This is a genomic window from Streptomyces sp. NPDC058469, assembly GCF_042721125.1.
Classification (GTDB): domain Bacteria; phylum Actinomycetota; class Actinomycetes; order Streptomycetales; family Streptomycetaceae; genus Streptomyces.
Window position 1 is genome coordinate 1 of record NZ_JBHXME010000032.1, and the last position, 55351, is coordinate 55351.

The following is a 55351-nucleotide window of genomic DNA, read 5'->3' on the forward strand; positions in this document are numbered from 1 at the left end:
CCCTCACACAGAGGGCGCCCCCGGAGTCGTAGCGGACGACGTCAGTCCTCGAACGTCGCCGACAGGGCCTCCGCGAGGCCGGGGACCAGGGCGCCGCCCGTGAGGACCTCCGTGGGGGAGTCCTTCTCGCGCAGGCGCAGGGCCGAGTCGCGGGTGCCGTCGCGCAGGACCGCGACCGTCATCCGGACCTCCTGGCGGTCCGGGTGCTGGGCCACCCACTGAGTGAGCTTCTTCTCGCTCAGGCCGTCCGGGACGGAGGCCTCGGCGGACGGCGGCAGCATCAGGCGCTCGACGGTGAGCGCGCAGCCGGCCACCGCGTCGGGCCAGGCGATCGTGCCGAGGAACTCGTCCAGCGGCTTTCCGGCCGGGATCTCCTCCTGCTCGATCGGGGTGAGACCGGTGGTCTCGGGCTCGTCCCGCAGGCCGAGTTGGGCCGCGAGGCCGGGTTCCTGGGACCGCAGCCGCGCGGTGTCTACCAGGGCGAAGAGGCGAGCGGGCTGGTCCCAGCCGAGGCCGGAGGCGTACTCGTCGATCTCGAGTACGGCCCGGGTGAGGGGATTCGCTGCCATGGGAGTGTTGGACATGGTCACAATCCTGCCTCGTTCATGGCCGGAATCGGGAACCGAGTAAGCGGTGAGTAAGTTGCATAGGTGTGGGCCCGCGATCACGTGGGGCTACGGAGGGTCCGCGAACCCGGGGACCTGACGCAACGACAGCGACCAACAGCGAACTTCGAGGTGCGCACCTTGGCTTTCCAGATGCCGGACCGCGGCGGAGGCCCGACAGGGCCGCGGATCAGAGTGGGCCGCCCGTCCCGGCGTGTCCGGACTTTGCTCATGACACTGGGCGTCCTTGCCGTACTCGGCATGGCGTTCACGATGTTCGCGGGCTTCTGGACGGACTGGCTCTGGTACCGGTCGGTGCATTACTCGTCCGTGTTCACCACCACCCTGTCGACGAAGATCGGACTGTTCTTCGTCTTCGGTCTGCTGATGGCGGCCGCGGTGGGCGTGAACATCTGGCTGGCGCACCGCCTGCGCCCGCCGCTCAGCGCGATGTCGATGGAGCAGCAGAGCCTCGACCGCTACCGGATGGGCATCGCGCCGTACAAGAAGTGGCTGCTTCTGGCGATCACCGCCCTGGTCGGGCTGATCGCGGGGGCGTCCGCGTCCAGTCAGTGGCGGGTCTGGCTGATGTGGGTCAACGGCGTGCCCTTCCACCAGAAGGACCCGCAGTTCCACCTCGACGTGTCCTTCTACGCGTTCGACCTGCCCTGGTACCGCTTCCTGCTCGGCTTCGGCTTCGCCGCCGCGATCCTCTCGCTGCTCGCCGCCGCGCTGACGCACTACCTGTACGGCGGCCTGCGCATCACCAGCCCGGGCGCGCGCGCCACGGCCGCGGCCACCGGACATCTGTCGGTACTGCTCGGCATCTTCGTCGCCCTCAAGGCGGTGGCCTACTGGCTCGACCGGTACGGACTCGCCGTCAAATCCAGCGACTTCAAGGCGACGGGCGACTGGACGGGCCTCAGGTACGTGGACGCGAACGCGTATCTGCCGGCCAAGACGATCCTGTTCTGCATCGCCGTCATCTGCGCGCTGCTGTTCTTCGCCACCCTCTGGCGGCGCACCTGGCAGCTGCCCGTCATCGGCTTCGGCCTGATGGTGCTCTCCGCGATCCTCATCGGCGGCCTGTACCCGGCGATCGTCCAGAAGTTCACGGTCCAGCCGAACGAGCAGGCCAAGGAAGCCCCGTACGTCCAGAAGAACCTCAAGGCGACGCGCGAGGCCTACGGCATCGACGACACCAAGGTCACCGAGTACTCGGGGACGAGCACCACCAAGGACAAGACCAAGCTGCGCTCCGACGTCAACTCCACGGCGAGCATCCGGATCGTGGACCCGAACGTCGTGTCGCCCACGTTCCAGCAGCTCCAGCAGATCAGGAACTACTACGCGTTCCCGACCAACCTGGATGTCGACCGCTACAGCGAGGACGGCAAGGACCAGGACACGGTCATCGGTCTGCGCGAGTTGAACCTCAACGGCATTCCGAAGAACAACTGGATCAACGACCACTTCCGCTACACGCACGGCTACGGAGTGGTCGCCGCCAAGGGCACCGAGGTCGACTCCGAGGGCCGCCCGGTCTTCACCGAGTCCGATCTGCCGTCCAAGGGCGACCTCGGGACGTACGAGCAGCAGATCTACTACGGCGAGAAGACCACCACGTACTCGATCGTCGGCGGTCCCCAGAAGGAGATCGACTACTCCGACGACAGCGGCGAGAAGACCACCAGCTACACGGGCAAGAGCGGGGTCAACCTCTCCAACCCGCTCAACCGGGCCGCGTACGCGGTGGCGTTCAACGAGCCGCAGATCCTGTACTCCGGTGCGATCGGCGAGGGTTCGCGGATTCTGTACAACCGCACGCCCAAGGAGCGCGTCGAGGCGGTGGCGCCCTGGCTGACCATCGACGGCGACGCCTACCCGGCGGTCGTGGACGGCCGTATCCAGTGGATCGTCGACGCGTACACGACGAGCAACGGATACCCGTACGCCTCGCGTACGACCCTCGGTGACACCACGGCCGACTCGCTGACGGCGACCAACAACAACCGCGCGGTGGTGGCCCAGCAGAACCAGGTCAACTACATCCGCAACTCGGTGAAGGCGACCGTCGACGCGTACACCGGTGCCGTCAAGCTCTACCAGTGGGACACCGAGGACCCGGTCTTGAAGACCTGGATGAAGGCGTTCCCGAACACGGTCGAGCCCAGGAAGGACATCTCGTCCTCGCTGATGGCCCATCTCCGGTACCCGCAGGACCTGTTCAAGGTCCAGCGCGAGCTGCTCACCCGCTACCACGTGACGGACGCGCAGACGTTCCTCAGCGGCAGCGAGGTGTGGCAGGTGCCGGACGACCCGACCAACAAGTCGGGCAGCGCGGTCCCGCCGTACTACCTGAGCATGAAGATGCCGGACCAGTCCGCGCAGGCCTTCTCGTTGACGACGACGTTCACACCGAACGGCAGAGACAACCTCAGCGCCTTCATGGCGGTCGACTCCGAGGCCGGCACCCCGGACTACGGCAAGATCAGAATCCTGAAGCTACCGACCAGCACGACCGTCGGCGGGCCTAAACAGGTGCAGAGTGCCTTCAACTCCCAACAGGACATCGCCGAGTCCATCAAGCTCCTCAAGGGCGGCGACTCCGACATCGAGTACGGCAACCTGCTGACGGTGCCGCTCGACGGAGGACTGCTCTACGTGGAACCCGTCTACGTACGCGGCGGTGGACTCAAGTACCCGCTCCTGCGCAAGGTGTTGGTGGCCTACGGGAACAAGACCGCCTTCGAGGACACGCTGGACGAGGGGCTCAACAAGGTCTTCGGGGCGGAGAGCACCACGACCCCGCCACCGGACGAGACCACCACTCCACCGACATCCAGCAACCCAACGGTCCAAGCGGCGTTGACCGACGCCCAGAAGGCCTTCGACGCCGGGCAACAGGCGTTGAAGAAGGGCGACTGGGTGGCGTACGGGCAGGCGCAGAAGGATCTCCAGTCCGCGCTGCAGCGGGCCGAGAACGCGCAGGCCGCGGCCGACAAGGGCAAGGGCAGTGGCAAGAGCACCAGTAGTCCGAGTCCGAGCAGTAGCCCCAGTAGCGGATAGGGAAAAGCCCACCTCACGCCGTGGTACGGTTGCAACACAACGGCGCGGGGTGGAGCAGCTCGGTAGCTCGCTGGGCTCATAACCCAGAGGTCGCAGGTTCAAATCCTGTCCCCGCTACTGATCGCGAAGGCCCGGATCCTCCAAGGATCCGGGCCTTCGCGCTGTGCGAACGCATGTGCCGACGAGGGTGACGGCCGTGCCGCCGGGGGGACTTGGTGAAACCGTGTTTCGCTTGTCTCTCTGTGGGCATGTCGACAAAACGCTGTAGAGACCTCACTGGCTGCGGTATACCAGGTGTACCCAGGTTGCAGGTGGTGCGACGATGGACGTTATGGGGGACAAGGCAACTCTGTTGGATACAGGGCGTTTTGTGCAGCCTTCCGACCGGGACGAGACCGGTGACGGAGAGGCTGTCGACGAGACACGGACACGGCTCGCCGCACAGGCCGGCGACGTCGAGGCGACGAGTGTCCTCGGGGCGATGCTGCTGCGCCGCGGTGATCTCGACGGAGCCGAGTCCCTTCTGCGTGCCGCCACCGCCGAGGGCGACCGGGCCGCGGCCAACAATCTTGGCGTCCTCCTGCACCAGCGCGGATACACCGACGAGGCCGCCGGCTGGTGGCGGATCGCCGCCGTAGCAGGGTCCGCCGCCGCCGCGCACGCGCTCGGCCGGTACCACCGCGAGCGCGGCGACGAGCCCGCCGCCGACTACTGGCTGCGCCAGTCCGCCGAACAGGGCCACGCGCTGGGCGCGTACGCGCTCGCCGATCTGCTGGAGCACCGCGGGGACACCGCGTCCGAACAGTGGATGCGGTCCGCCGCCGAGCGCGGGCACCGCGAGGCCGCGTACCGGCTGGCCCGCGCGCTTGATCGCCGGGCGCCGCACGAGGACGAGGGCGGGACTGACAACGGTGTCGCCTCGGGCCCTGGCACCCCCGACACCTCCGGGGACCCCGGGAACGAGGCCGAGCAGTGGTACCGGCAGGCCGCCGCTCGTGGACATCAGCGGGCCGCGCTGCAGCTCGGGGCGATCCTGGAGAAGCGGGGCGAGCTCAAGGAGGCCGGGCGCTGGTATCTGACGTCCGCCAAGGACGGGGAGGCCCGCGCCGCCTGTGCGCTCGGGTTCCTGCTGCGCGACGCCGGCGACACCGAGAGCGCCGCCGTGTGGTGGCTCCGGGCCGCCCAGGACGGCGACGGCAACGCGGCCAACGCGCTGGGCGCGCTGCACGCCGAGCGCGGTGAGACACAGACCGCCGAGCGGTGGTACCGGGCCGCGATGGACGCCGGGGACGTGAACGGCGCGTACAACCTCGGGCTCCTCTGCGCCGAGCAGACGCGCACCGCGCAGGCCGAGCAGTGGTACCGGCGGGCTGCCTACGCCGGGCACCGGGAGGCCGCCAACGCGCTTGCCGTGCTGCTGCTTCAGGGTGGTGACGCGACCGGGGCCGAGCCGTGGTTCTCCAAGGCCGCGGAGGCCGGGAGTGTGGACGCGGCGTTCAACCTCGGGATTCTCTTCGCCGGGCGCGGCGAGGAGGCCGTCGCGCTGCCCTGGTACGAGCGGGCTGCGGCTGCCGGGCACACGGAGGCGGCGTTGCAGGTCGGGATCGCTCGCCTTCGGGACGGGGACGAGCGGGAGGCCGAGCGGCATCTGCGGTGTGCCGCGGGTGGGGGGAGCGCGGAGGCTGCTTACCGGTTGGCCTCGGTGCTTGATGCTCGGCGGCCGCCCGCGCCTGCGCATGAGCTGGGTGAGCAGGTGCATGAGAAGACCGAGTGTGAGGAGTGGTACGAGCGGGCGGCTTCTCAGGGGCATCGGCGGGCGCAGGTGCGGGTGGGGATGCTGGCGGCGGCGCGTGGCGATGTCGTCCAGGCGGCTCGGTGGTATCGGGAGGCTGCCGAGGCCGGGTCTCGTAACGGGGCTTTCAATCTTGGGTTGTTGCTCGCCCGGGAGGGGAGTGAGCCGGAGGCGGCTGTGTGGTGGGCTCGGGCCGCGGATGCGGGGCATGGGCGGGCTGCGTTGCGGTTGGCTCTGGTTTACGCGCGTCGGGGGGAGTTGGCTGAGGGGCAGCGGTGGGCTGATCGGGCGGTGACGCTTGGGCCCGGTGAGGTGTCTGAGCGGGCGGCTCGGTTGCGGGATGCGTTGCGGCAGGAACTTACGGCGTAGTGGTGCGGTGGGGTGTTATCGCCCCCGCCGCCCCTACCCGTCCCATCCCCAGGGGCTGCCGCCCCTTCGGCCCCGCCCGGGGGCTGCGCCCCCAGACCCCCGTCGGCCCTGAAGGGGCCTCGTCCTCAAACGCCGGACGGGCTGGATTGGGGCGGCCTGGGCTGGAAGGTGAGCGCTGGATGGGGTGGGTGGTGGCGGCTTGGGCTGGAAGGTGGACGCTGGATGGGGTGGGTGGTGGCGGCTTGGGCTGGAAGGTGGACGCCGGTCGGGGTGGGTGGTGGCGGCCTGGGCTGGAAGGTGGACGCCGGTCGGGCTGGGTGGTGGACGCCGGACGGGCTGGATTGTTCCGCCCGTGCTGGAAGGTGAGCGTCGGGCCGGCTGGGTGGAGCTGACCTGGGTTGATAAGCGATTTGCTTCTCTTGGCCCGTCTGACGTAACGTTGCATTCAACGGCGCGGGGTGGAGCAGCTCGGTAGCTCGCTGGGCTCATAACCCAGAGGTCGCAGGTTCAAATCCTGTCCCCGCTACTGAAGGCTTGAGGCCGGAACCCATCAGGGTTCCGGCCTCAAGTGTTTCCAGCGTTACGGCTGATGCCCGACCGCCGCCTCGTACAGCGAGCGGTCCACCGTCCGTGACTCCGGCAGCGCCGCCCCCTTTGATACGCCCGTCGCCTCGTACGCCGACTGCAGTCGTGTCGTCGTGCCCGCGCGGATCTCCCAGTCCATGGTCAGGGACGGGGTTGATTTCAGGACCGACTCGTCCGTCTTCAGAAGCTTCGCCAAGTAGGCGACGAAGGCCGGGTCGCCCTTGTAGTCACCCGCGAAGTACGTGTTCACCGTGCGGATGTAGGCGCGGAGGAGAGCCACGCCGGCGTCCACGTCGTCGTGCAGGAGGCTGCGGCCATAGAGCATGCCTCCCAGGGGCTCGCCCAGTGGTTGGCCGCCCAGGAAGGCGTACTGAGGGTTGTTGTCGACCTTGCGCCAGACCGGGTCCAGGAGCCAGGCCGAGTCGACGCCGCCGTTCTGGAGGGCGGTGAGGACGTCGGCGGAGCCGAGTTGCTGGTACTGGATCTTGTCCAGGCCGCCGCCGTGGGTCGCGAGGGCCTTCTCCATGGGGTACGCGATCACCGAGCCCTTGCCGATCATCGTGCCCATCCTGCGGCCCGCCATCCGGACGTCGGCCGCCGCCTCGCCCTTCTTCAGCTTCGCCCACAGGCCGCTCTTCGACTTGGGGTCGGGCGAGAAGTTCCCGGCGACCCACTTGATGTCGAAGCCGCCCTTGACGCCGTTCATGACGGCCGCCTCCGGGGCCGCCCACATCGCGTCGATGTCCCCCTTGGCCAGCAGTGGCAGTGCGTCCGGGGTCGGGAGGACCTTGAGCGTGACGTCCAGGCCCTCCTTCTTGAACTCGCCCTTGTCCAGGGCGACTTCGAGCGGGGCGACGTACTCCGCGCTCAGCGTTCCCGTCGCGATCGTCAACTTCCGTGTTGTGGGGAGAGGTTGGGGGGAAGGGGCGAGGGGCAGGCAGCGTGCCGGGACGCGGGTGGGGGAGCGGTCCGCCGGGTCCGTCCAGGACGACTTGCCGCAGCCGTCCACCGGTTTGACGGTGCGGTTGCCCGCGGCGGCTGTGCTCGAAGGCCCGGAATCCTCCGCGTACTTCGACGAGCAGGCCGCCGACGTCAGCAAGGTCGCCACGACGACTGCCACACCGTACGCACGCCTTCTCATGACTGTCCCCGTCCTCGGTCCCTCGGTGCCCACGGTGTGAGCAACCGGCCTGCTATACGCACCAGTTCGGAGAAGACGACCCCCAGGACCGCTACGCACACAATGCCCACGAACATCACGTCGTTCTCGAACAGCGCGCGGGAGTCGAAGATCAGGTGGCCCAGGCCGTTCGTCGCGGCGATCTGTTCCGAGGCGACGATGACCAGGACCGCCACGCCGGCCGCTATGCGCGCGCCCACCAGGACCGCGGGGAGGGAGGCGGGGAGGAGGACGTGGCGGAACATCTGCCATGGCGTGGCGCCGAAGACCTGGCCCGCGTCGCGGTGGCCGGAGGGGATCGCGACGACCGCCGACATCGTCGAGATCCATACGAAGAAGAAGACCGTCGCTGCCACGAGCGCTACCTGTGGGCCTTCGCCCAGGCCGAACATGTTCAGGAAGATCGGCAGCAGGGCCAGTTTCGGGACTACGTACAGGGCGTCCAGCAGTGGTTCCAGGGCTGCCCGGACCAGGGACAGCGAGCCCATCAGGAGGCCGAGGGCGTAGCCGGTCGCCGTGCCTATCGCGTAGCCGCCCAGGACGCGTTTGGTGGTGGCCCAGACGTCCGGCCACAGGTCGCCTGCGGCGGCCCGGGACCAGCCGTCGGAGAGGATCGTGGAGGGGGACGGGTAGACGCGGGGGTCTATCCAGCCCTGGGTGGCGGCCAGTTGCCACCAGAGGATCAGTGCGAGGGGGACCGCCACGGCGAGCGTGAGTTCCAGGGCGCGTCGGCGGCGGTGGGTGCGTAGGGGATTGAGTTCTTGAGGGCCGGGGCGGCGGACCAGGACCGACTCCTGGCGGTCGGGGGCGATGGTGGTCATGCCGGTACCGCCTCCTTCCGTAGCAGCTCCCACAACTCGCTCTTCAGGGCGGTGAATTCGGGGGTGTCGCGGATGTCGCCGGTGCGTGGGCGCGGGAACGGCGGGCGGTGTTCGGCGATGATCCGGCCCGGGCGAGCGGACATCACCAGGACGCGGTCACCGAGGACGAGCGCCTCCTCCAGGCTGTGCGTGATGAAGAGGGTGGTGGTGCGCAACGTCTGGGTGATCTCCAGGAGTTCGTCCTGGAGGATCGTGCGGAGTTGGGCGTCGAGAGCGGCGAACGGCTCGTCCATCAGCAGGAGTTCGGGTTCTACGGCGAGTGCGCGGGCGATGGCCACACGTTGGCGCATGCCGCCGGAGAGGGTCGCCGGGTAGGCGTGCGCGAAGTCGGCGAGGCCCATGCGGGTCAGCCACTCGGTGGCGCGGGCGTTCGCCTCGCGGCGCGGGACACGTTGGATGTCCAGGCCGAAGCGGACGTTCGCGCGGACCGACTTCCAGTCGTAGATGCCGTAGTCCTGGAAGATCATGGCCGCCGGGCGGGGGCTCTTCGTGCGGATCTCCAGGGTGCCTGTGGTGGGGCGCAGTAGGCCTGCGGCTATGCGGAGGAGGGTGGATTTGCCGCAGCCGGACGGGCCTACCAGGCAGACGAACTCGCCTGGTGCGACGGTGAGTTCGAGGGGGCCGAGGGCCTGTATTTGGTGCGGGGTGCGGCCGAAGGTGCGGGTCAGTTGGGTGGCGTGGAGTTTTGGGTGCGGATCTCCCACGGTTGCTCCTCGCGGAGTTCGCAGTTCGGAGTTCGGGGTTCGGAGTTCGGAGTCCGTTACGAGTGGCGGTGCCGCATGACGATATGACGGGGCGTCAGATTCAGGAAGGGTGCGTGCAACGCGAAGCCCCGGCGGCCGCCTTGTGCGGTGCCGGGGCTTGTGTGGGCCTGCAATGGTCCTTACGCGCTCGCGCAGTTCGGGCACAGCCCGCGGTAGGTCACCTCGACGCCCGAGACCGTGAAGCCGAAGCGCTCCGAGTCGGGGAGGTCGGCGAGGGGGTTGCCGCCCGGGTGGACGTCGCGGATCTGGCCGCACTGGGCGCAGACCAGGTGGTGGTGCGGGCTGTGCGCGTTCGGGTCGTAGCGCTTGGCTCGCTTGTCCGTGGCTACTTCGAGGACCTCGCCGAGCGAGACCAGCTCGCCCAGCGTGTTGTAGACCGTCGCCCGGGAGATCTCGGGCAGCTTGGTCACGGCGCGGGAGTGGACCTCGTCGGCGGTCAGGTGGACGTGGTCGCCGTCGAGCACTTCGGCCACGACGCGCCGCTGTGCGGTCATCCGCCATCCGCGTCCGCGCAGCCGCTCCAGAAGGTCACTCATGCCCGCCAGCTTAACAGCAAGGTGACCAGTTCCCGAATGGGTGTGATTTTGGAGAGGTGCTCGACTTGGACTCAGTCCAAGTCGAATTCCGGCTCCGGCTCCGGCTCCGGCTGTGACTCCAGCTCCGACTCCGATTCGGTCCGGGTCGTTGTCAGGCCGGTACCTGCTGTCGGGCGGGTGCCCAGCAACGGATGATGTCGCGGACCGAGACGATGCCGGCGGGCTCGGCACGGTCGAGGACGATGAGGTGGCGGAAGCCGCCGTGGGCCATCGCGCTGGCCGCGTCCTCCAGGGTCCAGGCCGGGGTGGCGAAGACGACGTCGGTGGTGGTGTGGGCGTGGGCGCGCTCGGTGTCCGGGTTCTGGCCCCGGCCGAGGGAGTTGAGGATGTCGCGTTCGGTGAGGATGCCGATGCCGCCGGCGTCCGGATCGAGGACCACGGCCGCGCCGACATGGCGCGATGACATCAGGGCGGCTGCCTGGCGGAGGGTGTGGGCGGGGCCGATGGTGAGAACCACCGTGCTCATGGCGTCGCGGACCAGCATGGGATGAGGCCACCTCCTAGGGAATCCGGGGTCGCTCACGGACCGTGGGTCCGTTAGTTACCGGATTCACAAATTCACAAGTGGGGGGACTCTCAGAGTTGCAGGTAAAGCACGGGTCAACAAGAGGGCGCGCGCGGCCGGTTGGGGGCGTGTGCGGGGGTCCCGTGGTGCTCAGTAGCGCTGGTATTGATCGCGGTCGTCGGTGGGGTGCGGCGTAACTCCCCACCCCGCCGACGAGCTGCACGGTTGTAGCCGTCATTGGTCGTTGCTGGTCGTCGTTGGCCACGCTCGGACGGCCCACAGACGGCCCGGCGAGGCCGCCGCAGCGGTCCCCAGCTCGTCTGCGGTCATCAGCTTGCGAAGCTGAGGCATTTTGGCGGCAGCCGGGGCGTTGAGCAGGGCAAACGGTGAGTGTGCGACGTCGTGTGGCTAGGCGGCTTTCCCAGTGGTTCCCTGGTGCACCTTTGGTGCACGAGCGTTGTCAATGGCTGCCTGTACGCTGCGGAAGGTTGGGTCGGCCTGCTCTCTCGGTAACGAGAGCGCGCGACCAACGGGGCGGCTCAGAGGGGACCCTTGAGCCATGTCGGTACGGGAGCTCGTGAAGCTGCGACATCCCCTCTCCCAAACAACTGCCCAGAGGTCCCTGACCATGCACGGATCACTTCTTGTGACGCCTGCTCCCGCGCTTCTTCAGTCGAGCCCGGCCTTTTGGTCCACGGCTCACGGAGGCCATCGTGATGATGGAAGCGGCCCCGGGCCAGCTAGTAATAGTTCGCATTGATGTGGACGTCATCAACGAGTTGGGCCGGCGCGGCTGTTCGTCATTACTCACCTCGTTCCCAGCCTGCCCGTTCAGTCTGAGGCAGTTAGCCAGGCGAGGAGTCGGCGGAGAATCAAGGATTCGGCTGGAGAAGATGATGTAATTAGAGCTTGTTGCAATGCTTGGACGGCCTGCTGATCGGCTTTCACGTTCATAACCTCTTGCAGTGCGCGCCACCGTGTCTCAGTTGCGGTGCCCGGCATTATGCACACCCGGCACCACAGGCGAGCGGCCTCCTCGGAGAAGCCCTCGCCCGTCAGAAGGGCGGCCATGGCGTTCAGTTGGTCGACTGTGAGAGGGCTGGAAGCCTCAATGCGACCTATGATCTGCCGAATTGCTGTACGGCCCATTGTCGTAAGGCAGGCTCGAATTACCGCCATCAGTTCGGGTGTCGTCACGCCGGGATCGGCCAATAACTCCTGTGTAAGTTCTGATACAGCCGCCGCTTCACCCTGCTCAGACAGGACAGGCAGCAGCGAAGCCCGCAGGTCTGCGCCACCGTAGGGGCGGGCATGTAAGGCTTCTAGCACCACTCTGCACCCTCCAGCGTAATTGAGGTCACAGATAGTCTCGGCCGCGCTTACAAAATCTTCATTACCTGCGCCAGGATGATACAGCACTCTCTTCGCAAATGGGAGGATGCTGTTCGACGGAGCTCCCACTCCGATGAGGTGTTTCATCACAGATGTGTAATCCCTGGGACGCACTTGGAGTTTTTCGCACCACGTCAATATCTCAGGCACGGCCTCGGCGCCGATAGCGTCGATTAACGTGTTAAGTTCCAGGCTTGGGAGGTAGGGGCGCGGTGAAGAGTCGAGGCTCATACGAATCAACTCAGCAGCCTGGCTCTTGAAACCGCATGCGACTAGTGTGCGAGCCACGCCGGGACGTTCGTCTGAGTTCCAAGCTGGGTGGTCGCGCATAATTTCAACAATTTTGTCTGCCGCGCCCTCTCCCGCCTTATCAATCCAGACATTAACAACTTCACCGATCGATTCGTCATCGGCAGACTCGTCAAAAAGGCGTCGTGCGAAGCGTGGCACTTCATCCATAATGCCAAACCGCAGCAAGGTCATAGTCAGGCCTTTAAGTGACCACTCGACAGTAACTCTCTTGTTAGTGACTGCAAGCCTCACCTCTGCGGCTGCATTTCGGCCCTTAAGGGCAAATATTACGTCACTGGCGTGTTCGATGACTGAACTGTTTTGTTCGGTGCCAGCTACGATCGACAAGGCGAATTCGAAGATCCCGGGCGTTTCTCCCAATGCTACAAGCTGTTCTGCTGCATCTAGGCGGTACCAATTCGCGGCATGGCTATCATTTAGTACACGCCGCAAGAATTCTATCCGGAATTCTGCCCCAGCCGGGTCGAGTGATGAAAGTAGACGACAGCAGGAGATTGCTGCATCAGGTCGGGCCGTTTCGGTTATCTTCTTAAGTAGTTCGATTCCGCCGCTCAAGGAAGATACGTTTGCGTACGCGGCCGCAGCTCCGGTTCGAAGTGAAGACCGCATACCTTCTGATTGTGCAAGCAGCCGCAGATGGTTTGCGAGACGTTCATTTCCACGCAATTGGGAGAGCTCGGACAGGATCTGACTCTGTCTATCCTCGATAATATATTCGTAGTCATTGGCGGCGAAATCCATTAGTCGATCGATAACGGATCGTTCCAGTGCTTGGCCTAGTGGCACCCCGGAGGTCACCAGTCGCAGTGCCATGATTCGATGCTGCAGATCTCGAGCCAAGAGATGCCGAACGATAGAGGTTACGTCGTTGCCGGTTTTTCGAGCCCATAGGGCGAAAGTGAAAAGGATTCGGTTACGTTCAGATGGGTTAGAAATGGCGGCGGACTTTGCATCAAGATTCGGGAAGTCTGCCGAGATTCCAGCCGCTTCATCTTGGGCTGCTATAAACTCGGCGAATGATTTATGAAGAAAGGAAAGTTCGGCTCCATCGAAGGCCATGACGCCTGTATGTGTGAGGAATTGGCCAAGTTCACCCTCGGTTCCGTGTGGCCAACTCAATCCTGAGGGTAGGTGTGACGCTAGCCACTTCTGGGCTACATCGAGGAGGCGAGGTGACAGGCGCTGAGTCTTGACGCTTTGCCATGCGAGGTGCGTTACCAATTCGTCTTGATGCGCCAAGAGCCAGTCGGCGAGGTGGCCAAGCCCGCGAGTTTGCCATCGAGCATGGAAGCGAGCGATGACTTCCAAATTTCCCTCGCGCGCACTGCGGAGATCGGAAAGGAAGGTTTCATACAGTGCAATTCGTCCCCGAGGTAGTGGTGACCATGGATTCCGACTCCGGAAGGCGGCGGAGATGGTTGTCAGTAGTGGGACTTGGAGAATCTCCTGCAGGTCTGCCTGGTGAGCTTCTTCGATAAATTCCTGTGATCGTATGTCCGGATCGGCATCTCCCTGGGTCGCGAACCATCGCTTGGCAAAAGAAAGTTGTTGGTTCTTATCGAACCCCTTGAGTGTGTAAAAACCGATTCCTGTCAGGTTTTCGAATGGTTTGAGCTCCTCTTGCGGCAGGGGCCGCGAAGTAATAACTAGTCGGCAATTTCCGTTTGGCCTGATCTCTCTCGCTAGTGTCTGTAGAATAGTATTTCTGGTTTTCGGGTTCGATATTTCATCGAGCCCGTCCACAATGATTAGCCATCTTGCGCCGTGCGGGCGCTGAGCGAAGCGTTCTGGGCCTATAGGGCTGATCAACGCACCAGCGCGCGCTATCGCATTACTCAACTGTTGGTGCCATGCGTCCTGTGTGAGTAGATCGGCTGATGTAACGCGAATGCAGGCGACGGCTTCGACGCACCAGGGAAGGTCTGCGTCCGCTTCCCGGAGCCAGTACCGATCAATCTGGCGGGCCAGGTGCTGTCCGAGGGTTGTCTTGCCCGAGCCAGGCCCCCCGGTGATGAAAAGGTGATCGTGCGCTGAGAGGGCGGCGGCAAGGGTGGGGGCTGGTGTATTGCCGCGTAGCGCTTGCCTTTTGGAGCCAGAAGATGCGGGCTGTATATCTTGTTCAACGAAAACATCAGACAGAGGGGGCTTGTGTACACCAAGCAAATCGTAGGGGAATTGTTCAGCCGCACGAGCCTGGCTTCGTAAGAGGTCCTCAAGCCAGGTATCCGGCAGTGGAATGTCGGCCCAACCGAGTCGTGGGTCCTCTCTGAGCTGGCGCGCAGCGAGCTCCTTTTGTTCCAAGAGCCGCTTGGCCTTATTCCACGCGGCGGTGACGGAGCCGGTCGGCTGCCCGAGTGCTGCGGCTAGACGCTCGGTGGCTTTAAGATCTCGAAGGCGCTTACCTCCGATGATGTCGTAAACCACATTCTTGTCCGGGGGTGGGATCTGGCAAGGACGTCGAGGTGCGCGCAGGAAGGCGTGAGCTGTTTCGTATCCCGCGTCCCTGAGGGCACTCCGGAACCACGTGGCCAGTTCGGCCAGTTCGGGTTGTGGTCGTTGGCTTGACCTGCTGGGCCGTCCGCTGGGCATGGTTCCCCGATCAGTTTCCGCAGAGTTTCCCCACGCTAGAGGGAAACTCTGCTGAGCGGGGAGTGTTCGCTGCATCGCTTCCACCTTGAGTGGGATGGCAGACAGGAGATGACGTGATGTTGGTCGATGCAGCGACTGCTGCAGCGGGAGACAGCCCCTGGGTGCTACTGGCCCTGTTCGTGCTTGTGATGCTGTCGGAGACGATTCGTCGCGCGCTGAGTTACAAGGCGGTGATACGACGGGAGGCCGAGCACACGCGAAGGGTTGAGGCGGCCGTGGCTGGAACCGACTCGCAGCACCGTGCCGAGGTGGTGATGGCGTGCGTGGGATTGAGGCCTGGCTCTGAACCTCTTTGACCAGGCTTACCGGGGCTAGTCGGCGCACGTGTCGCCCTGGTCGAATGGGCGCCATCGGCGAGCAACTCTGGAGAGCTGGCCCGGCGGCTCGTAGGTCAGGCATCAGCGGGCTCAGCGTGCCGTACAGCCCGTTTCGCCGCCTGCTCCACCTCATGCCGCGACATGGTCACGTCTTCGAGCGTCGCGTATACGGTTACCGCGGCCTGGAATTCCTCGGCCGCTGTACGCCACGCCTTCCACTGCGCCTCGTACTCCTCACCAACAAGGCCGGCGAGTTGTTGACGGGCGTCTTCGGAGGAACGTTCCAGCTTGATCAATTCGTCGGGGATGTCTGCCATGGCCTGGATCTTAAGTCGCCTCCGGGGCAGACCCGGGGATGCGGCTCGGGGAACGGCAAGGTCTACAGGCGCGGTGACGACGACGAGGGGCAACCGACGGGTGGATGTAGATCGACCACTGATTTGGGCAAAGTCCGGCTCAGCGCAGGGCTTCGATGGCCTTCACGATCAGAGCGCGAGCGTTCGCGCCGTACACGGCCATGCTGCGCAACCGCTCGAATGCCTTCGCGTACAGGGCGATTTCGGAGGGCTGGGTGACGTTCACTTCGGCGGACACCAGCTCGACGGAGACGTGCTTGTCGTCGTAGAGGTGAAAGGTCTCCTCGGGCCAGTGCGTCCGGCGGATGGTCATCGGGATGACTCCGAGGGAGACGGCTGGGAGGGCGCCGGCGGTGAGGAGGTAGCCGAGTTGCGCTGCCATCGCGTCGGGGTCGGCCACCTGGGAGCGCAGGACGGCCTCCTCGATCACCACGACGAAGCGGTGTCCCTGTTCGTGAATGATTCGGGAGCGTTCGAGCCGAGCGCGCGCGGCCTCCGCGCTGTCGTCGATGTCCAGGTCGTGGATGCCTGCGGCGATACCGAGGACAGCGAGTGCGTAGCCCTCTGTCTGCAACAGTCCGGGGACGATGCTGGAGGAGTAGATCCGGAAGTTCTGGGTTTCGCGGGACGCCTGCATCCTGCTGTCCTGGATGTGGCGTAGTCCGGCGCGGACCTGGTCGCGCCATTGCCGGTACATCGACTCGGCGTTGATGGACTGCACGACGAGATCCTGCGCTTGTCCGTCCGCCCCGGTCGCGGTGCACCACCGTCGGATGTCGTTGGCGGACGGGCCGGTGAGGGCGTTCTCGATGCGTGAGGTTTTGGAGTAGTGCCAGTCGCACGCGGCAGCCAACTGCACGACCGTCAGGCCGGCTTCCTTGCGGAGGTCGCGCAGCCGGTGGGCGACGGCTTCACGTGCGGCCTGGGCAGATGAGGAGGGCGAGGCGGGCATGGGTTGGCTGCCGGTGCTTTCTGGTCAGTGGATCTGGTACTGGTCGTGAGGGATCGCGCGTGCCCATACGGCCTCGAAGGACTCAGTGCACAGCTTCGCGACGGAAGGGTCCTCGGAGATCTCGTGGCCGATCATGGCCCCGTTGCCGGAGAAGTAGCCCCACCGGATCACCTGGTCGTCGAAGAGCCAGAAGTCGTTGCCCGGCAGGGCGATGTCCGAGGCGCGTCGGCGGGGCAACCAGCGGACCTGTTCCCCGGCGTGCACGTTGACGCTGGTGGAGGCGTGTTCGTAGCGGATGTAGTCCGTGACGGGTTCGGACACGATCCGGGCGCGCCGCACCACGACGCCGCGCGCCACGGCACGGGAGACCAGGTCCACCCAGGGTGCCCAGTCCGGCGATCCTGGGTCGGTGTCGAGACGGCCGGTCTCCAGCCATGTCCGGAAGTCATCAGCCTCAGCGGCCACCCCGTAGTGATCTCGCATCTCAAGGTGCACAGCGGAGCGTGTGCAGTCGTCCATGAGCTCAGCGATCGTCGGAACGATCGAGGACATCGCACGCCTCCCTGATCATGTGCACCATCCTGGCAGGGACGCGGATGACGGCCTCGTCCACCGGAATACCGACGGCATGACCTGGCACTTCGAACGCGGCGCACTCCGCTTCGAGTTGAGGGTCGGGCTTCCATCCCTGGAAGACGAGTTCGCCCTTCTCCTGGTCGACCCACACGGTCGGTGAGTCCCCGGTCTTGGTGTCGGGGTCGATCCCGATGAACCGTAGCGACATGACTGTCTCCATCCATGAGATGTGCAGTTCTTTGCGACACGGTCCGGCAGTTGGCGTAGCAGGTCAAGAGGCCGAACTCGACAAGACCCACGGCAGGTTGGCATGAGTGCAAAGATCTGCACATTGCTGGCGTTGACGTCCATCGCACTCCTAGCTTCGAGAGGCACGACGAGACCCGGCGACCACGCGAACGGCCCCGGGCGTGGCCGACTGGGCAGGGGTCGACATGGCGAACCGCACCACCGCAGCATCCGAAGGTACTGAGCGCGGGCAAGCCGATCGCCCTGACATCCCCGTCATGCGCGAGACCGTGCAGATTCTGCTGGACCCCGACGCCGTGGCGCTGCCCCCAACGGCTGATGAGCTGGAGACGCTGACGCAGATGATTCGGGGCCACCTGGAGCTGCTCATCCCCGAGGTCGAGCAGTCCGTCAGGCGGTTGAATAAGGACAGCATCCCCCGGTACTGCGCGCTCGCCTGCGTAGGTGAGGCGCGGGGAAAGCTCCGTGCCGAGCCGATCCGCAGATTCGGCGTAGAAGTCGGCTATGCCCGACGGCTGGCGCGCACGTTGAACGCTTTGTGTGACCACTACGAGAACCTCGGTGCGCGCCCGTGACCGCGGCCATCGACGACACCTCGATGCGCTCCGCCGAGTGCGCGGTGGCTGCCCTGGACGGCTACCAGGAACTGCACCACGAATGCCGTCAGACCAAGGACATCCCGCTACTGCCCCACGGGGCCGGCCTGGTCCTGGTACGACGCTGCCCCTGTCCCTGCCATACGCGTGTGGCAGGTGCGTCATGACTCTGCGCTTCTGCCGCTACTGCGACGAGCCGATCACCGATCCTGATGACGCAGTTCACCTCTGGCACGAGGAGAGCATGAGCGGACCGAGGCGGGACGTGTGGGCACACCGTGAGCACGTCGGCCTCGTCGAGCCGGACACCGCTCAGGCCGTATCGCTGCCGTGGCGCTCGGTCGAGGGCACTCCGGTGACCGCCTCCCTGCTTTTCTCCAACGCGGGGGAGCGCGCGGTCAACCGTGTCGTCTTCAACCGTCTGGCGTGGCGCCCCGCCCTCGACACCGTGGGCGTCCCGCGCGGCAGGGAGAACGGCATGCACGCCTTGAGGCACTTCTACGCGTCCGTTTTGCTGGACGCGGGGGAGAACATCAAGGCCCTGTCCGAGTACTTGGGGCACCACGACCCGGGCTTCACGCTCCGGACGTACACGCACCTGATGCCGAGCAGCGAGAAGCGAACGCGTGAAGCGGTGAACGGCGCGTTCGAGGACGGCCCGAAGACCGATGACGGCCCAACGACGGCTCAGGGGGCCTGAGGGAGGGGGTAACGCGCAGGTCAGGCCCCAAGCCAGGTCAGTAGCGCTGGTTGAGATACCCCAGGAACTCGTCGTGCAGGATGCCGTTCGACGCGGCCGCGTTGCCGCTGTGCGGGCCCGGGTGGCCGTCGAGGCCTGTGAAGGTGCCGCCGGCCTCGGTGACGATGATCGCGGTGGCCGCCATGTCCCAGAGGGAGAGTTCGGGTTCGGCGCAGATGTCCACCGCGCCCTCGGCGACCATCATGTAGGGCCAGAAGTCGCCGTACGCGCGCGTGCGCCACACCTCGCGGGTCAGGTCGAGGAAGCCGCCCAGGCGGCCCTGGTCCTCCCAGCCGGTGAGCGAGGAGTACGCGAAGGAGGCGTCCGTCAGCTTCGAGACCTGGGAGACGCGCAGCCGGGACGCGGAGGAGAGGCTGCGGCCGGTGTAGGCGCCGTGGCCCTTCGCGGCCCACCAGCGGCGGCCGAGCGCGGGCGCGGAGACCAGGCCGACGACGGGCTGGAAGCCGCCCTCCGCCGCCTCCATCAGGGAGATCAGCGTGGCCCAGACCGGAACGCCGCGTACGTAGTTCTTCGTGCCGTCGATCGGGTCGATCACCCAGCGGCGCGGGCCGGTGCCCTCGCTGCCGTACTCCTCGCCGATGATCGCGTCGCGCGGGCGTGCGCGCTGCAGATGGCCGCGGATCAGCTCCTCGGCCGCCTTGTCCGCCTCGGTGACCGGAGTCATGTCCGGCTTGGTCTCGACCTTGAGATCGAGCGCCTTGAAGCGCGCGGTCGTCGCGGCGTCGGCGGCGTCCGCGAGGACGTGGGCGAGGCGCAGGTCATCGTGATAGTCGGCCATGCGTGAACCGTATCTTCAGGGGTCGCGCCGGGGCTACAGGGCCCGGTGGGCGAAACGGGAGGTGGGGACCTTCAGGGGACCGCCGAGGAGATCGTCGGAGGGGAACCCCGGTCCAACTCCCGCGCGCAATGGCCGAAGTGCGCCCCCCGGCACCGCCGCGAACCCTTGACAGTGCTCCCGCGCGCGTCAAATCTGGGCGCAGAGCCGCTCGCCCCGGGAGGCGAATGATGCCTGCAGCGCGGGAATCCCTGCTGGACGCCGCCTATACGGCGCTGGCGCGTCGGTCGTGGTCCACCGTACGGATGGTGGACGTGGCCGCTGCCGCCGGAGTGTCCCGGCAGACGCTGTACAACGAGTTCGGGAGCAAGGAGGGGCTCGCGCGGGCGCTGGTCAGAAGGGAGGCCGACGGGTATCTCGTCGGTGTCGAGCGGGCGCTCGGGAGTCACAGCGACGCCCGCGAGCGGCTGACCGCGACCGCCGAGTGGACCGCGTCGGCGGCCCGCGAGAACGCGCTGGTACGGGCGATGCTCACCGGCTGCTGGAGCGAACGGCTGCCCTCGCCGACCCTGTCCGCGGTGCCGTCCTCCTCCGCCGTACCGGCACAGCGCCGGGCCGACGGACCGCTGCCCTCGCCCGGTGACTTCGTGGCCGTCGTCCGCGACCGTGCCGTGACCGCGCTCGCCGGACCCGGCGCGGCGGCCAGGCCGGACACCGTCGACCTGGCCCGCTCCTGCGAACTGGTCGTCCGCCTGGCCCTCTCCTGCGTGGCGGCACCGCCGGGCGAGGGCGGGGTCGGCGAACTGGTCCGCAGCGCGCTCAGCCCTGCCCGGTAGAGCCCGTGGTCAGTAGAGCCCGTGGTCAGGGGAGCTCGTGCCCAGTAGAGCCCGTGGTCAGTGTGCGGAACCGGACAGCTGGAGCCCGATGACCCCGACGATGACGAAGCTGATCGACACGAGCTTCAGCGTCGACACCAGGTCGCCCAGGAAGGCCATCCCGTAGATCGCGGTGCCGGCCGCGCCGATGCCGGTCCACACGGCGTAGGCGGGGCCCACGTCGAGTTTCTTCAGGGAGAGGGTGAGCAGGCCGAAGCTGCCCAGCGCGAAGGAGCAGAAGGCGACCGTGGGCCACAGGCGTGTGAAGCCGTGGGACAGCTTCAGGCACACGGCGAACCCGGTCTCCAGAATTCCGGCCACGACAACCAGCAGCCACGCCATGTGCTGTCCTCCCGTTTGTCCGGCTCGGTGCGATTATGCACTTACCGAACTTGAGTCCCCACAAACACGCGGTGGTCAGACGGTGATCAGTCGCCCTCTGTTCGCTCACGGGTGGCCAGCAGCCGCCGTAGCGAGTACAGCCGCTGCGGGTCGGCGTGACCGTCGGCCACCCACTGGTCCAGCGCGCAGTCCGGCTCGTCGTGACTGCACGCGCGCGGGCAGTTCTCGGTGCCGGGCTCCAGGTCGGGGAACGCCTTGATGACCCGGGACGGGTCCACGTGGTGCAGGCCGAAGGAGCGGACGCCGGGGGTGTCGACGACCCAGCCGGAGTCGTCCGGCAGCGGGATCGCGCGCGCCGAGGTCGTGGTGTGCCGGCCGCGTCCGGTGACCGCGTTGACGATGCCGGTGCTGCGCCGCCGCTCCAGCGAGACCAGCGCGTTGACGAGGGTCGTCTTGCCGACACCGGAGTGGCCGACGAACGCCGTGATCTTGCCGTCCAGCTGCTTGCGCACCCGCTCCACGGCGGTGCCGTTCTCCAGCTCCTCGCGGCTCGTGACGACGTAGGGGACGCCCAACGCGCCGTACATCTCCAGGAGTTCGTCGGGCGACGCGAGGTCCGACTTGGTCAGGACGAGCAGCGGGTCGAGGCCGCCGTCGTAGGCCGCGACCAGGCAGCGGTCGATGAGGCGCGGGCGGGGTTCGGGGTCGGCGAGGGCGGTGACGATGGCGAGCTGGTCGGCGTTGGCGACGACCACGCGCTCGTACGGGTCGTCGTCGTCGGCCGTGCGGCGCAGCACGGAGGTGCGCGGCTCGATGCGGACGATACGGGCGAGGGTGTCCTTGTCGCCGGACAGGTCGCCGATGATGGCGACCCGGTCGCCGACCACGGCGGCCTTCCGGCCCAGTTCGCGGGCCTTGACCGCCATCACGACCCGGTCCTCGACCAGGCAGGTCAGGCGGCCCCGGTCGACGGTGAGGACCATGCCCCCGACCGCTTCCTCGTGCTTGGGGCGGATGTTCGTACGCGGCCGGTTGCCCTTGCGGTTCGGGCGCTGGCGGATGTCGTCCTCGTCGGTGTTCTTGCCGTAGCGACGCATGGCGTGTGTCCCCTACGCCCCATCGCTCCCGAGCATCCCGGTCCACAGGTCGGGGAAGTCCGGAAGGGTTTTCGCCGTCGTCGCCACGTTCTCGATCTGTACGCCCTCGACCGCGAGGCCGATGATCGCGCCCGCGGTGGCCATGCGGTGGTCCTCGTAGGTGTGGAAGATCCCGCCGTGCAGGCGGCGCGGGCGGATGTGCAGGCCGTCGGCGGTCTCGGTCACGTCACCGCCCAGCTCGTTGATCTCCTTGGTGAGCGCGGCCAGCCGGTCGGTCTCGTGCAGCCGCAGGTGGGAGACACCCCGCAGGGTCGAGGGAGTGTCCGCGAGGGCGGCGACGGCCGCGATGCCGGGGGTCAGTTCGCCGACCTCGCCCAGGTCCACGTCGATGCCGTGGATCGAGCCCGAGCCGGTGAACTCCAGCCCGTACTCGGTCAGTTCGCAGGAACCGCCCATCTCGGTGAAGATCTCCCGCAGCCGGTCGCCGGGCTGGGTGGTACGGGCCGGCCAGTCCGGTACGACCACCTTGCCGCCGGCCACGAGCGCCGCGGCGAGGAACGGCTGGGCGTTCGACAGATCCGGCTCCACCGTCAGGTCCCGGCCGAGCAGCGCGCCCGGGGTCACCCGCCAGACGTTGGGCTCGCCGCCCGACTCCGGGGTGTCCACCTGGGCGCCGACCGCGCGCAGCATGTCGACCGTCATCCGGATGTGCGGCATCGAGGGGAGCGAGGAGCCGGTGTGCCGGACCTCGACGCCCTGGTTGAAGCGCGGTCCGGAGAGCAGCAGGGCGCTCACGAACTGGGACGAGGAGGACGCGTCGATCTCCACCGGCCCGCCGTCCAGCGCGCCCCCGCCGTGCACCGTCAGCGGCAGCGCGCCCCGGCCGTCGTCGTCGATCCGGGCACCGAGCACGCGCAGCGCGTCGATCACACCGTGCAGGGGGCGTTCGTACGACCTCGGGTCGCCGTCGAAGCGGATGGGGCCGTCGGCCAGCGCGGCGACGGGGGGCAGGAAGCGCATCACGGTGCCCGCGTTGCCGACGTCGATCGTGGCCGGGCCGTGCAGGCCCGAGGGGATGACCCGCCAGAACTCGCCGGAGCCCGTTTCTGTGCCTACGCCCTCCTCGATGCCTACGCCCATGGCGCGCAGGGCGCCGGCCATCAGGAGGGTGTCGCGGGAGCGGAGGGGGCGGCGCAGCCAGCCGGGTTCGCTTGCGAGGGCGGCGAGGACGAGGGCGCGGTTGGTGACCGACTTGGACCCCGGGACGTGGACCGTCGCGTTGACGGCTCCGGCGGCGATGGGGGCGGGCCAGAGGGCGGTTTGTGCGTCGTTCGGGGCCATGGGCCCACTGTATAAGCAGGCCGACTTTCGGGTGCCGCGCCATCGTGGCTGGTCGCGCCCGCGCGGCGGAGCCGCACATAGATACGGCCCCGCGCCGTTTGTGACTCGCCCCTTCTGGGCGCGTCACAGCTCCAGCAGCCAGCGCCCCCCGCCTACCAGCGAGCACAGGGATACCAGGTGGAAGAGGAACAGCCACAAGCCTGCCGGTACGTGCGTCAGGCGCGCCAACTGGTCCGCGTCCGAGTCCCCGGCTCCGCCCCTTGACCTCTTTGCCTGGAGCTCGAACGCCGGGCGTACGCCACCCAACAACAAGAACCACACCACCGCGTACGCGAAGGCTGCCTGGACCTGGGGGCCCGTCAGCCAGGAGATCAGGAGGAAGGCGGCGCCGCTGAGGATGACCGTGAGGGCGCCGTAGGCGTTGCGGATCATCACCAGCATGACTATCAGGAGGAGGGTCGACAGCCACAGGAGGAGGGTGATGTGGCCGGCGCCCAGGAGGGCCGCGCCGCCCAGGCCCAGGAGCGGGGGAGCGGTGTAACCGGCGGCTGCCGTGAGGATCATGCCGAGGCCGTGCGGCTTGCCGCGGCTGACCGTGAGGCCGCTGGTGTCGGAGTGGAGGCGGATGCCGGTGAGGGTGCGGCCGGTCAGCAGGGCCACCAGGCCGTGGCCTCCCTCGTGGGCGATGGTGATGGCGTTCCGGGAGAGGCGCCACACGCCGTGCGGGACGACCACGGCCAGCGCGGCGGCCATGGTGGCGATCACCACCCACAGATCCGGGTCGGGCTGGCTGCCGAAGACCTCGTCCCAGAGGGCGGGTATCGAGGCGATTGCGGTGCTGTCCATTGGTGGCGGAGGCTCCCGTGGGTGTCGTCGAATCTGGCAGTCTGGCACGTATGTGCGGACGGTATCTGAGACGCCGGGTTAGCAGGGATCGTTCCTGACAGCAAACATGCAGCTCACAGCGTTAGAGCCCCGGAGTAATCCGGGGCTCTTGCTCTACCCGTGCTGACTGCGTGCTGACCTGGAGGCACCTGAGATCACCCCAAGACACCCGTCCCGTGCTGGTCCGGTGCTGATCTCCCTGTAGGTTCCCGGCTAGGCGGTGGCGGTCGACCGTAGCGTCAGGGCGTCAACGCTATCCACCCCAACATGGCGTAAGCGGCGGGGGCTTAGCCTCCGGTCTGTCGGCGGGAGGCTTCCGTCAGGCACGCTGTGCTTCGGTGGCACGGATGCGAATACTTACACGATCTTCACTCGTTGCAGGCGGCTTGCGGAAACAACCCAGTCTCTCCTTGGCGTTCTTGGTCTCGAACCGAGGAGGGGAAGGTGTCGGGCCTGAGGCTGTTCCACGCGACGGACGGCAGTGTGACCGAAGTCGCGCCGAGTCTTGCTGAGGTCGAGGCGGATGTACAGAGCCTCGTAGAGGGCAACATGGAGACGCTGTTGGGCGTCCGGTTCCTGGCGAGCGAGTACGGCACCGGGCCGATGCATGGAGGCCGGATCGATTCGCTAGGGCTGGACGAGAACGGCTCGCCGGTCATTGTCGAGTACAAGCGCGGTGTCGACGCCGGCGTCATCAACCAGGGGCTTTTCTACCTGGCATGGCTAATGGACCACCGTGCCGAGTTCGAGCACCTGGTCCGCGCCCGGCTCGGGGTGACGGCCGCGTCCCAGGTCCTGTGGAGCGGACCGCGACTGATCTGCATCGCCGGCGACTTCACCCGCTACGACCTGCATGCCGTGCGCGAGCACCGGAGGTCGATCGACCTGGTCCGCTACCGACTCTTCGGCAGCGACCTGCTCGGCCTTGAGGCCGTGGCCTCCGTGAGCGGCGGCATGCAGGTCGCCCGCCGGGCGCGCCGACAGGCGGTTGCCCAGGCGGCGGCCGACGTTCTGGGCGCGGCGATGCTGGAGCTGGCGGGCGCGGTCGACGAGGTGCTGCTCGGGCTCGGGGACGGCGTGAACCGTGTCGAGCGTAAGCACTACCGGGCGTACCAGCGGCTGCGGAACTTCGCCTGTCTTTGCCCGCCGCAGCGCAGCAAACTGCTGGTCTACCTGAAGGTCGACCCGAAGGACGTCGACCTCGTTCCGGGCTTCACCCGTGACGTGTCCGGGCTCGGCCACCACGGGACGGGCGATCTGGAGGTTCAGCTCCGTACGCCGAGGGACGTGGAGCGGGCGCAGGGTCTGTTCCGGGCGAGCTACGCCGCGGCATGAATGCCTGTCGGCCTCTTGGCCGTGCGCGCTTCGTGGCTGCTCTGTGGTCGTGGGGTGGTGCCTTTCGACGTGCGGGCAGGGCGTGGCGGTGGACTATCAATGATGCGCGGGATCGCCGGTTTGGCTAACCGGCGATCTCGCGCTATGTTGCCCCGCTCTTGCGCGCCGGTGATCAGCGTGAAGGGCCTGCCGTGACCGCCGGAGCGGTCGGCGGGGTGGCGACGAGGCTCGTCCTGCGTTCGGGGCCTGCGGTCGTCGTGTGGCGAGTACCGGTTTCGTGGGCGAGGGTCTCGGAGAGGCTGGCCAGGAGCGAACTCGGGGTGTGCGGGGACGCGGTGAGGGTCCAGGCGGGTCGGTCGGGGTCGGGGCCGGCCCAGATGGTCCAGGCGGTCAGGTTCTGGGTGGGGTGCTGGGCGGTGAAGGCGTCGAACTGGACGCCCGCGTCCCCGGCGGGGGACGTCCAGCGGATCCATCGGCCGTCCACGGTGTGCTCCCACCCTGCGTCGCTGAGGGGGTGCGTGGCGGCGGTGACCGTCTTCTCGTCCACCGGCGTACCGATGGCCGTGTCCCAGCCCTCGCCGTCCGCGAGGTGGTCCAGCAGCTCCTGCAGAACCGGGGCGGGGGTGGCGCCGGTCGCGGTGAGGACCCACATCCGGTCGGAGACGGGCGTCTCGTAGGCGGCCACGGTCCACGCGGTCTCGTGAGCGGGGGTCTCGTGGACGCGCTCGATGCGCAGGGTCTGGGACTCATGGATGACGTGCGTGGTCTCGTCGGACCAGGTCCGCCACCGCTCCCACTCGCCGTGTGTGTCGAGGAACGCGTCGAGGAGAGCGTCGTGGTCGCCGGCGTCGGCTGCGTAGGCCGGGACGGTCTCCGACTCCGGGCGGGCCGGTTCAGGTGCGGCTGCGGTGAGGGCGAGGGGGGCGCGGGCTTCGGCGGCAGCGCGTTCGGTGTCGGTCAGGGGTGCCGGGCCGGGGCGCATGTCGGCAGCGTGGACTTTCTCGAAGGCGACCAGGGCCCCAGCGGGTGAGTCGAAGGTGTCGGCGATCTGGCGCAGGTGGTCCTCGCCGTGGAGGTAGACGGACTTGCCGTTGCGGCCGAGGTAGGTGCCGACCGCGACGGTGGTGTGGCCGTCGTGGGCGTGGGCGTGGATGAGGAGCTGGCCGTGGCGGATGTCGTCGTGGATCTTCTGGGCCTCGTTGGAGACCTCACGGATCTCGCTGCGGGTGCACCAGGGCATCGGGTAGCTGGCCCAGGTCCATTCCTCGTCCATGGCTTCCTGGAGTCGGGGGCTGATCTCGACAGACGTGCCCTCGGCGGCCAGGTGCGTGGCTGCGTCCTTGGCCCAGTAGGGCTCCTCGTGGTCGATGCGCACCAGGACCAGCACGTTCTCGGCGACGACGGTCCAGCCGGCTGCCTCCAGGCCCATGTGGGTGATGCGGGCCTGGGAGCCTGTCAGGACGGCTATGACGGCGCTGGGATGAGTGGGGTGGGTGTCAAGGCGGACGTGAGCGTCGATGGGCGGTGCGGGGGTCACGTTGCGGTGTCGTCTCCTGTGCCGGTGGCAGCGCCCGGGGGTCCGGCCACCGGCGTATGCGGGGTGCTAGCGGGTTGCCCGTGCGGCGGGTGCGGCCGTGGTGGTCGGCGGGCCGGCGCGGGTGGTGGGTGCGGGGCGCGGTCGCGGTGGCGGGAGCGGCCTGGTGGCGTGCTGCCAGCGGGTGCGGATGGCGCCGATGTCGGCGAGGGATCGGCGGGCGCCGACGACGAGTTGGAACGGTGTGTTCGCCGGGTCGCCGGCGTACGCCTGGATCTGGCGGCCGGCGTGGTCGGCGGTGGCCAGGAGGGCGCGCTGCAGGGCGCGTTCGCCCCAGTGCTCCACGGAAGCGGCCGGTTCGGCCAGCAGACGGAGGACTTCGCCCGGTTCGCTGCCGCTGTCCAGCAGACCGCGCTGCTGGGCTTCCCACAGGACGGTGACGGGGTCGACGGGCTCGTTGCGGCGAGCGAGGGCGGTGAGGCACTCCCACAGTCCGGCGTGCAGGGGCTGGGTGAAGTCGTCGGGGATCAGCCACCGGGCGGACTCGATGGCAGCGGGGTGGGCGGTGGCGGTCGCGAGCAGCACCTGCTCCTCCTCCAACGCCTCGGCGTAGTCGGGCGCTGGTGGTGACGGCGGTGCCGGGGTACGCGGCAGGACACCGCCGCGCGGAGGGAACCGGGCTGCGATGTCGTCCACGACCCTGGCGAGTGCCTCGGCCTCGTCGAGCACCGTCTGGACGGGGTGGGGGAGCGAGGCGTCGTGGACGGTGTGGACGAGGTGTTCGGCGGCGCCCTGCAGACGGCGGCGGGCGTGCTCGGCCTCGACCATCCGCGCGTAGGCCGGGGCGTGACGGGACCAGGGGCAGACCTGAATGAGCGTGTGCAGGTACGAGGCGGTCAGCCCGCGTGCCCGCTTGCGGCTCGCGGCGAGCACGCGGTCGAGCCATTTGGCGTTCTTCGCGTGCTGGGCCGGATCGGGCGGCGGCAGGGTGCTGATGGCGGCGAACAGGGCGGCGTGTGCGGCGGTGGAGAACGAGTCGGCGCAGATGCCGCTCACGTCGCCGAGACGGTGCGGATCGAGGAGGAGGGCGCCGAGAAGGGCCTGCTCGATGTGGAACACCGGCTGTGGTGGTGGGACGGCGTCGAGATCGTCTTCGTCGGGTTCGGGGGTAGGGGACATCAGGCGGCCAGAGTGAAGTCGTCGGGGTTGAAGGGCCTGTCGTCGAGCTGGGGGGCCAGCAGGTGCGCGGCCAGCAGGGGTGGGACGGCGTTGCCGATCTGGGAGAACTGCTGGCCTTTGTTGCCCTGCCATGGGTAGTCGGCGGGGAAGGTCTGCAGCATGCCGGCCTCGCGCGCGGTGATCCTGATAGGCGGCGGCGCGGTATCCGGCTCACCGTCCTCGGCACCGTCAGAGGGTTCGGCGACCCAGGTGCACTCGTTGGCCCGGTGGCCGAAGAACAGGGTGCCGGCGGGCTCCGAGGCCCGGCGCACGGTGGCGTTGGTCTGGTTGTTGCTGCGCAGCGACCACGACCATCGGGGCTCTTGGGTGGTGGAGACGGCCGTCGCGATGTCCTCCGGGCTCGTCTCCCGGACAGCGCGCGGGGCGATGTGTCGGGACCCTGCTGAGCGGGAGGCCAGAAGGCTGTCCGTGTCCCGGGGCGTCCAGGTGCCGCGGTTGCGGGCGTCCACGAGCGCCTTGCGGGATCCGGAGGGGAAAGGCTCGGGGCCCCCGCCAGGGCCGCCGCCGGCACAGACGGTGGGCACCGGCCGGTCGGTGGCCCCCCAGCCGAGCGCCTGCGCCATCGACACCCACCGCTGGCGGCCCGGCCCGAACAACGAGTCCGGCTCGGCGAGTTGGGCATGGGTCGGCACGGGGGGCTGGGCGGTGCGGACGCGGGAGGCGAGCAGGATGGCGCGCCGTCTGGTCTGCGGCACACCGAAATCGGCTGCGTTCAGGATGCCGGTCCACACGGAGAATCCCCAGCCGCGCAGAACGGCCGCGTACTGCCGCCACAGCGGCAGCACGTCGGGTACTTCCTCCATCAACAGCCACTCCGGTTCGCCCACCGTGTTCAGGGCGTGCAGGTAGCGCATGGGCTCGGCGGCCAGCAGGGACCGCGGGTCCGCACACGCTGCCAGCAACCGCTCGCGGGTGTCGCGGCCGGAGGCGAGGTCGGCGACGGCCTGGTGGACGTATGGCTGGTCGACCAGACCGAGCCGCTTGCCGGCCATCGACCACGCCTGACAGGGCGGAGACGCGATCAGTCCGCGCACCCGGCCGCAGACGATCCATGCGGGGTAGGCGGCGACATCCGTCCGGATCGTCAACTGGCCTGCGCGGGCGCGGGTTTGGCACGCCCACTCGTCCCACTCCAAGCCGACGTCCCGCGTCCCGAGGACGCTCAGGGCGTGGCTCCAGCCGCCCGGCCCGGCGAACAGGTCCAGGACGATCCGCCTCACGCGGTGAGTCCGAAGCCGTCCTGCACCGGTTCGGCGCCGCGGCAGGCCCACGGGGAGCAGCCGTCAACCACCCCGTCCTCCAGCTCCTGGACCGCGGGAGCGTGGTCGCCGAGTTCCTGCTGGCGCGCGGTCCACTCGGCGGCCGTGACGTGATCGATGGGCGCCTGGTCGAGCGGAACGCGGGAGCGATGCAGGAACGCCTGCCCCAGCAGCGGGTTCCCGGACGCGTTCGCGCGGGCGTTGCCCTGGCGGATGGCCGCGTCGAAGGCGACCACGTCCTGCCATTCCTGCGGACTTGTCTCCCGGATGGTGCGCCACTGCGCGTTGCCGTGAAAGGGGCAGCCCAGGCAGGATGATTTCGGTGTATCCGCCAGACCGATGGAGGTGAGGTATCGGATGCAGTCGGCGCGGGACCAGTCGAGGTCGATGAGGGGATGCCGGTTGCGCATGTACTTGACGTCTGCGTCCTTGGCCCGGTGGAATTCATCTGTCGAGATACCGACCCATTGCTCGACGAAGACGTCCTTCGGTATGCGCTGCGGATAGGGGTATCCGAGAAGTTCCCGGACTTTCTTCTTGATGGGCTTTATCTTGTATTCACCGGTGCACTGACGCCTGGTCATTCCTTGTTTGCCGTCCTCGTTGAGAACGTAGAGAGGCATGGAAGCAAACCGGTGCGCGGGGTCGAGGGCGTCGTCTCGGATGTTTCCCGAAGAAACCCTGAGGACTGGTATTCCGGCCGGAGCGGCGATATCTCGTTCGAGACGGTCGAGATGATCGTAGACCGCCCGTGGCTCCCAGCCGGTATCGGCGAAAATGGCGTAATCGGCCTTTGGGAGAATTCCTTGCGCAGACAGGGCAAGCAGGGTGCTGGACTGGACTCCGGCACCCAGGGAAATGCAGGTGAGGGCAGGTGTTTCGGAAATGGCGGGGGCGCTTTCAGGTGGGGGCGGTTGCGGTGTGTGTGGGGAAATGCGGGGGAGGTCAGCGCCGGGCGCGGGGTGTGCTGGCCGGTGCGGGCACGGGAGTCGCTGTGGCCGGTGCGGGAGCGAGCGGCGCGTGCCCGATGAGTGCGGCGAGGGTGGCGATGCCGTGGGCGGTGAGGCGTACGCGGTCGTCCGGCTGGGCGTAGTACCGGGAGGGCGGTGCCGTCTCGGGAGCCTGTGAGACCAGGCCGGCGACTTCCAGCAGGCGCAGTTGGCTGACAGGTACGGGCCACTCGCTCCGGTCGAAGACCTGGACGGCCGGCCCGCCGAGAGTGCCGGCGATGCTGATGTGCCCGCGGGCGACGGCGAGCAGGGCATGGCGGTGATGGAGGGGCATCTTTACGGCGGCGGTGTGGTCGCCGAGGGGGTTGCGCAGGTATCGCGCGACGTGGCCGGCGGCTTCGACGACCGCTTCGGGGGCCAGGGCGGTCAGTTCACGGGCAGCCCGTACGTGAGGGCCGATCACGCGGAGAACCTCGGCACGGCTCTCGTTCGCATCGGCTGTGCCGAGGGCGTGGCGGGCGGCGGCGAGGTGGCGGGCGGCTCCGTCACTGAGGTGGGCGAGCTGCTTGAGCCGCAGGACCGCGTCGTTCACCTTGCGGCGAGTGTGGAGCGGTTGGTCCGGGAGGGTCTTGACGGCGGCGTGGGTCTCGCGTTGAAGCCGGTGGGCGGAGCGGATGTATGCGTCGGGGTCGGCGTGCGGGCCGGAGAAGTGGAGGAGGACGTCCAGGGTGTCGTTGTGCTGGGCGTAGCGGTCGGCGAGGGCCAGCAGCTGTTCCACGGGGGTTTGCGGCGCGGGCACAGAGAACAGGAGGGCGTCGTCGGGCGGTGCGGTCATCGGCGGGGCCTTGAAAAAGGGAACGAGCGGAGAGGGGAATCCGGGCCGTGGGGGCGGCGCGGACGTCAGCGGGCTGCGGCGCGGATGGCGGACACGGCAGGGGCGGCCGGTGGACGTACGGCAGTTGGCTCCGCGTTGCGGGGCTGGGCCAGCAGGGCGGCCAGCGCGCGGCACCCGTCGGGGGCGAGGTGGATGCGCTCGTCGTGCAGCGTGTGCGGGAACGGCTCGCGGGAGACCAGAGACCGGTCCTGCAGCGCGCGGAGAGTGGTGATGGTGATCCGGGTGGGGCCGCGCCGGACATACGGCTTGTTGAGCAGTCCGGTGAGGGTGACGTGGCCTGCGGCGACGGATTCCAGCGCGGTGCGTTGAGCGGGAGTGAGCGTCGGTGGTCGGTGGTCGGGGCCGAGATGCTGCCGGTGCATCTCGCGGGCGAGGAGTTCGGCGTTGGCCAGGCAGTCCTCGGCGCCGAGGGAGGTGAGGCGTCCGGCGAGGGTCGTACGCCGTCCGGCCTCCAGCAGCGTCTCCCCGTGGTGAACAGCCGGGGCCGGCTCGCTTGCGGGATGTGCGGTGGCGGTTGTTTGGAGGATGTCCACGGCGTCGAGGAGGTGGTCGGCCGCGAGCGTGGCCAACGCGGCGAGCTGGGTGGCCCGCTCCATCACGGCGCGGATGACTGGTGTGTGGCAGAGCCGGGGCATGGTGCGCACGGAGGTGGACACCTCCAGGGCTTCCCGGGCCAGGGCCTGCGTGGAGCGGATGTGCTGGGCAAGAGTGCCTGCCGGATCGGGGCCGCGCAGCAGGACGATGCCCTGGAGGGCATCGTGGTGACGGGTGTAGTGGCCCCCGAGGACCAGCAGGCGTTCGGGGCCCGGGTGCGGGGAAGTCATCGTCTCCCAGGGGCAGTTGGCATCCGGGCCGGACTCGGCTGGTGGGCCTTGGCGGCTTGGACGACGGCGTGGTGGACGTGCGGGTTGACCGCCGCGTCCCGGACGGGGGTGATCACCGCGTGGCCGTTCTGCTGCACGCGGAAGGGAAGGTCGGCGAAGACGCGCTCGACCGGGACGGTGCTGGCGAGGTGGGCGAAGAACTGAGCGACCAGGCGCGTGGGGGCGGCCCGTGTGAAGGTGGCGTTCCAGCCGGTGAGCGGGGCGTCGGGCAGCGAGTGCCGCACCCGCCAGCGGATCTCGGCGTCCGGGACGTGGGTGAGTGCGCAGTATCCGTCGCTGGAGGTGAAGGTGGTCGTTGGTCCGTCGCTGGTCATCTTCCAGCCGTTGAGGGCCGCGGAGTGGGCCAGGGGGCTGGTGGTGATGGGGATGCGCTCGGCGTGCCGGACATCGCCCAGGAGCTGCGGCAGCGCCTGGGTGACGGCGGCGATCGCTTCGACCGGCGTCCGCGCGCTGAAGTGGGCTTCCCAGTACGGCTCGTGGTGGCTGATCCGCCACCAGATCCCCTCCGTGCTGGTCGGCGTGAAGTCGACGAAGAGGCTGTGACAGGGGCTGTCCAGAAGGACGTGTCCGGTCCTCGTGTCGTGATCGTGGTGCCAGCCGAACAGGTGGATCAGCGGTCCGAGCACGTCACCGAGACCGTCGAGTCCGGCGCCGGACAGGTGACGCGGAGAGACGAGGACGCGGTCGGTGGGCGCAAAGCCGGTCATCGCCGCCGTGCCGCCGGTTGGTGTGGGGCGGGGGGCATTGCCGACGCCGTTCGGGTGGAGGTCCCGGGCGGCTGGCGCTGTGCCAGGGCCTGCCGGCCTGCGGCGGTGACCGTGAGGCGCTGGCCGGTGAACCGGGAGGTCGTGGTGTCCACGGAGACCAGCCCGCGCTTGACCAGGGAATTGAGGGTGCCGAGATGGATGGCGGCACCGCTGTGATCGACGGCCTTGGCTACCCCTGTGCGACCGGACTCAGAGAGGGAACCGTTTCTGCTGGACAGTCGCACGAGAACCTCCGCCTGGTGATCCGTCACCTTCGCTGCTGTGACGGTCCGGCTGCGTTCGGCGTGCTGGTCCACGTCGCGGGTGATGCCGGTGGCGAGGTAGTAGCAGCCGGTGTAGGCGAGTTCGAGCTTGTGAGCGGCGCTCGCGAGGTGCTCGGCCATCTTCGGTGCCGCCTCCTCGTGCCGTGCCGCGCGGACAGCGGCTTCGTCGGCGGGCGGTCCGGGGAACGCCGCGGCTTCCAGGGGATTTTCGAGGAGCACGGTGGCCAGCTCACTGGAGGCGGTGGTGGCCGTGTGGACGACTGATGCCAGGAGCTCCAGGGAGGGGCGGCTGCCGGGGACGGCGGTGTACTGGCTGCCGTCGAGTGTGTCGAGGTGTTCCATCAGCTGCTCGACCAGGCCGTTGACGGCCAGGATCTTCGAGGTGAGCTGCCGGCGGGTGTCGGTGCCGGGCGTGAGGGGCAGTGAGCGGACCTCGGCGTGCAGGTCTGCGAAGTCGCTGCCGAGCTGCCTCAGATGCTGGATCTCGGCGTGCAGGTCGATCTGGTGCATGGTGCTGTTCCGGGTGGTAGAGGCAGGCGGGGTCAACGGCGGTGCCGTGGGGCCTGGTCCGGGGTGGGCGGCGCGGGCGTGATGAGAGGGCGGGACGGCGCCGGCGGGATGTCCTGGAGAGTCGGGATCCCGAGGTCGACGCGGACACGGACGCCGTGGGTGAACAGGTGGGTCTCGGCCCGGACGACCGCGTTCACGGTGTCGGCTTCACCGCGCTGGGCGGGCAGCGTGTACTCCCGTGCGGCTTCTGCGGGGGTGAAGCCGTGTTGGGTGAGGACGTCGGCGGCGCGGTCGGTCAGGGCGGTGGCGGTGACCTTGCCGTCGTGGAAGCGGATGGTCGCCTCGGGCTCGGTGCCGTCGGTGCTGGGGTGGTGCGTGGTCCAGGCGAGGTCGACGAGGTCCATGGTGTGGGCCATGAGCCCGTAAGCGGCGATGCCGGCACGCTCGTGTGCGTCAGCGGCGGTCTCGGGCGGCAGGAGGTAGAGCGTGCGGCCCTGGGCCTGACGGGCCGTGAAGCCCGCTGCGGTGAGGATGCGGGCGGCCCCGTTCAGGGGGCGGTTGAGGACGAGGAAGGTCCATCCGTCGTCGGTCGAGCCGACGAAGACGTCGTGGTGATCCACGATGGACATGAAGCTCCGGGAGGTAAGGGGCAGGGCAGGCTCCGGGCCGGGCAGGTGGGGTGCCGTGCCGGGAGTGCGACGTTGACCGTGCCGTTGTCAACGCCTCTTCGGCGCGGGTGAACACCCGGCCGGGCCCGGGCCGGTGGCTGCTGGATGAGCGGCTGCCGGGGTGGCGGTATCGGGGCCGGTGAGCGCGCGGTCGATGAGCTGCTGGTCCTCGCTGCGGGCGGCGGCGGAAGCCAGACGCCGCGAGAGCCGCTGGGCCAGCGCGCGGTAGGCCGTGCCCGCACGGTCCATTTCGACGCAGGCCCGTCGCAGGTGGTCGCGGCTGGTGCCGGGGGTGGGGTCCGCGCCCCTGTACAGCAGGATCTCCGTACGGCTACTGATGGCGTCGAGGGCGGAGGCGAGGGACACCTGCGCACACGCTTCCGCGAGAAGGGCGACGTTCTCACGGCAGTACTTCATGGCAGCGTACTGGCGGTCGTGGAGCTGCCGCGTGCACGTGATCGCCAGCTCGTACAGGCGCAGGACAGGGGGCACGAGTTGATCGATGGGGGCGAGGGCCTCCTCCTCCCGGACCCATTCCACTTCCTCGGTCAGGGTCTCCAGTGTGGGAGCCACCTGGCCGAGGAGGCGGGTCTGCTCGGCCAGGTCGATGATCTGCAATGCGAACTCCAGAAGAGGCGAGAGGGACACGCGCTTTCGACGAGTGCGCGGGCGGGTGTTAGGCGGCCGTGCCGTAGTCGCCCTGGCGGGGGGTGTGCTTGGCGACGGCACGGGCGGTGATGGCCTGGGAGGCGCGGGCGGAGGCGGCGGCGAGTTCGTCGGCGCCGGGCTCCGCGTACCAGGGGCGCAGGTCGAGCATCGCGGCACGCAGACCGGTGGCGAAGACGAGCGCGGTGCCCTTGGGCAGGGCGCGGATCGCGTCCGCGGGCAGGATCCGTTCCTGCCGCATCGACACGGAGGTCGACTTCCCCGACTCGGAGGTGGAGGTCGAGGTGGTTTCCACGTCGTGGTCGCCGATGAGGCGTGAGAGCTTGTCGGCGAAATCGGGGTCGTCGATGCCGGAGCCGATCACCTTGACGGTGGATGCGGACCACAGGGCGTCCATGCCCGTGTCGCCCCAGACCTTCTGGCCCTGCCGGTAAGACTGCAGGATCGTGATCGGGATGATCCCGCGCGAGCCCAAGTGGCTGTACAGGTCGGGGAGATCGGAGATCTTGCAGACGTTGGCGGCCTCGTCGAGGATCGCGAGCATCGGCGGGTCGAGGCGCCCGCCGGCGCGTTCGGCCTGGGCGGTCGCGGCCCGCATCACGGAGTCCGCGCACGCGGCGATCAGCGCCGAGGCGCCGCCTCCGCCGTCCTTCGACAGCAGATACAGGGTGTCGGTGGAGGTGACGAACTGCGTGGGCCGGAACTCCGGGACGTCCTTCTGCGGCGTGATCCAGGCGGCGATCTCGGAGTTGAGGAGGGCCGCGGCGTACTGGCGGGCGGTCTCGTAGATCCCGTCACGGGTTTCGGGCGGCCCTTCGACGGTGCCCTTGAGCTGCGCGGCGACCGCGGTGAAGCCGTGGTCGCGCAGGATGTCCAGAGGGGTGCGGTCGGCGGGGAACGCCAGCCACTGCATCACGTCGGTGATCGGGCGTTCGTCGAGCGCGGCGGCGAGGAAAAGCTGGCTGAGGATGTTGGATCCGGCCTTGGACCAGAAATCGCCCTGCTGACTCGCGTCCACCGAGGCCGCGAGGAAGTGTCCCGCCAATCGACCGGCACCGTCGAGGGTCTTGGCGTCGGCGAGCGGGTTCCACCACATCGCGCGTGCGGCGTGCGCGATCTGCTGCGGGTCCATCGACCAGGTCCGGCCGACGGCCGCCCTTGAGTCGAGGGTGGCCGTGTAGGCGTCGCCGGACGCCTTGTTCGAGGTGATCATGACCGGACCGGGGGCGTTGAGGATGGAGGGGATCGCGAGGCTGGTGGTCTTCCCGGACCGGGGAGCCATGATCGCGACGGCGACGTCCTCGTATCCCATCCTCACCTCGTGGCGCGTGCCCTGGAGGGTGCCGAGGAGGATGCCGGTGTCGGCGGCGTCGATGTGCTTGGTGTTCTTCAGGCTCGGGCGCAGGGAGCGCGCCTTGGCGGTGATCGCCTTGGCCATCAGGGGTTCGACGTCCCTGGCCTTGGCCATACCGGTGATCTTCTTACGGCTGCCGCCGCGGTTCTTGTGCCGCCCCCACAGGAGGCCGGCTGCGGTGGCGAGCGCGAGGAGGATCACGATCGGGACGATGCGCGCACCGATCAGCAGGGACGTTTCCCCGGCATCCGGCCAGAGCCGTTCGGGGTGGAGCAGGGCGATGGTCGGCTGGTACGGGGCCCAGGTGCTGCCGGTGAGGTAGGCGGTGATGTTCCCGGACAGCCAGGCGAGGTGGGAAAGGGGGACGACGACGGCGAGTGCTCCCAGCAGGAGCCGGAAGACGATGTCGTAGCCGTCGGTGCTGTTCGTGGAGGAGGGAGGCAAGAGGGGATACGTGCTCCGGTGAGGCGGCGGGATCAGCGGGTGCGGCCGGTGCCGGGTGGCCTGGGCTGGATGCCTGGAGAAGTGGGCAGGGCGGGGCGGCGGGCACCGAGTGCGCGGACACGGTCTTCGAGGGCGAAGGCGGCCTGTTCGGCGGTGACTTCGCGCCGCACCCGGGTGACGAGGCGGGGATTGAGCGTGGGCAGACGCTGGGTGTCGAGGGTGCGGGCAACGGGGCTGGGGTCGGCGAGCGAGGCGGTGAACGCGGCGAGCAGGTGGGCGGGGGTGTGCTCGCCGAACCGGGCCTGCCACACCGGCCGGGAGCCGCTGTTAAGCAGGGTGGTGGCGAAGAAGGGCCCGTGGCACTGGACGTAGGTGGTGGCGTCGGGTGAGACGAGTCTGGTCTGGGTGCTGGCGGGGACCCAGCCCGCCTGCCGCAGCGGCTCGTACGGGTCTGCCTCGACGGCGGTGGCCGTGTTCGGGTCGGTGAGGGCGTCGAGGAACGCGCCGATCACTTCGACCGGGGTACGGGCGCCGAAACTCGCGTACCAGGCGGGCCTGCTGGCCGGGGTTGCGTGGTGGAGGGTCCACCACTGGCCGTCGGGGTCGGGTTCCAGCCGCAGGTGGGCCTTCTGGTCGGGGCTGGTGAGGAAGACGCGTGGCATCAGGGGGTCCTGGCCGTAGCTCCAGCCGCAGGCGTGGTGCAGGGGGACGGTGATCCAGGCGGGGTAACCGCCGCCGGCCAGGTGACGCGGCGCGACGAAGTCGACCTCGACCATCTCGGGTCCTTGGGGCACGGTCACCTGCGCACCGTGAGGGTCGGGCCGGGCGCGGGGTGGATCGGTATTGCGACGGGGGGCGGTGCCAGCGGCGACGGGGCGTGCCGGGCCGCGGTGGTGATGTCGCCGATCACCTGGCCGTGGGTGGCCCAGTCGTCGAGGTAACTCCAGCATTCGGCGTGGTGCTCGGCGAGGGCGTCGTCGAAGACCGGGGTGCCGGGCCCGGCAGCGGCGGGGAGGCTGTCACGGGTGAGCAGCCACTGTTCGTGCAGGGCGTCGAGCCGGTCGAGAGCGCCGCGCAGGACGCCGAGCCGGTAGACCCAGTGCTCCTGGACCGAGCCAGGCGGCAGGGTGGGCAGCTGCGCGTCGGCCGTTGCCAGGAGGTGGCGGGCGCCGGCGCGTACGGTCTCGAACGCCTCGGCGGTGTCGGCGTCGCGCTGGCGCTGGCGCAGTCCGTAGGCGTGGTCGTCGTACGGCCAGCCGTCGAGGTCGGTGTGCTCGTCGGAGTAGGCATCCCACGCGTCGAGGATCTTCTCGCTGTCGCGGAGGAAGACGTCGAGGTGGTGCAGGAAGTCGCGGTGAGCGAGATGGTCGAAGGAGATCGGGTGGATCCTTTCGGGATCAGCGGCGCGGGGCCGGAAGAGGGGCCGGGGCCGGTGGTTGAGCTGCGGCCGGACGGGGCCCCGGCTGCTGTCGGCGTGCGGCGCGTGCCTGTGCGCGGATCGCGTCGAGTCGGCTGGTGTGCGCCGCGACGACCTGCTGCGGCGTGAGCTGGCTGGGCTGTTTGACGGCGCTGTAATGGGCGGTGCGGTCGTACATGCCGCGCTGGAGCGGGGCCGGGTCGGCGAGGGCGGCGACGAACGCGTCGACCAGGTGGAGGGGCGTGTGGCTGCCGAACGAGGCACGCCAGAGGTGGCGGCCCCAGTGAGTGCCGTGTCCGGGCTCGCACACCTCGATGGTCCAGAACCTGACGCTGTGACCGTCGACGAATTGGCGTTCTACGTGGCACATGCCGTCGGGCGAGTGCGCCGTGTCCACCGTGCCGGTGGGCCAGTTCGCCGATCGCAGCGTACGGAAAGGGTCGCGCTCCTCGGTCGGCTGTGGGGCGAGAAGGGCGTCGGTCATTGCGGTGAGGAGTTCGGCGGGGACGAGTTCGCCGAATGCCGCGTTCCAGCCGGGCTCGGTGCCGGTGGGTTTGGCCCGCAGCGTCCACCAGGTGGAGGGGGCGGACTGCGGGTCAAACTGGAGGTTGTAGCGGTGATCGGGGCTGGTGAGGATGATCTCGGGGCTGAGCACATCGGAGGTGCGCTGCCATCCGGCGGCGGCCAGGCCGTGGGTGACGTGGCGTCCGTCGCCGGGACCGGCGAGGTGGCGGGGGCTGGTGTCGAAGGGGAGCCGCCAGAGGTGAGTGTCGGCGAAGGCCGAGAACTGCTTCTCGCTTACCGGCATCGGCCGTCCTTCCGGGCGCTCGGCGACGTGTCCAGGTACAGAGGGTGCGCGGTGCTCTCGCACACGACATCGGCGCGACGGAAGAGCTTGTCGCCGGCGGTCTGGACGGCCTCGGGGGTGCGTGCGGGCACAGGACTCCTGAGAGGTCGGCGGGGGAGGGTCAGCGGCGGGCGCGGTGGCCGCCGGCGGGGGCGTGGGGGTGTGCTGCGGTCCGTGGCCGGCCGGTGTTCCAGGTCCGCGCCCAGGTCGCGGCGCGGGCGGCGGTGATCCGGGCCTGCTGCCAGGCACTGAGCTGGGAGGGCAGCACGGACACGGACGTGGTCCGGATCTTGGGGTGGTGCGGGACCCGTCCGCGCGGGCGCATCACCGGTTGTGGGCTGGCCAGTTCGGCTGCGAACGCTTGGACGAGATGCATCGGGGTGGTGGGAGCGAGCTGGGCGCTCCAGCCGATGCCGCGGGGGTCGCCGCCGCCGGCCCACCACAGCGCGTCGCCCGTCGCGTCCTGGCGAAAGTGCATCCACGCCGAACCGTCGGTGCTCGTCGCGGTGTAGTGCCGGCCCTCGGGCTGCAGATGCCAGTGCTGTTCCATCAGCGGTGCCCACACGTTGGGGGCGTGGGCGGAAGGCGGCTGGGTCAGCAGGTCGGTGAGCCCGGCAACGATTTCCACGGGGGTCTGTTGGCCGAGTGTGGCCCACCATTCGTCCTGGTGACCTCGTGCTGCGCCGTGGATGGCCCATCCGCCCGGCTGGACGTAGGGGTCGTAGGAGACGCGGACCGTGCGGTCCGGGCTCTCCAGCACCAGCGGGCCGTCCTTCTTGGACCGGTCACGCCACCCGGAGGCGCGCAGGTATTCCGAGACGTGCCGGATGTCGCCGCCGCCGGCGAGAGCACGCGGCTCGATGAGGTAGTGCTGTTCAGGTTGTTCGGCCGGGCCCCAGCCGGCCCACTGCTTGGTCTTCACCGGTGCCGCCGCACGACGAGCGGGGCGGGAGCGGGCGGCTTCGCCGCCGTGGTGGTGGGCTGCCTGCTGATGTGGTGCAGGGTTGCGCGGTGTTCGTCGAAGTCGAGGCCGATGTCGTTGAGCTCGTTCGCCGCGCGGCCCAGATCGAGGCAGATCTCTGCGGGCAGCCGTCCGTACTCGGCCTGGGCCTTGGCGAACTGACTGCCGGCGATCATGAGGCTGGTGATGCCGCCGAGGACGCCCTCGTCCGGATCGAGGATGCGGGCGAGGACGAACGTGGCTTCGTCGGACGGTAGTTGGGCGAGGCGTTCGGTGAGCCGGCCGAGCTGACGGGTGATCTCGTCGGCCAGCCGAACCGGATCCGGGGCGGGGTGGGTCATGCTCCTCCAGGGCGTGGTGGCGGGCTCAGTCGTGGTGGCGGTGGCCGGTTCGGCGGGCCTCGGCGAGCACGGTCTCGGGCCGTGCGCCGGCCAGGGGCACGGTGTGGCCGGGTTCGAGGGGGATGCAGGCGCGCAGGTAACGGCGGAAGAGGAAGACGGCCAGACGAGGCGGACGTTCAGCGGCGATGGGCGATGGCTCGGCAGGACGGGGCGTGTGAGGTACGGAAGGCTCCTGAACGACGGAGAAGAAGGGAGAAGTGGGCGCTGGCGCACGGGGTCGGCGTGGCCAGCGAGTACGGAGGGCGGCAGTGGGCAGGACGGGCTTCGCCGCCGGAGCAGCGGCCTGCGATCCGGTGTTCCGCCGGGCGCGGGCGTCCGCGATCCGGGCTTCGAGCAGTGCCCGCTCGTCGTCCCATCCGTGCGATGCCCGGGCCAGGCGGGTGTAGGGCCCGCAGCCGTACAGCGGCATGCCGATGGCCATCCGCGGCAGGAGATCGTTGCGGGCGAGGCTGCGGGTGAACGCCGTGACGACACCGGGCGGGGTGTGGGTGCTGAAGGCGGCTGTCCACCAGCGGTACCCGTTCACCGTGCACGCGGCGCGCCATGTCATCGGCCTGCCGGGGCGAGAGGGTTGCTCGGTGACGCGGACCAGGCCGTCGGGTGACACAGCCGTCGGGGCGGGTCCGGCGCCGTCGGTGCTCCAGCCTGCCTCCCGCAGTGGGTCAAGGACCTTGTGGCTGTGGGGGGTTGGCGGGTGGCGCATGGCGTCGACCATGGCGGTGACGTACTCGACGGGGAGATGGTCGCCGAGGATCGCCTCCCACTCTCGCCCGTCCGGGTGGGTGGCGCGCAGGTTCCAGGTCCAGCCCGCCCGCCGGTCGTGGACGGCGTGCAGGCGCCCGTCGGGGCTGGCCAGCGCGGTGTGGTAGTCGATCGTGGACACGTTGTGCCAGCCGTGCCCGCGCAGTAGCAGCTCGGTCAGATGTCCCCGGTCACCCCCGCCGGCGAGATAGCCGGGCGTGGCCAGAACGTAGGGGACGGTAGAGGCAGGACGCGGAGACAAGCGGGTGCGGACTCCTGGAGGACGAGTAGCGGACGGGGATGATTCAGCCAGGCGAGCGGCGCGGCCGGCCGGTCGCCGCAGGTGATGGACTGGCCGGTGTCGCACGCTGGGCGCGGGTGGCGGCCACGGCGCGGCGGTAGATGGCGCGGTCGAAGAGATAGTCGGGGATGCCGACGGCGTATCCGGCCGTGAGCAGGGCGGGAACGGCGCGCGTGGCCAGCCTCTTCTGTTCCCGCTGACTGAGGTGACCGGGAGCCTCGTGCCAGATGTACGTCGGACCCTCGTCGTCGGCGGGCCGCAGAGTGTTGCGTTCGAAGCCCAACTGGTCGAGCAGCGCGAGGAGTTGTTCGGGAGCGCCGGTGGGGGTGTCGGCGTGGATGGTGTCGGTCAGGGCTCTGCGGTAGATCTCGACGTCGGTGCCTTCGTCGTCGGCACGGTTTCCCACGAAGGGTTCTCCGGTTCACAGGTGGCGGGACAGGGGCGCGGAGGGACGCTGCGCCGGGCCGGGCGGCGTCGTAGTGGGGCCGCCCGGTGGCGGGTGCGCGCGGCGTGATTGCGGGCCCGGCGGATGCTGTCGGCGGCGCGGGAGAGGGCCTCTGCCGTGTCCCCGAGCCGCACGGCCGGTTCCACGTCCGCGCCGGCGTCTCTCAACTGTTGGGACCAGGCGATGTAGGTGCTGACGACGGCCTCGCGGGGGAGGAGCAGGAGGCCCGAATCGGGTTCGGTGATCTCGGTCAGGACCCTGCCCCCACTCGTCACCGCTCTCGGCACCGAAGGCCCGCTGCGAGAGCTGGGCGAGATAGCGCTGGGCGGCTTCGCGTCCGCCGTCCGGGGAGTCGAAGACGTTCAGCGCCGGATCGAGGTGGACGCTGTAACCGGCGGCGAGCAGGGTGTGCGAGGCGGCCGTGGCCTTGCGGCGTTCGTCGTCCTCGGTCAGGCCGTGGGGGAGGCGGTGGTAATCGCCCCGGGGGCCGTACTCGTTGAGGAAGCCGGTGCGCTGGAGGATGCCGGCCGCCTCCCGGGTGCCGCCGAGGGCGAGGACCAGCCCGGTGCGCAGGTCCTTGGTGATGGTGATGTACTCCAGCACCGAGAAGTCGGGCTCGCTCTGCCTCATCGAGTCCTGGCCGCCGAGGCCCGGGGTACGGCTGGGGCAGGCGCGGTGGGCTGTGTGGCGGCGGGGGCGATCCGGCCCGAGGGATGCTGGAGTGCGAGGGCGATGCCGTGGGCCTCCAGCTGCCGGCCTGCCGCGCGGACGGCGCGGGCCTGAACGGTGGTGTCGTCGCCGCTGAGACGGTAGATACCGGTCTGCTGGTCGGCGACGAAGCCGTGGGTGGCCAGGACGTCCGCGGCGGTGGTGCCCGCAGGGACGGCGGCAAGGCTGCCGTCGCTCTGCCAGGTCAGCACGACCCGGTCGGGCTGGGACGGATCGATCTGGGCTGCGGCGTTGTGTCGGACCTGGGCTAGCGCGCTCTCGTAGCGGGCCAGCAGGTCACCGGAGACCTGCTCGGCCCCCAGGAACGGATCGTCCGTCAGAGCGATGCCATTGGGTTCGCGCACGCCGCGGTACGCCTGGTCGGGCAGATCATGTGGGGCGATGGCGGCGATGAGGAAGCCCTCGCGTTCGCCCGGCCGGTCCAGGACGGCGAGCTGGGCGCCGTCCGGGCGGGACAGGACCGCCGCCTGCCGCAGCGGCTGCTCGGCCAGAGCGGCGGCGACGAGGTCCAAGTCCCAGACGCGGTCGGTGAGTTCGGCGAGGTCGTCCTTGTCGTCGGACGGGTGATAGGTGCTGGTCCAGTCGCCGGGGAGTTCGCCGGCGAGGACGTCGGCGTATGAGGCGAGGCGCTCGGGGTCGTGGTGGGGGTGCATGGTGTCCTTGGCGGGGGTGGTGGTCAGCGGCGGAGGCCGGTCGCCACCGGAGGCGGTGGCGGCACCGGCACCGCTGCACGCGGCGGGGGTGGGCAGGCGCACACGGCGGAGCGTTCGCGTTCGGCGGCGGGCACTTCTGCGGTGCAGGTGCTGCGGCCGGGGTGCGGGGCGTGCCGGTCGGCGAGGCCGTTGCGGGTGTGGATGAGGTCGGTGCGGATGACGTGCAGATGCTCGTCGGCGAGATGGCGCAGTCGGCGGGCGGTGTGTGAGTCGGCTCGGTCGCCGAGACCGTCGTGGAAGTCGGCTGTGGCGTACAGGACTTGCTTGATCGCGGCGAGGATCCCGTCGTACGGGGCGGTCAGTTCGGTGAGGGCGTTGGCGGCGTCCTCGGTGGTGGTGGCCTGTTGCAGGCGCTCGGCAAGGTGGGCGACTGGGGATCCCAGCGGCGGATAGCGGGCCGGGCGTGCCTCGGTGTCGAGGTCCTCGGTGCAGTCGACGTGGTAGCCGGCGGACTTGAGCTGCGCGACGGCTAGGGTGGCGAGCTGCCTCTCGTTGTCCCTGTCCAGGCCGGTGGGGGCGCGGTGGTAGGTCTCGTGGGGGCGGATCACGGGTACGAAGCCCGCGCGCTCCAGGATGCTGTGGGCCTCACTGTCGCCGCCGGGCAAGGATCTCCTCGGAGTGCGGATCGCGGTGGACGGTCAGGAAGCGGTCGGCCGACGGCAAAGAAGCGTTTCTCCTACGGTGCGTGGCGGACGGAGGGCCGGACGGCGGGCGGTGCAGGGGCGACAGTCGTCCGCGGGCCCGGCTGTGTGGCGAGTCGGCCGGCCATCGTGTCGAGGTCCTCCTGGACAGTGCGGAGGCGGTCGGCGATCAGCTCCAGCCGGTGCGAGTTGTCCGCGTCGACCGGGCTCGCCTGGCAGGCGAGGCGGTGGGCGGAGTTCTCGATCAGCCCCCGTACGGTGGCCAGCGGTCCCACCCGTTCATCAGCCAACTGCGCAAGGAGCATGGCGAGTTGGGTCGACGCGGTCGGCGGACGGCGGGTGCGGTCGGGGCCGTCGGACGTTGCTACCGGGATGAGCCGCAGGTCCTGCTCGATGCGCCGGGCCTCGTCGTTCAGACGTTGCGGGAGATCGGCGGGCAGGTGCTGCCACTCCCCGTCGAGACGGATGAGGTTGGCGATCAGATCGAGGCGGCCTGGCTTGGCCTGGACGGCGATCCAGCGGCAGTTGTTCGCGTCCCCCGGGACCTCGATCCCGGCGGCGCGGACGAAACGGTGAGCGATCTCGGCCCACTCCGCACCACTGAGGTCACGGTCGCCCGGGTGGAGCCGGACATCGAGGTGGGCGATCGCATGCCGTTCGCCGCGCGGGCTCGCGGCGAACGGGTTCTCGAAGATCGGGTCTTCGAGGTGGTCGGCCCACTCGACGGAGCTCCACGTCGCAGACTCCTCGTCCAGGGTGTAGGAGTCCAGGGCCGGCCAGTAGGCGACGATCGTGTACTCGGTCAGGCCCTCCTCCGGCCTCACGGCTCTACCGAGGGCCTCGCTGAGCGCGTCTTTCGCGCTCATGGTGCGTTCGTTGACGCGGGGAATCACGTAGGTGTGCCTCCGGGGATGAGGAAATGGTGGTGAAGGTCGCGGGCGGTCGCGGTCAGGGACCGCTCGCGCACGAGATCGGCGTGGACCGCGGTGTCGCCCGGCGGCAGAAGGTCCAGGGCACGGTCGATGGCCGCGAGTGACGCGTCGTAGCGGCCGAGGCGGCGCAGCGCGCCGGCCCGGCGGAAGGCGACGATCGGGTCCGTGCCGGAGTCGAAGGGCGGCCGGGTGCTTAGGGCGAGGAGCCGCTGCGCACCCTGGTCCAGGTCGAGGCCGAGCCACAGTCCGTGCAGCAGAACGTGGAGGGTCTTGGCGTGATCGCCGGCCTCGTCGAGGACCTCGTCCATCACGGCCAGTCCCTCGGGGCGGGACTGGCCCAGCAGCGAGAAGGCGTACAGGGCCCGGCTGTAGCAGTCCAGCGACTGGCGATCTCGCTCCAGGAGCGGTGCGGCGAGTGAGTGGAGGGTGGCGCAGCGGAGGTCGTAGCGAAGAGCGCTCAGGTACAGATGCTGGTAGGCGCGGGCGGTGACCGGGTCGGGTTCAGCAATGGTGACCTGGCCGGGATGCAGCAGGACCAGGACGCTGTTCCCGGCAGCGCGCGCGGTCCATGCGGCGTCGGCGCACACGGCGGCCGACTCCCGCCAGTCGGCGTCGAGTTCGCGCAGGTCGCCCGCCAGCCGCATCGGCCACAGCGGGTCCGAGATGTTCTCGGTGGCATGGGTGCGAGCCCGCAGCAGGGCGAGGGCTCGGCCGGGGCGGCGAATGGGCAGACTCACCGGCCGCCCCTCGCGTCGGCGACGTGCACGAGCTGGCCCAGGGCGGTGATGGTGTACCAGCCGCAGTCGATGAGCGCGTCGGTTCCGGCGTGCTTCGGCAGGAGGTGGTCCTCCATGGCGCGCAGGTGGATCAAGCAGTCCGGGCAGCGGCGCGCGAGGTGCACGAGATAGCGGGGGTGGGCCGTGATGTAGGTCTGGGCGCCGCCGGTTGCGTCGCGCAGCCGCCATCCGTCCTCGTCGGTCGGGGTGTGCCACGAGGGGGCGACGACGCGCATCGCATCCCCCCACAGTTCACTGCCGGCCACGCCTTTGAGGATGACGACCTGGTCACCGGCCCGGAAGTGGGCGTGGGTGATGTCCCGGGCGTTGGTGAGCGGGTCGGGCGTTGGGGCGAAGGCCGGCGTCGGCCGAGGAGTTGAGGATGACGGGAACATGCAGGACCTTCCACACGGGCGGGGTGGCGGCGGGAAGATCAATGGTCCGCAGGATCGCCGGTTTGGCTAACCGGCGATGGTCGGCTATGTTCCGGGCCGGTCAGCGGAACGGGTTCTCCGTCCCGCGATCCTGCTCCGCTACGGCGTCGAGGAGTTCGAGCAGGTCAGCGCCTTCTGCATCGCGCTGATCGATCCACCATCCCGCACGCGTCACGGTCCGGGCCTTGTCCTCCAGCGCCGCCCAGTCGGCCTCGCCCCAGGTGCCTTCGATGACGAGCGCGGCGTGCGCGGCGGTCATCAGCTGGTGACGGGACCGTTCGCCCCAGTCGAGGGCCCGCTCGGGTCCTTCCAGCGGCGGCATGTCGAAACGGGCCGCCCACTCCGCGGCGGCCTGCTGCTCCTCGGCCCGCTTGGCGGCGAGCCACTGCTCCTTCGACTCGGAATCGGTGTCACGGGCGGCCTTCCAGCAGTCCGTGCAGGCTCTCTCCGCGAGCCAGCGTGCGAACCCGGCCCGCCGGTCGGCGGGCCGGCCGGACAGATCATGGACGACCTCGTGGCCGCAGGGGTGGTTGACGGTCCACTCCGTACGAACCCCCGGGGTATTCCGTTTGATGGGCGTTACGTTCGAGGTCGGGCTGCTTGTGTGGGGCTTCAAATCGAGTGCCTTTCGTTGGCGGTTGGGGTGGTGGCCTGGGTCGTTGCGGAGGGTCGTGCATCAGATGCACGGTTCATGCGGCGGACGGAGGTGGTCTGGAGTGCTTGGCGGTGGTCTCGGGGACGCTTCCGCCTTCTGCGTCGTTTCAGCGTGTCCTGCGGATGGCGTCTGTTGCCGCCGTGGCGATGGCGGCGGGAGCGCTGGAGGGCTGGGGCAGGTGCAGCAAGGTGGTCCCCGGCAAGTGGTGGGACTTCGCGGTGAGGGTGAGCTGGAGTACGGCGCAGCCGGCGGTCGTGAGCTGCTTGACGCGGGTGACGGCTTGAGCGGTTTCGTCGCTGCCGTAGCGGGCGTCGGTGACGATCACGAGGAGGCGGCCGGCGCCGGGGCGGCTGAGTTCGAGGCCGTGGTCGAGTGCGTCGATGGCGTCGCCGAGGTTGTGGTGGCCGCCGTTGGCATCGAACGTCGTCACGCGCTCTGGTGCTCGGTGGGTGGGTCGGGTCAATGCGGTCAGGTGCTTGTCGTAGGCGATGGTGGCGGTAAGGGAGTCGGGGTCGGTCAGGGCTGCTGCGCGTGCCACGATCCAGGCAGCGGACGCGACGGGCGCGCAGGCGGCACGCATGGAGCCGGAGACGTCGACGGCGATACCCACACGCAGCGGTGGGGTGGGGGAGTTCCGGCGGCGGGTGTGGGTGAACGGTTCCGCGGTGGGGACCGACCCGGCCGCGCGCTGAGCGTCGCGGGCGAGGGCCGCGCGCATGTTGAGGCGGCCGGGCGGGGTGGGGCTGGTGGTCCGCTCCTCGGTCCGCTCGCGGTAGGCGGCGGCACGCAGGGCGCGGCTCAGGCGCGCGGCGGCACTCTGCTCGGCGGCGGTGGGCCTGCGGGTGCCGGTAACCGGGTTGCCGTAGGGCGCCGGTGTGCCGTCGGGAGCGACAGTGGTGCCACGGGCGTTGAAGACCGACTTGGCGGTGGCGGCGGCTTTGCGCCGCTGGCCGGCCCGCTGGGCGCGGTCCTGAGCCTGCGCCTTGGACTGCGCGGCCATGGCGTTGGTCGCTGCGGCCTGTGCCGCGAGGTCGGCGGCGTCGGTGGCTGCCGTGCTGTCCATGACGACCCCCACGGCGCCGGACAGCAGATCGGTGAGGTTCTCCGGCACGGGCAGGGCGGGGGCCGCGGTGTCCAGAGCGTCGCACCATTTTTGAGCGTGCGCGAGCATAGTCGTGGCGTCGTGGTCGGCGCACTGGTGGGCTGCGGTCCAGATGCGGGTGAGTGTGGCCAGCAGGTCTGCGCCCAGCACCTTTTCGCACAGATCGGCGACGGCCCGGGTCTCGCCGGCGTCCAGGATGCCGACGTCACGGCGGCCGAGGACCAGGGCCGCCACGGCGGCGGCGTGCTCGATGCCCTGGAGGGTGGGGTGGGCGATGTCGGGCATGACCAGGGTTCGGGCACTGGTGCGCAGGTACGTGCGGTCCGTGGGCCGCGTGATCAGGTGTGCGCCTTCGACGCGGCTCTCCTCCAGCAGGAGCGCGGCCTCGACGACACGGGGGTTCGCTCCGGCAGGCTTCGTCCAGACGGAGTGGGCCGAGTGTGCGGCCTCGTGGACGAACACTCCCCAGGCGGCGGGATACCGTTCCTCGTCGCCCACGATCCGTGGATGGATCTCGTGGGGCTGGAGCGGGGCGAACAGGCCGGCGTCGAACTCGACCTCGCCCAGAGTGGGGAAGAACGCGGCCGGTGCGCCGCTGCGCGTGCCGGGGCGGCAGGTGACGAGGAGGTCCTGGCGGCCGGAGAGGGCGACCAGCCGATCGCCGAGTTCGGCTCCCACGCGTAGCCACAAGTGCGGGGAGGAACGGGGTTGCGCGGGCGGGGCGCCGTCGTCGTCCCATCGCGCGAGGTCGGCGTCGTCGTCGGGCGTGGTGGCGGGGGACTGGACGTGGTGGTGGGCGCTCATCGCGAGCGGCCCCGGTGCGCGGAGCCGGTGCTGCCCGGGGGCTGCCGGACGGCCGAGGCGGAGAGCTGCTTGCCGAGGGTGAGGGGCGCGATCTTCTTGACGCCGGCAGCCTTGATGACGGCAGCGGCGACGGCGTCGCGATCCTCCAGAGGAGCGATGCCGACCAGGTTCGCGAGCGCGGCTTTGGTGCCGAGGACGGCCTCGGTCTTCTGGTAGCTGAGCAGCTCTCGCAGTTGGGGGGCCCAGCCCAGTTCGCCGAGTTCGACCTGGTGGGCGAGGTGTCGGGCGACCCGGACCACCCGGGCATCGATCCTCAGCGCCAGGGCGAGGTCATAGTCCGTGCCGATCTGGATTTGCACGCTGAACCGGCTCGCGAGCGCCTCCGTCAATACCGCCCCGTGGACGCCGGGATTGTGGCCCGCCACCACGTAGAAGCCCGGCTCGGCCTTGATGGTCTCGCCCTTGTGGGCCTTGACCTGGATCTGCCTGCGCCCGTCCATCGCGGGATACAGCGCCGCCAGGACCTTCGGTGAGATCAGGGTGGCATCGTCGATCAGCAGGGCGCGGCCCTCGGTCATCGCGGTGACCAGCGGACCGTACTGGAAGACGTAGGCTCCCGCGTCGTCCTGTGTGTACTCGCCGATCAAGTCGCCGACCGTGGTGTCGCCGTCACCGGCGACGGTGAGCAGGTCCGGGAACGCCGCCTCGACCAGACTCGTCTTGCCGGTGCCCGGAGGGCCGTAGAGCAGCACCGGCACGTCGGCGTCGCGCAAGCGATTCAACGCCTCGACGTCGGGCAGATCGGCCAGCTCCCGGGGGTGGTAGACCTGGCCCCCCGCGCGGCGGATCGGGCCGGTCTGCCTGGGCGTGGCTGCTGCGGGAATGGTCGTGCGGGCCGTGGCCGCCTGGGCGCGGGGAGAGTGGGTGCCCGGTGGGCTGATCACAGCGGTCTGCGCGGCTGCGGCGGTTTTCGCGTTCGCGCGGAACTCCGGTTGTCCCCTTCCGCCTTGGTCGGCCTCGCCGCGTCGCACCAGGGTGAGGGCGGCGTTGCGGACGGCGCCGTGGGAGTGGCCCAGCTGCCTGGCCATGCCCCCGATGGTGAGCGTGTCCGCCGGCCGGTCGGCCAGCAGTCGGGCCACCTTGGCCCGTAGTTCGCCGCCCTTGGTGCGCGCTGGACTGGTAGGCGTTCCGGGTGTGGTCAAGACGAGGGTCCTTCAACAGGTGCGGGTGCGGGCGGGGTTGGCGATGCGCTGGAGAGGCTGGCCGCTCTCGGAGCGGATCACGGACTGTGCCGACATCGGCGACCGGGCCAACCGGGGCGTACCGTCGGCGCTCACCGGCCGACCGAGGGCTCGGTCCGGGTGCAGGGGATGGCCGGCGATGAGCAGCTCGCTGGCTGCCGGGCAGGCCCGTGCGTCCGCTCCGTACCGGGTTCCGTCGCTCGGCAGGCGCAGCCTGGCGTCTCTTCGAAGCCGGCCTGGAGCAGGATCCGCCGGGCGGCGGCGTTGTAGCCGGTGGTGGTGATTTCGCCGGTGATGGTGTGCCGGATCGTCATGAACGGCTCTGCTGATGCTTCGGGCAAGGCGGATCTCCTATCGGTGGTGGCGGGAAAACGGTGGGGTGTTGGGCGAAGGCGAGGCGGGCCCGGAGCTTCCAGCACATCAACGGTGCGTGGCTGGACCACGAACGATGGGCAATGACTGCCGACATGCTCCAGGGCGAGGAAGACGAGCCGACAGCGGTGCGCAGTCGGGACCGGGGCCAAGGGCGTTTTGCCCGGGTGTCTGCGGCAAGACCCTAGAGGCGGCGTGTGGTGACTGGAGCCACGGGTGGCGCCGCTGGTGGTGTGGTGTCCACGGCTGGACGCGGGCGAACGCGCGGTGCGGGCGTGCGGTGCGGCGGCAGGACGGCGACGGTCGCGCCGAGGTCCTGGGCCGCCGCCTGGACTTCGTGGGTGAGGAATTCGATCTGTCGGCCCAGCGCCGAGAGGCGGACGGCGATCTGGCGGCCCTGCACGGTCTCCAGGGCGCGGGCGAACTGGCCGCTTGTTTCCAGGAGTTCTTGGAGACGGACCATCGGGCCCGCGTCATAGCCGCGCTGGACGGCGCCGAGGAGAGCGTCGGATGCGTCTCCAGCGGTCCGGCCTTCGACGACGTCGCGGATGAGTTCCTGCAGCGACAACTCCGGGACCGGTGCTGGGCGGTTGTAACGGGAGACGTCTGCACGCAGTACGCCGGGCGGAACCGGGGCGGGCAGTACCTTCCCCGCCTCGTACTCGTGGGCGTAGTGCCCGATCACCTGCCAGCCCGGTGCGTCCGGATCGCCTCGCAGCGCGACCACCGTCGAGTCGTCGTCTTCGATCAGATGGGCCAGGGTGATCGGCTGCCCGTCGGCGGCGTACCACGACTCGGTCAACTCCAGCTCGCCTCGCCTCTGAGCAGCTTGGGCCATCTCGGTCCACATTTGCTGTTCTTCGGCGGTCAACGGGGCTTTGTGGCGCTGGTGTTGGTTCTGGTCGGCGAGGTCGCTGGCGATGACGCTGTGATCCGCCCAGGCGGTGAGGTGCGGCCACAGCGCTGAGTGCTGCGCGCGTTCGGCCGGGGAGCCGGGGGCGGCGGGTTGGTCCAGGACCTGGCGGATCTCGGAGGCGGAGACGGCCAGACCGTCCAGCACGGCCCGCCACCCGGCCAGGTGCCGGGCGGGCGGCAGCTCCTGGAGTGCACGACGGGCGGCATCGAGCAGAGCGTCGGAGTACGGGGCGAGGTAGGCCGTGTACGCCTCGACCGCCGCCTTGTCGCGGTGGGCTCGTGCGGCTGCCGCGGCGTCTGCGTGGACGGTGCGGCCGTAGCGGTCGCGTGTCATGTCGAGCGCGGTTTCGGTATTGCGGTCGATGACCGCCATCCGCAGCCGGAAGTCGCGTGCACTGTTGGCGAGTTCGGGTGACACCGGCAGGGGGCCTTCGGGCGTTGGGCTGATCGCGGGGGTCATCGGGACCGTCCATGGCCCCACGCGGTCAGGTGGACGGTCGGTGCGTAGGTGGGCTTCGGCGGGGTCGGCCGGGCGGCCGGCGCGGAGGTGGCGGGCGGTGTGGCGCGCTGGGTCGTTCGGCCGGCGGCGGCCTGGGCGAGACGGCTGCGGCGTTCCTGGAGTCCGCCTGGCCGGACGAGCGGGCGTGGCGGTCTGGCGGTGAGGGCTGGGGCGAGGGGGATGTCGGCCTGCACGGTGTAGCCCTGGAGGCGCAGATCGTCGACGGCCTGGCGAGTCCGGCGGGGACCGTCGCGCTCGGGCTCGCTGAGCCGGTACAGCCCGGGTTCGCCGGGGACGGGCTCGAACTGCTCGCGCTCCAGGTACCAGGCGCCGAGGTGCGCGGGCATGGCGGAGGTGAAGGAGGCGACGATGCCGTGCGTGTCGTGGGTGCCGAAGGCGAAGTGGGTGCCGGGTTGCAAGGGGGCGGGGTTCTCCTCACGTTGTCGGGGTGGAGCGGTCAGTGGCTGCGGTGCGCGGGAGGGACTGCGGTAAGGGGGTGGACCGGCGTGGAGAGGGGGAGAGAGGGGCGGCGGTGGGGTGCGCTCACGCGGGCCTGGCGCAGGAAGGTCTCGCCGTCGGTGAGCCAGGTCTGGATGGCCGGCCACGCGCGGGCGTTGCGTTCCTGCGAGGGCACGGAATTTCCGTGGACCACCTCGTCGAGGAGGGTCTCGGCATCGCTCAGGACGTCGGTCAGGCGGGTGAGCGTCGCGGCGTCGTCGGGCCACGGGCTGCTGGCGGGACGGCACCGGGCGATCAGCGTGGGGGCGTGGTCGACGACGGTGAGGAAGCGGCGCCAGGAGTGGTCGAGGAATTCCTCGGTCGCGGCGCCGAGTGCGGCAGCGTTCTGCGGGGTGGCGTCGCTGGAGCGGCCGGAGGCGATCATGGCCCGCCAGCTGTTGTGCTCGGAGCGGATGCCCCCGAGTGCGGCGGCGATGGCCGCAGTTCGGCGGGCGTGGACGGCCTGCTCATAGGAGGGCAGGTACTGGTCGGCGACGGCCCGGGCCGCCAGGCCGGGGAACGGCGGCAGGACGATACTGCGCGGCGCGTGCGGATCGCCGTAGCCTTCTGCGAGCCCTTCCGGGCCGAAGGCGCCGACCAGATAGTCGAGTTGACTGCCGGGGCGCTCGACAAGCAGCAGCATGGTGCCCTGCACCGTGTCGGTGAGCGTGGCGGCGTAGGGAATGCGCTCGCTCTGGAGGGCGCGGCCTAGTTCGCCGCTGTCCCAGATCCAGGGCACGAGGTCTTCCTGCCAGGCGGGGTGGGAGTAGGTCTCGACCGACGTGATCCATTGGCCGGGCAGTTGGCGCGCGAGGTCGCGGGCGGCATCGCCGATGAAGCGCCGGCTGCTCATGTGCACGGTGGTGCGATGCCGTTTAGCGCAGCGGACCAGGTCGACCACCGTGGTCCCGTTGCCGTCCACCGGCAGGTGGTAGGCGCCCTCGTTGTCCCGCCGGAAGCCGCTCTCCGCGAGGGCGCTGCGCGCCCACGGGTACTGCTCGCCGGAGGCGATGGCGACGATGCCCGACTCCCGGCTGTGCGACAGGATGATCTGCGCCTCAGCCATGAACCTGGTCCTTGCCACCGCGCAGGACCGTGCGCAGGCTGCGGCCGTACTGCCAGGCGTGTTCCCGGGCCGCCGCCTCCAACTGGTCGTATCCCACCTGGGCCGTCATCTGCCCGTTCCACTTGCGGTACCTGTACACGGGGATTGGCAGCAGGATTCCGGGTGAGAGAGCGGTGAGGCCGAGGGCCGCGCAGTAGTCCTCGCCCTGGACGAGGCCGCCCATCGGGGCGGCGCGCACGAGGTCGGTGCGGGCGAGGATCGTGGTCGGCCCGATGGGGATGGTGGCCGCCGGGGACTTCCAGTACGTCCATACGTCGCCGGCCTCATGGTGGCCGGGCGGGGTGGGGCATCGCCACAGGGTGGTCGAGCCGTCGGGGTGCTGGTCCTCGCTCCATCCCGCACACCAGCCCACCCGGGTCGATTCCAGGGTGTTCAGCCGTACGGACATGGCGTCGTCGGTGAACTCGTCATCGTCGTCGGCCCAGTTGGTGTACCGGGTGCGGACGTGGGCGAGGGCCAGGTTCCGGGCGCAGGCGGCGCCGACTGGTCGGGGCAGAGAAAGCGTGCGGACACGGGGGTCGTGCGCGAGCGGGGCCGGGAGGAGGTCGGGCGGGGCGCCGTCGAGCGCGATCACGGCCTCCCACGGCACGGACTGTCGGGTGAGGCTGGCGTGCATGGCGGTCAGGTAGTCGAGCCGGTCTTCGCGCAGGCGGCTGGCGATGACGACGGTGATCAGGGGGGTGGAGTGCGGGGGCAGGGAAGGCTCCGGGAAGACGAGGGGGGACTAGCGGCGCGCGGCGGGGCGCGGGGTGCCGGCCTTCGCCGGGGATGCCGCGGGAGCGCTCGGCGGCGGCGTACTGCGCGATCCCCGGATGGCCGGAGCGGGAGCGGAGGAGGACCAGTCCGCCGGGTGGTCGCTGAAGACGGTGCGCGGGTCGGTGGCCCAGTCGACGAGCGGTCCGATGTCCTCGTGCAGGAGGCTGATCACCTCGATCCCCTCGTGGCGCAGGACGTAGCCCCACTGCATGTCCTGCTCGTCGGCGGTCTCGTCGGTGACCGTCATGCGCACCGGCGGGGAGCCGCCGGGGGTGATCAGGTGGTCGAGCGTACGGCTGGGCCAGTGCTCGCCGCCGGTGAGTGCGGCCGCGAGCGGGGGAGGGGCATCGTCGAGGAGATCGGTGCCCAGCTCGTCCCACCCGACGGCGACGTCATCGATGAGAGCGCGCTTCATGGCGGGCAGATCGCGAGCGAAGCGCCATTGGAAGGCGGCCAGCAGCAGCGGCAGATGGTGGCTGGGCACACCGTCGCAGTGCACGTAGATACCGGCGTAGCCGTAGCCGTAGCCGGAACCTGAATCTGTAGGGCGGGCAATGAAGGAACGGGTGGCCAAAGCAACTCCAAAGTACTTACGGGCGGGAGCAGTTGGTCGCGAGGTGTCAGGGGCGACGGCGCGTGGGATGGGTACCACCTGCGTCAGCGGCCCTGCTGTGCTGCCCGGTGACGGGTATCGCGGAGGGGCCCGACGTGTTCTCCGCCCCGGCGGGTGAGCTGGTCACGGCCTCAAGCGCCCGGTTGAGGTCGCGCAGTGCGGCGGCGTGGCCGAGCGTGACGGCCAGTCGGGCTTCGACCGGGGCGGCGGTGCCGGGCGGGGGCGGCGTGAGCTGGTGGATGTCGGCGAGGCCGGTCACGGCCGTGCTCAGGTGGGTGGCTGCACCGTTGCTGTGCGAGAGGGCCGCGGCCAGCTGGGCCAGATACTCGCGTCCCACGCCGGTCTTCGCGAGGGTGCTGTCGGCGGACTGGCGCAGGTCCGCGACGAGCCCGGAGGAGAGGTTGTACACGGCGACTAGCTGGTCCAGCACGGGCACGAAAGCCTCCGCGCCGCTGGTGGCGGGCGGCGCCAGGGCGGTGGCAGTCTCGTAGATGCGGCGCTGCCAGGTGGCCAGGCGGGCGCGGACGAAGTCCTCGTTGGTCAGGCTCATCGGGACAACCCCCTGCGCGGTGCGACGGGTCCCAGGGGAGGGTAGGAGCGCGGTCCGCCGGTGGCGGGGATGGTGATGTGGAAGCCCTTCAGCCGTAGACGGTGCAGGCTGATGATCAGCTGGCGTCTGGTCTGCTCGGGTGTGAGGGTGTCGGGGAGGTGGCATTCACCGGTGGCGGGGTCGAGCAGGAAGCCGCCGTGCGCGAGCAATTCGCGGAAGACGCTGATGTAGCCGGTGCTGATCCGCGGACGCCGGTGGTGGTCGAGGGCGACGTGGATCTGGAGGTGGCCGGGG

58 protein-coding genes and 2 tRNA genes (1 of these 60 cut by a window edge) are annotated in these 55351 nt (G+C 69.4%); 9 read left to right on the plus strand and 51 right to left on the minus strand.

Annotated elements, in window-relative coordinates; genetic code table 11:
- Positions 1-41: 41 nt before the first annotated feature.
- Positions 42-584, minus strand: a complete 543-nt coding sequence (locus tag ACFWP5_RS16620) for a PPA1309 family protein (RefSeq protein WP_384156074.1) — start codon at positions 582-584, stop codon at positions 42-44.
- A 174-nt stretch (positions 585-758) separates the two neighbouring features.
- Between ACFWP5_RS16620 and ACFWP5_RS16625 the strand changes: the two genes are divergently transcribed.
- From ACFWP5_RS16625 to ACFWP5_RS16640, 4 genes are all read left to right on the plus strand, one after another.
- Positions 759-3674: a UPF0182 family protein gene (locus ACFWP5_RS16625; RefSeq protein WP_384156263.1), complete on the plus strand. Its 2916-nt coding sequence runs from the start codon at positions 759-761 to the stop codon at positions 3672-3674.
- A gap of 43 nt (positions 3675-3717) precedes the next feature.
- Positions 3718-3791 (plus strand) — tRNA-Met (locus tag ACFWP5_RS16630).
- 205 nt (positions 3792-3996) lie between these two features.
- On the plus strand, positions 3997-5835 hold the full coding sequence (locus ACFWP5_RS16635) for a tetratricopeptide repeat protein (RefSeq protein WP_384156077.1): 1839 nt from the start codon (positions 3997-3999) through the stop codon (positions 5833-5835).
- 452 nt (positions 5836-6287) lie between these two features.
- Positions 6288-6361: transfer RNA gene (locus tag ACFWP5_RS16640), tRNA-Met, on the plus strand.
- A gap of 54 nt (positions 6362-6415) precedes the next feature.
- Here the strand turns inward: ACFWP5_RS16640 and ACFWP5_RS16645 are convergent.
- From ACFWP5_RS16645 to ACFWP5_RS16690, 10 genes are all read right to left on the minus strand, one after another.
- Positions 6416-7561: an ABC transporter substrate-binding protein gene (locus ACFWP5_RS16645; protein ID WP_384156080.1), complete on the minus strand. Its 1146-nt coding sequence runs from the start codon at positions 7559-7561 to the stop codon at positions 6416-6418.
- Positions 7558-8421, minus strand: a complete 864-nt coding sequence (locus tag ACFWP5_RS16650) for an ABC transporter permease (protein WP_384156083.1) — start codon at positions 8419-8421, stop codon at positions 7558-7560. Before ACFWP5_RS16650 ends, ACFWP5_RS16645 begins: the two co-directional genes overlap by 4 nt.
- On the minus strand, positions 8418-9185 hold the full coding sequence (locus tag ACFWP5_RS16655) for an ABC transporter ATP-binding protein (protein WP_384156086.1): 768 nt from the start codon (positions 9183-9185) through the stop codon (positions 8418-8420). Before ACFWP5_RS16655 ends, ACFWP5_RS16650 begins: the two co-directional genes overlap by 4 nt.
- A 179-nt stretch (positions 9186-9364) precedes the next feature.
- Positions 9365-9781 (minus strand): Fur family transcriptional regulator, encoded by a 417-nt coding sequence (locus ACFWP5_RS16660; RefSeq protein ID WP_384156089.1) that lies wholly within the window; start codon positions 9779-9781, stop codon positions 9365-9367.
- A 151-nt stretch (positions 9782-9932) separates the two neighbouring features.
- The gene (locus ACFWP5_RS16665; RefSeq protein ID WP_384156092.1) at positions 9933-10325 is read right to left on the minus strand and encodes a cyclic nucleotide-binding/CBS domain-containing protein; all 393 of its coding nucleotides are present in this window, start codon (positions 10323-10325) and stop codon (positions 9933-9935) included.
- Between the two features lie 852 nt (positions 10326-11177).
- Positions 11178-14474 carry an NACHT domain-containing protein gene (locus ACFWP5_RS16670; protein WP_384156095.1) on the minus strand — a complete coding sequence of 1099 codons (3297 nt, stop codon included), beginning with the start codon at positions 14472-14474 and terminating at the stop codon, positions 11178-11180.
- 616 nt (positions 14475-15090) lie between these two features.
- The gene (locus ACFWP5_RS16675) at positions 15091-15333 is read right to left on the minus strand and encodes a hypothetical protein (protein ID WP_384156099.1); all 243 of its coding nucleotides are present in this window, start codon (positions 15331-15333) and stop codon (positions 15091-15093) included.
- Positions 15334-15472: 139 nt separating this feature from the next.
- Positions 15473-16324, minus strand: coding sequence for a helix-turn-helix domain-containing protein (locus ACFWP5_RS16680; RefSeq protein ID WP_384156102.1), 852 nt, complete (start codon positions 16322-16324; stop codon positions 15473-15475).
- A 24-nt stretch (positions 16325-16348) separates the two neighbouring features.
- Positions 16349-16876, minus strand: a complete 528-nt coding sequence (locus ACFWP5_RS16685; protein WP_384156106.1) for a DUF6879 family protein — start codon at positions 16874-16876, stop codon at positions 16349-16351.
- On the minus strand, positions 16848-17108 hold the full coding sequence (locus tag ACFWP5_RS16690) for a hypothetical protein (protein WP_365608258.1): 261 nt from the start codon (positions 17106-17108) through the stop codon (positions 16848-16850). The genes ACFWP5_RS16685 and ACFWP5_RS16690 overlap by 29 nt, the downstream gene beginning before the upstream one ends.
- A gap of 226 nt (positions 17109-17334) precedes the next feature.
- Here ACFWP5_RS16690 and ACFWP5_RS16695 point away from each other — a divergent pair, with 226 nt between their 5' ends.
- From ACFWP5_RS16695 to ACFWP5_RS16705, 3 genes are read left to right on the plus strand one after another with little or no spacing between them, the layout of a single operon-like run.
- Positions 17335-17724 (plus strand): DUF6415 family natural product biosynthesis protein, encoded by a 390-nt coding sequence (locus ACFWP5_RS16695; RefSeq protein WP_384156109.1) that lies wholly within the window; start codon positions 17335-17337, stop codon positions 17722-17724.
- On the plus strand, positions 17721-17912 hold the full coding sequence (locus tag ACFWP5_RS16700; protein WP_384156111.1) for a hypothetical protein: 192 nt from the start codon (positions 17721-17723) through the stop codon (positions 17910-17912). The genes ACFWP5_RS16695 and ACFWP5_RS16700 overlap by 4 nt, the downstream gene beginning before the upstream one ends.
- Positions 17909-18445 carry a tyrosine-type recombinase/integrase gene (locus ACFWP5_RS16705; RefSeq protein WP_384156114.1) on the plus strand — a complete coding sequence of 179 codons (537 nt, stop codon included), beginning with the start codon at positions 17909-17911 and terminating at the stop codon, positions 18443-18445. Before ACFWP5_RS16700 ends, ACFWP5_RS16705 begins: the two co-directional genes overlap by 4 nt.
- Positions 18446-18482: 37 nt before the next feature.
- Here ACFWP5_RS16705 and hisN read toward each other — a convergent pair whose 3' ends face one another.
- Positions 18483-19283, minus strand: a complete 801-nt coding sequence (hisN, locus tag ACFWP5_RS16710; RefSeq protein ID WP_384156117.1) for a histidinol-phosphatase — start codon at positions 19281-19283, stop codon at positions 18483-18485.
- A 224-nt stretch (positions 19284-19507) separates the two neighbouring features.
- On the opposite strand from hisN, the gene ACFWP5_RS16715 reads away from it, so the two are divergent.
- Positions 19508-20116, plus strand: coding sequence for a TetR/AcrR family transcriptional regulator (locus tag ACFWP5_RS16715; protein WP_384156120.1), 609 nt, complete (start codon positions 19508-19510; stop codon positions 20114-20116).
- Positions 20117-20173: 57 nt separating this feature from the next.
- Here the strand turns inward: ACFWP5_RS16715 and ACFWP5_RS16720 are convergent, their stop codons facing one another.
- The 4 genes from ACFWP5_RS16720 to ACFWP5_RS16735 form a co-directional block, all read right to left on the minus strand.
- Positions 20174-20497, minus strand: a complete 324-nt coding sequence (locus tag ACFWP5_RS16720) for a multidrug efflux SMR transporter (protein ID WP_043674501.1) — start codon at positions 20495-20497, stop codon at positions 20174-20176.
- Positions 20498-20583: 86 nt separating this feature from the next.
- Complete coding sequence (gene rsgA, locus ACFWP5_RS16725) at positions 20584-21594, minus strand: ribosome small subunit-dependent GTPase A (RefSeq protein WP_384156123.1); 1011 nt, start codon at positions 21592-21594, stop codon at positions 20584-20586.
- Between the two features lie 12 nt (positions 21595-21606).
- Positions 21607-22935, minus strand: a complete 1329-nt coding sequence (gene aroA / locus ACFWP5_RS16730; protein ID WP_384156126.1) for a 3-phosphoshikimate 1-carboxyvinyltransferase — start codon at positions 22933-22935, stop codon at positions 21607-21609.
- A 123-nt stretch (positions 22936-23058) separates the two neighbouring features.
- The gene (locus ACFWP5_RS16735; RefSeq protein ID WP_384156128.1) at positions 23059-23781 is read right to left on the minus strand and encodes a M50 family metallopeptidase; all 723 of its coding nucleotides are present in this window, start codon (positions 23779-23781) and stop codon (positions 23059-23061) included.
- Between the two features lie 483 nt (positions 23782-24264).
- Between ACFWP5_RS16735 and ACFWP5_RS16740 the strand changes: the two genes are divergently transcribed.
- Complete coding sequence (locus ACFWP5_RS16740) at positions 24265-25155, plus strand: DUF5655 domain-containing protein (protein WP_384156131.1); 891 nt, start codon at positions 24265-24267, stop codon at positions 25153-25155.
- A gap of 172 nt (positions 25156-25327) precedes the next feature.
- Here ACFWP5_RS16740 and ACFWP5_RS16745 read toward each other — a convergent pair whose 3' ends face one another.
- The 35 genes from ACFWP5_RS16745 to ACFWP5_RS16915 all read right to left on the minus strand — a co-directional run.
- Positions 25328-26692, minus strand: a complete 1365-nt coding sequence (locus tag ACFWP5_RS16745; RefSeq protein WP_384156133.1) for a DUF317 domain-containing protein — start codon at positions 26690-26692, stop codon at positions 25328-25330.
- Positions 26693-26758: 66 nt separating this feature from the next.
- Complete coding sequence (locus tag ACFWP5_RS16750) at positions 26759-27868, minus strand: DnaB-like helicase N-terminal domain-containing protein (protein ID WP_384156136.1); 1110 nt, start codon at positions 27866-27868, stop codon at positions 26759-26761.
- Positions 27868-29139, minus strand: a complete 1272-nt coding sequence (locus tag ACFWP5_RS16755; RefSeq protein ID WP_384156266.1) for a DNA cytosine methyltransferase — start codon at positions 29137-29139, stop codon at positions 27868-27870. Before ACFWP5_RS16755 ends, ACFWP5_RS16750 begins: the two co-directional genes overlap by 1 nt.
- A gap of 5 nt (positions 29140-29144) precedes the next feature.
- Complete coding sequence (locus ACFWP5_RS16760; RefSeq protein ID WP_384156269.1) at positions 29145-30014, minus strand: hypothetical protein; 870 nt, start codon at positions 30012-30014, stop codon at positions 29145-29147.
- A 118-nt stretch (positions 30015-30132) separates the two neighbouring features.
- A complete protein-coding gene (locus ACFWP5_RS16765; RefSeq protein ID WP_384156139.1) occupies positions 30133-30972 on the minus strand; it encodes a hypothetical protein in 840 nt (279 codons plus the stop codon).
- Between the two features lie 65 nt (positions 30973-31037).
- Positions 31038-31856, minus strand: coding sequence for a hypothetical protein (locus ACFWP5_RS16770; protein WP_384156142.1), 819 nt, complete (start codon positions 31854-31856; stop codon positions 31038-31040).
- Complete coding sequence (locus ACFWP5_RS16775; protein WP_384156144.1) at positions 31853-32623, minus strand: DUF317 domain-containing protein; 771 nt, start codon at positions 32621-32623, stop codon at positions 31853-31855. Before ACFWP5_RS16775 ends, ACFWP5_RS16770 begins: the two co-directional genes overlap by 4 nt.
- Positions 32620-33456 (minus strand): hypothetical protein, encoded by an 837-nt coding sequence (locus tag ACFWP5_RS16780; RefSeq protein WP_384156147.1) that lies wholly within the window; start codon positions 33454-33456, stop codon positions 32620-32622. Before ACFWP5_RS16780 ends, ACFWP5_RS16775 begins: the two co-directional genes overlap by 4 nt.
- Before the next feature lie 32 nt (positions 33457-33488).
- Complete coding sequence (locus tag ACFWP5_RS16785; protein ID WP_384156150.1) at positions 33489-34085, minus strand: hypothetical protein; 597 nt, start codon at positions 34083-34085, stop codon at positions 33489-33491.
- An 87-nt stretch (positions 34086-34172) separates the two neighbouring features.
- Positions 34173-34742, minus strand: a complete 570-nt coding sequence (locus ACFWP5_RS16790) for a hypothetical protein (RefSeq protein ID WP_384156153.1) — start codon at positions 34740-34742, stop codon at positions 34173-34175.
- Between the two features lie 58 nt (positions 34743-34800).
- The gene (locus tag ACFWP5_RS16795) at positions 34801-36588 is read right to left on the minus strand and encodes a type IV secretory system conjugative DNA transfer family protein (protein ID WP_384156156.1); all 1788 of its coding nucleotides are present in this window, start codon (positions 36586-36588) and stop codon (positions 34801-34803) included.
- 32 nt (positions 36589-36620) lie between these two features.
- Positions 36621-37388: a DUF317 domain-containing protein gene (locus tag ACFWP5_RS16800; RefSeq protein WP_384156159.1), complete on the minus strand. Its 768-nt coding sequence runs from the start codon at positions 37386-37388 to the stop codon at positions 36621-36623.
- Between the two features lie 597 nt (positions 37389-37985).
- Positions 37986-38813: a DUF317 domain-containing protein gene (locus ACFWP5_RS16805; RefSeq protein ID WP_384156161.1), complete on the minus strand. Its 828-nt coding sequence runs from the start codon at positions 38811-38813 to the stop codon at positions 37986-37988.
- Entirely contained in the window at positions 38804-38944 is a 141-nt protein-coding gene (locus ACFWP5_RS16810) for a hypothetical protein (RefSeq protein ID WP_384156164.1), read from the minus strand. Before ACFWP5_RS16810 ends, ACFWP5_RS16805 begins: the two co-directional genes overlap by 10 nt.
- 29 nt (positions 38945-38973) lie before the next feature.
- Positions 38974-39774, minus strand: coding sequence for a DUF317 domain-containing protein (locus ACFWP5_RS16815; protein WP_384156167.1), 801 nt, complete (start codon positions 39772-39774; stop codon positions 38974-38976).
- Positions 39771-40154: a hypothetical protein gene (locus ACFWP5_RS16820; protein WP_384156170.1), complete on the minus strand. Its 384-nt coding sequence runs from the start codon at positions 40152-40154 to the stop codon at positions 39771-39773. The genes ACFWP5_RS16815 and ACFWP5_RS16820 overlap by 4 nt, the downstream gene beginning before the upstream one ends.
- A gap of 25 nt (positions 40155-40179) precedes the next feature.
- Positions 40180-41217, minus strand: coding sequence for a DUF317 domain-containing protein (locus ACFWP5_RS16825; protein WP_384156173.1), 1038 nt, complete (start codon positions 41215-41217; stop codon positions 40180-40182).
- 43 nt (positions 41218-41260) lie between these two features.
- Entirely contained in the window at positions 41261-41662 is a 402-nt protein-coding gene (locus tag ACFWP5_RS16830) for a hypothetical protein (RefSeq protein ID WP_384156176.1), read from the minus strand.
- Between the two features lie 15 nt (positions 41663-41677).
- Positions 41678-42331 carry a hypothetical protein gene (locus ACFWP5_RS16835; protein WP_384156179.1) on the minus strand — a complete coding sequence of 218 codons (654 nt, stop codon included), beginning with the start codon at positions 42329-42331 and terminating at the stop codon, positions 41678-41680.
- Positions 42328-43083 (minus strand): hypothetical protein, encoded by a 756-nt coding sequence (locus tag ACFWP5_RS16840; RefSeq protein WP_384156272.1) that lies wholly within the window; start codon positions 43081-43083, stop codon positions 42328-42330. Before ACFWP5_RS16840 ends, ACFWP5_RS16835 begins: the two co-directional genes overlap by 4 nt.
- 23 nt (positions 43084-43106) lie before the next feature.
- Complete coding sequence (locus ACFWP5_RS16845; protein WP_384156182.1) at positions 43107-43748, minus strand: hypothetical protein; 642 nt, start codon at positions 43746-43748, stop codon at positions 43107-43109.
- 71 nt (positions 43749-43819) lie between these two features.
- Positions 43820-44677: a relaxase/mobilization nuclease gene (locus ACFWP5_RS16850; RefSeq protein WP_384156185.1), complete on the minus strand. Its 858-nt coding sequence runs from the start codon at positions 44675-44677 to the stop codon at positions 43820-43822.
- Entirely contained in the window at positions 44674-45453 is a 780-nt protein-coding gene (locus ACFWP5_RS16855; protein ID WP_384156188.1) for a hypothetical protein, read from the minus strand. The genes ACFWP5_RS16850 and ACFWP5_RS16855 overlap by 4 nt, the downstream gene beginning before the upstream one ends.
- On the minus strand, positions 45450-45887 hold the full coding sequence (locus tag ACFWP5_RS16860) for a hypothetical protein (RefSeq protein WP_384156191.1): 438 nt from the start codon (positions 45885-45887) through the stop codon (positions 45450-45452). Before ACFWP5_RS16860 ends, ACFWP5_RS16855 begins: the two co-directional genes overlap by 4 nt.
- A gap of 100 nt (positions 45888-45987) precedes the next feature.
- Positions 45988-46542, minus strand: a complete 555-nt coding sequence (locus ACFWP5_RS16865; protein WP_384156194.1) for a hypothetical protein — start codon at positions 46540-46542, stop codon at positions 45988-45990.
- Between the two features lie 145 nt (positions 46543-46687).
- Positions 46688-48487 carry a hypothetical protein gene (locus tag ACFWP5_RS16870; RefSeq protein ID WP_384156197.1) on the minus strand — a complete coding sequence of 600 codons (1800 nt, stop codon included), beginning with the start codon at positions 48485-48487 and terminating at the stop codon, positions 46688-46690.
- Positions 48484-49626: an AAA family ATPase gene (locus ACFWP5_RS16875; protein WP_384156274.1), complete on the minus strand. Its 1143-nt coding sequence runs from the start codon at positions 49624-49626 to the stop codon at positions 48484-48486. Before ACFWP5_RS16875 ends, ACFWP5_RS16870 begins: the two co-directional genes overlap by 4 nt.
- Positions 49627-49820: 194 nt before the next feature.
- Entirely contained in the window at positions 49821-50042 is a 222-nt protein-coding gene (locus ACFWP5_RS16880; RefSeq protein ID WP_384156276.1) for a hypothetical protein, read from the minus strand.
- Between the two features lie 242 nt (positions 50043-50284).
- Positions 50285-51475: a hypothetical protein gene (locus ACFWP5_RS16885; protein ID WP_384156200.1), complete on the minus strand. Its 1191-nt coding sequence runs from the start codon at positions 51473-51475 to the stop codon at positions 50285-50287.
- A complete protein-coding gene (locus ACFWP5_RS16890) occupies positions 51472-51933 on the minus strand; it encodes a hypothetical protein (protein WP_384156202.1) in 462 nt (153 codons plus the stop codon). The genes ACFWP5_RS16885 and ACFWP5_RS16890 overlap by 4 nt, the downstream gene beginning before the upstream one ends.
- Before the next feature lie 38 nt (positions 51934-51971).
- Positions 51972-53078: a hypothetical protein gene (locus ACFWP5_RS16895; RefSeq protein WP_384156206.1), complete on the minus strand. Its 1107-nt coding sequence runs from the start codon at positions 53076-53078 to the stop codon at positions 51972-51974.
- On the minus strand, positions 53071-53814 hold the full coding sequence (locus tag ACFWP5_RS16900; RefSeq protein ID WP_384156279.1) for a glycosyltransferase family 2 protein: 744 nt from the start codon (positions 53812-53814) through the stop codon (positions 53071-53073). The genes ACFWP5_RS16895 and ACFWP5_RS16900 overlap by 8 nt, the downstream gene beginning before the upstream one ends.
- Before the next feature lie 48 nt (positions 53815-53862).
- The gene (locus ACFWP5_RS16905) at positions 53863-54378 is read right to left on the minus strand and encodes a hypothetical protein (RefSeq protein ID WP_384156282.1); all 516 of its coding nucleotides are present in this window, start codon (positions 54376-54378) and stop codon (positions 53863-53865) included.
- Positions 54379-54514: 136 nt separating this feature from the next.
- On the minus strand, positions 54515-55057 hold the full coding sequence (locus tag ACFWP5_RS16910) for a hypothetical protein (RefSeq protein WP_384156209.1): 543 nt from the start codon (positions 55055-55057) through the stop codon (positions 54515-54517).
- A protein-coding gene (locus ACFWP5_RS16915) for a hypothetical protein (RefSeq protein WP_384156212.1) crosses the window boundary here: on the minus strand, positions 55054-55351 show its 3' end. The gene runs 398 nt beyond the window's last position; 298 of the gene's 696 nt are visible here — the last part of the coding sequence; its start codon lies beyond the right edge, outside the window — the gene reads right to left on this strand; it ends in the stop codon at positions 55054-55056. Before ACFWP5_RS16915 ends, ACFWP5_RS16910 begins: the two co-directional genes overlap by 4 nt.

Bases quoted from the DNA above. Each gene is read 5' to 3' on its own strand.
- ACFWP5_RS16720 (WP_043674501.1), bottom strand. From the start codon at position 20,497: ATGGCGTGGCTGCTGGTTGTCGTGGCCGGAATTCTGGAGACCGGGTTC.
- ACFWP5_RS16690 (WP_365608258.1), bottom strand. From the start codon at position 17,108: ATGTCGCTACGGTTCATCGGGATCGACCCCGACACCAAGACCGGGGAC.
- ACFWP5_RS16780 (WP_384156147.1), bottom strand. From the start codon at position 33,456: ATGCACCAGATCGACCTGCACGCCGAGATCCAGCATCTGAGGCAGCTC.
- ACFWP5_RS16645 (WP_384156080.1), bottom strand. From the start codon at position 7,561: ATGAGAAGGCGTGCGTACGGTGTGGCAGTCGTCGTGGCGACCTTGCTG.
- ACFWP5_RS16870 (WP_384156197.1), bottom strand. From the start codon at position 48,487: ATGAGCGCCCACCACCACGTCCAGTCCCCCGCCACCACGCCCGACGAC.
- ACFWP5_RS16665 (WP_384156092.1), bottom strand. From the start codon at position 10,325: ATGCTGGTCCGCGACGCCATGAGCACGGTGGTTCTCACCATCGGCCCC.
- ACFWP5_RS16910 (WP_384156209.1), bottom strand. From the start codon at position 55,057: ATGAGCCTGACCAACGAGGACTTCGTCCGCGCCCGCCTGGCCACCTGG.
- rsgA (WP_384156123.1), bottom strand. From the start codon at position 21,594: ATGCGTCGCTACGGCAAGAACACCGACGAGGACGACATCCGCCAGCGC.
- ACFWP5_RS16770 (WP_384156142.1), bottom strand. From the start codon at position 31,856: ATGACTTCCCCGCACCCGGGCCCCGAACGCCTGCTGGTCCTCGGGGGC.
- ACFWP5_RS16735 (WP_384156128.1), bottom strand. From the start codon at position 23,781: ATGGACAGCACCGCAATCGCCTCGATACCCGCCCTCTGGGACGAGGTC.
- ACFWP5_RS16695 (WP_384156109.1), top strand. From the start codon at position 17,335: ATGGCGAACCGCACCACCGCAGCATCCGAAGGTACTGAGCGCGGGCAA.
- ACFWP5_RS16895 (WP_384156206.1), bottom strand. From the start codon at position 53,078: ATGGCTGAGGCGCAGATCATCCTGTCGCACAGCCGGGAGTCGGGCATC.
- ACFWP5_RS16625 (WP_384156263.1), top strand. From the start codon at position 759: ATGCCGGACCGCGGCGGAGGCCCGACAGGGCCGCGGATCAGAGTGGGC.
- hisN (WP_384156117.1), bottom strand. From the start codon at position 19,283: ATGGCCGACTATCACGATGACCTGCGCCTCGCCCACGTCCTCGCGGAC.
- ACFWP5_RS16705 (WP_384156114.1), top strand. From the start codon at position 17,909: ATGACTCTGCGCTTCTGCCGCTACTGCGACGAGCCGATCACCGATCCT.
- ACFWP5_RS16775 (WP_384156144.1), bottom strand. From the start codon at position 32,623: ATGACCGGCTTTGCGCCCACCGACCGCGTCCTCGTCTCTCCGCGTCAC.
- ACFWP5_RS16635 (WP_384156077.1), top strand. From the start codon at position 3,997: ATGGACGTTATGGGGGACAAGGCAACTCTGTTGGATACAGGGCGTTTT.
- ACFWP5_RS16785 (WP_384156150.1), bottom strand. From the start codon at position 34,085: ATGTCCATCGTGGATCACCACGACGTCTTCGTCGGCTCGACCGACGAC.
- ACFWP5_RS16805 (WP_384156161.1), bottom strand. From the start codon at position 38,813: ATGCCGGTAAGCGAGAAGCAGTTCTCGGCCTTCGCCGACACTCACCTC.
- ACFWP5_RS16660 (WP_384156089.1), bottom strand. From the start codon at position 9,781: ATGAGTGACCTTCTGGAGCGGCTGCGCGGACGCGGATGGCGGATGACC.
- ACFWP5_RS16650 (WP_384156083.1), bottom strand. From the start codon at position 8,421: ATGACCACCATCGCCCCCGACCGCCAGGAGTCGGTCCTGGTCCGCCGC.
- ACFWP5_RS16835 (WP_384156179.1), bottom strand. From the start codon at position 42,331: ATGAGGCAGAGCGAGCCCGACTTCTCGGTGCTGGAGTACATCACCATC.
- ACFWP5_RS16715 (WP_384156120.1), top strand. From the start codon at position 19,508: ATGATGCCTGCAGCGCGGGAATCCCTGCTGGACGCCGCCTATACGGCG.
- ACFWP5_RS16840 (WP_384156272.1), bottom strand. From the start codon at position 43,083: ATGCACCCCCACCACGACCCCGAGCGCCTCGCCTCATACGCCGACGTC.
- ACFWP5_RS16765 (WP_384156139.1), bottom strand. From the start codon at position 30,972: ATGACCGCACCGCCCGACGACGCCCTCCTGTTCTCTGTGCCCGCGCCG.
- ACFWP5_RS16675 (WP_384156099.1), bottom strand. From the start codon at position 15,333: ATGGCAGACATCCCCGACGAATTGATCAAGCTGGAACGTTCCTCCGAA.
- ACFWP5_RS16820 (WP_384156170.1), bottom strand. From the start codon at position 40,154: ATGACCCACCCCGCCCCGGATCCGGTTCGGCTGGCCGACGAGATCACC.
- ACFWP5_RS16750 (WP_384156136.1), bottom strand. From the start codon at position 27,868: ATGTCCCCTACCCCCGAACCCGACGAAGACGATCTCGACGCCGTCCCA.
- ACFWP5_RS16685 (WP_384156106.1), bottom strand. From the start codon at position 16,876: ATGTCCTCGATCGTTCCGACGATCGCTGAGCTCATGGACGACTGCACA.
- ACFWP5_RS16885 (WP_384156200.1), bottom strand. From the start codon at position 51,475: ATGACCCCCGCGATCAGCCCAACGCCCGAAGGCCCCCTGCCGGTGTCA.
- ACFWP5_RS16620 (WP_384156074.1), bottom strand. From the start codon at position 584: ATGTCCAACACTCCCATGGCAGCGAATCCCCTCACCCGGGCCGTACTC.
- ACFWP5_RS16860 (WP_384156191.1), bottom strand. From the start codon at position 45,887: ATGTTCCCGTCATCCTCAACTCCTCGGCCGACGCCGGCCTTCGCCCCA.
- ACFWP5_RS16680 (WP_384156102.1), bottom strand. From the start codon at position 16,324: ATGCCCGCCTCGCCCTCCTCATCTGCCCAGGCCGCACGTGAAGCCGTC.
- ACFWP5_RS16880 (WP_384156276.1), bottom strand. From the start codon at position 50,042: ATGACGATCCGGCACACCATCACCGGCGAAATCACCACCACCGGCTAC.
- aroA (WP_384156126.1), bottom strand. From the start codon at position 22,935: ATGGCCCCGAACGACGCACAAACCGCCCTCTGGCCCGCCCCCATCGCC.